This window comes from Nonomuraea sp. NPDC049655, assembly GCF_044465465.1.
GTDB lineage: Bacteria > Actinomycetota > Actinomycetes > Streptosporangiales > Streptosporangiaceae > Nonomuraea.
Genome location: NZ_JBITLS010000026.1, coordinates 1 through 55,707 on the forward strand (window position 1 = coordinate 1; position 55,707 = coordinate 55,707).

The window sequence follows — 55,707 nt, forward strand, 5'->3', positions numbered from 1 at the left end:
TTTCATGCACTGGCTTTTAACACACTGTTGAGTTCTCAAGAAACGGACGCGTACTTCCTCACCAGAACCCGTTCCCGGATCCCCGCTCAGAGGCGCTCACATTTCATTTCCTTCAGTCTACCAGATCCGGACGATTCTTGTCAAACCACCCGATCCGGGAGCTTCCGGACCTGCTCCGTTTCGGAGCAACCCTGCTAACTTACTCTAACTTCCGGCCTTTGTCCAACCGCCAGGTCAGACAGCCCGAAAGTCGGGGTTGATCAGAAGGGGTGTCGGGGCTGATCGGCCCCGCGTTGAAAACTCTAGCAGCCCTGAGGACGTCGAAGGTCCATGTTCGGTAACGAATGGACCTTCCCCGCGTTCGTATGCTCTAAACCCCGAGCCCGGATAGCTGTGCCTCAAGGCGCGCGATGTCCGCGGCGGCCTGCTCGGCCCGGCCCCGGACCTTGGCGACCACGTCGTCGGGCGCCTTGGACATGAACTGCTCGTTGCCCAGCTTGCCCGCCGCCTGCGCGGCTTCCTTCCGGGCTGCGGCCAGATCCTTCTCCAGGCGCTTGCGCTCGGCCACGACGTCGATGGCACCCGCGGTGTCGATCTCCACGGTCACCGCGCCCACGCTGAGGCGCGCTGTGGCGTTGAACGTCTCCGCCGGCTCGGTCAGCCGCAGCAGCGCACGGATCGCCCTCTCCTGGGCCTCCAGCGGCGTGCCGGACAACCCCAGACGGGCGGCCACCTTCTGGCCGGGCTTGAGCCCCTGGTCGGAACGGAACCTGCGGACCTCGGTGACGAGCTCCTGCAGCGCGTCGATCTCGGCCTCGGCCGCCGGGTCGGCGTAGCGGGCGTCGGTCTGCGGCCAGGGGGCCACCACGATCGACTCGCCACCCGTCACCGCCCGCCACAGCTCCTCGGTGACGAAGGGCACCAGCGGGTGCATCAACCGCAGCAACGCGTCGAGCACGTGCCCGAGCACGAGCCGGGTGTGTTCGAGCCCCTCCCCGAGCTGGATCTTGGCCAGCTCCAGGTACCAGTCGCAGACCTCGTCCCAGGCGAAGTGGTAGAGCAGGTCGGAGGCCTTGGCGAACTCGTACTCGTCGAAGGCCGCGTCGGCGGCGCTCACCACGGTCTGCAGGCGGGACAGGATCCAGCGGTCGGCCGCGGTGAGGTCGAGCCCGTCGAGCGAGCCCACCGCCGCGCCGTTCATCAGCGCGAACCTGGTGGCGTTCCAGATCTTGTTGCAGAAGTTGCGCGAGCCGGCCGCCCATTCCTCGCTCACCGCCACGTCGGCGCCGGGGTTGGCGCCACGCAGCAGCGTGAAGCGGGTGGCGTCGGCGCCGAAGCGCTCGACCCAGTCGAGCGGGTCGACCACGTTGCCGAACGACTTCGACATCTTCTTGCCGTACTGGTCGCGGACCATGCCGTGCAAGGCCACGGTCTGGAACGGCGGACGGCCGTCCATGGCGTAGAGGCCGAACATCATCATCCTGGCCACCCAGAAGAACAGGATGTCGTAGCCGGTGACGAGCACGGAGGTCGGATAGAACTTCTCCAGCTCCGGGGTGGAGTCGGGCCAGCCGAGCGTGGAGAACGGCCACAGTCCGGAGGAGAACCAGGTGTCGAGGACGTCGGAGTCCTGGGTGTAGCCGGCCGGCGGTTCCTCGTCGGGGCCGACGCAGACGACCTCGCCGCCCGGGCCGTACCAGACCGGGATGCGGTGGCCCCACCACAGCTGACGGGAGATGCACCAGTCGTGCATGTCGTCGACCCAGTCGAAGTAGCGCTTGGCCAGCTCCGGCGGGTGGATGCGGGTGCGGCCGTCACGCACGGCGTCGCCGGCGGCCTTGGCCAGCGGCGAGACGTTGACGAACCACTGCAGCGACAGCCGCGGCTCCACCACGGTCTTGCAGCGCGAGCAGTGGCCGACCGAGTGCAGGTAGGGACGCTTCTCGGCGACGATGCGGCCCTCGGCGCGCAGCGCGGCGACCACGGCCGGGCGCGCCTCGAAGCGGTCGAGCCCCTGGAAGGGGCCGTGGGCGGTGATGACGCCGCGTTCGTCCATGACGGTGAGGGACGGCAGCGAATGGCGGCGGCCGATCTCGAAGTCGTTGGGGTCGTGGGCCGGGGTGACCTTGACCGCGCCGGTGCCGAAGGCGGGATCGACGTGCTCGTCGGCGACCACGGGGATCATGCGGCCGGTCAGCGGCACCTCGACCATCGTGCCGACCAGGTGGGCGTAGCGCTCGTCGGAGGGATGGACGGCCACGGCGGTGTCGCCGAGCATGGTCTCGGCGCGGGTGGTGGCCACGACGATCTCGTCGGAGTAGCGGATCGAGACCAGCTCGCCCTCGTCCTCGCTGTGCTCGACCTCGATGTCGGACAGCGCGGTCAGGCAGCGCGGGCACCAGTTGATGATGCGCTCGGCGCGGTAGATGAGCCCGTCGTCGAAGAGCTTCTTGAAGATGGTCTGGACGGCTCGTGACAGCCCCGGGTCCATGGTGAAGCGCTCGCGCTCCCAGTCGACGCCGTCGCCGAGCTTGCGCATCTGGCCGAGGATCCGGCCGCCGGACTCCTCCTTCCACTCCCAGACGCGCTCGACGAACGCCTCGCGGCCCAGGTCGTGGCGGGACAGACCCTGCTTGGCCAGCTCGCGCTCCACGACGTTCTGGGTGGCGATGCCGGCGTGGTCCATGCCGGGCAGCCACAACGTCTCGCGGCCCTGCATGCGGGCGCGGCGGGTCAGCGCGTCCTGGATGGAGTGGTCGAGCGCGTGACCGATGTGCAGGACGCCCGTCACGTTGGGCGGCGGGAGGACGATGCTGTACGGCACGCGCGAGCTGCCCGGGTCGGCGTGGAAGTAGCCTTCGGACACCCAGCGCTCGTAGCTACGGGTCTCGACGTCGGCCGGCGTGTATTGGGTGGGCAGCTCTTGCGTTGTCACAAGCACCAATTCTAGGGAGCCGGACAAGCGAAACGCCCCCGGGACGAACCCGGGGGCGTTTTTCGAGGACGGTCAGGCCGACTTCTCGCGCGGCGTGCGCTGCTGCTTGGCGGCGAGCTGGTCGCGCGGGACGAGCGTCGGGATCGCGTGTTCCAGCACCGACTCGCGGGTGATGACCACGCGGGCGACGTCCTGGCGGGAGGGCACCTCGTACATGACGGACTGGAGCACCTCCTCCAGGATCGCGCGCAATCCGCGGGCGCCGGTGCCGCGCAGGATGGCCTGGTCGGCGATGGCCTCCAGGGCGCCGTCGGTGAACTCCAGCTCCACGCCGTCGAGCTCCAGCAGCTTGCGGTACTGCTTGACCAGCGCGTTGCGGGGCTCGGTGAGGATCTGGATGAGGGCCTCGCGGTCGAGGTTGTGCACCGAGGTGATGACCGGCAGGCGGCCGACGAACTCGGGGATCATGCCGAACTTCAGCAGGTCTTCGGGCATCACGTCGCCGAAGATGTCGGCCGTGTCGACCTCTTCCTTCGAGCGGATGATGGCGTTGAAGCCGATGCCCTTCTTGCCGATGCGCGACTCGATGATCTTTTCGAGGCCGGCGAAGGCGCCACCGCAGATGAACAGCACGTTGGTGGTGTCGATCTGGATGAACTCCTGGTGCGGGTGCTTGCGCCCGCCCTGCGGCGGCACCGAGGCCGTCGTGCCTTCGAGGATCTTCAGCAGCGCCTGCTGCACGCCCTCGCCGGAGACGTCGCGGGTGATCGACGGGTTCTCGCTCTTGCGGGCGATCTTGTCGACCTCGTCGATGTAGATGATGCCCGTCTCGGCCTTCTTGACGTCGTAGTCGGCGGCCTGGATGAGCTTGAGCAGGATGTTCTCGACATCCTCGCCGACGTAGCCGGCCTCGGTGAGGGCCGTCGCGTCGGCGATGGCGAAGGGCACGTTGAGCATCTTCGCCAGAGTCTGTGCGAGGAGAGTCTTTCCCGACCCGGTCGGCCCGAGCAGCAAGATGTTGCTCTTGGCCAGCTCAAGGCCGTCGTCTCTACCCCGGTCACCGGACTGCACCCGCTTGTAGTGGTTGTAGACCGCCACCGAGAGCGCCTTCTTCGCCTTGTCCTGTCCGATGACGTAGGCGTCGAGGAACTCGTAGATTTCCCTCGGCTTGGGCAGGTTGTCCCACTTGAGCTCGGAGGACTCGGAGAGCTCCTCCTCGATGATCTCGTTGCAGAGATCGATGCACTCATCGCAGATGTAGACGCCTGGACCGGCAATGAGCTTCTTGACTTGCTTCTGACTCTTCCCGCAGAAAGAGCACTTCAGCAGGTCTCCCCCGTCGCCGATGCGTGCCACCCCAGATACTCCTTTGCGTGGGACCGCCCTGCTCACGCGAGCAGTGTCTCCGGACATCCTCCGGACTAGGCCGAACCGCTCAGGTTTCGACGTTACCGTCTTCTGGGCCCTCAGTGAGCCCCCTAGCGGCGAGTCGCACCGGAACGTGCCCTATTGGGCAGCGCTCCGGTGCGTCACATCTCAACTAGGAAGCGACGGCCTGAGCTCGTTTCTTCCTGGTCGGGATGATGTCGTCGATCAGACCATACGCCTTTGCCTCGTCCGCGTTGAGAATTTTGTCGCGTTCGATGTCCTTGCGGATGTCGGCGGAGGCCTTGCCCGTGTGCTTCGCCACGATGTCCTCGAGGAGGGATCGCATGCGGAGGATCTCGCGGGCCTGGATCTCGATGTCGCTTCCCTGGCCACCGCCCTCGGTGGAGGGCTGGTGGATCAGCACCCGGGCGTTGGGCAGCGCGAAGCGCTTGCCCGGGGTGCCGCCGGCCAGCAGCACGGCCGCGGCGGACGCGGCCTGGCCGAGGCAGACGGTCTGGATCTCCGGCCGGACGAACTGCATCGTGTCGTAGATCGCCGTCATGGCCGTGAACGAGCCGCCGGGCGAGTTGATGTAGATGCTGATGTCACGGTCGGGGTCGAGCGACTCCAGCGTCAGCAGCTGGGCCATCACGTCGTTGGCCGACGCGTCGTCGATCTGCACTCCGAGGAAGATGATGCGGTCCTCGAAGAGCTTGTTGTACGGGTTCATCTCCTTCACGCCGTAGGACGTGCGCTCGACGAAGGAGGGGAGAACGTAACGGCTCTGGATGTTCATGTCAGCTCCCCCTAGGAGACCGGGCCCACGGAGGGCACCTGCCGCGCGCTGCGCACCACGTGATCGATGAAGCCGTAGTCCTTCGCCTCCTCGGCCGTGAACCAGCGGTCACGGTCGGAGTCGGACTCGATCTGGTCCAGCGGCTGCCCGGTGTGGAAGGCGATCCGCTCGGCGAGCGTCTTCTTCACGTAGAGCATCTGCTCCGCCTGGATGGCGATGTCGGCCGCGGTGCCGCCGATGCCGCCGGACGGCTGGTGCATCATGACGCGGGCGTGCGGCAGGCCGTAGCGCTTGCCGCGGGCGCCGGCGGTGAGCAGGAACTGCCCCATGGAGGCGGCCATGCCCATCACCACCGTGGACACGTCGTTAGGCACATATTCCATCATGTCGTAAATCGCCATACCGGCACTCACCGAGCCCCCCGGCGAGTTGATGTACAGCGTGATGTCGCGCTCGGGGTCGTCGGCCGCGAGCAGCAACAGCTCGGCGCAGATCCGGTTGGCGATCTCGTCGTTGACCTCCTGACCGAGCACGATGATGCGCTCACGCAGCAGGCGCTGGTAAAGCTGGTCCTCAAGCCGGAAGGACGAGCCGTTCTCACGGCCTCGCGACTCAGGCTGATAGAAGGTCGGCGGGCTGGTCACAGCGTCACCTTCCGATGCGTCGTAAGTGATTGGCTTTGCTTGTGACCTTAACGCGCGACGCCCACAGGTCATGCCCGGTCCCCCGTACTGTTCGCTGACGGCGCAGGTCTGGGTGGCCGGCCTTCTGTCAGACTACGCCGTTCCTCCACGTCCAGCTCATGGTCCGGCTCTGTGGGCGATTCGACAGGGATGGCGCCGTGCTGGTGGGGCTCGTGGAGCTTGTGAGGTTGCGTACCGGTGGATGCCGTCCGGCGGCGCGGAGGCGGTCGCGCGGGCGGTGGCGGTGAGGGGCTGCCGAGCCGTCGAAGGGCGGGCCGCGCGCCTGAGGGGCCGTTCGCGCCCCGCGGGATCGTCAGGTGCCTTGTGGGCGCGTACACGCGCTCGGCCGTGCTCTCGGACGCGGGAGGCGCGCCGCCGCGGCCGCACAACACGAAGCCCCCGAACCCATGGGGTTCGGGGGCTTCGGGGAAGGTCAGGCTTCGGCCTTCTCCTCGGACTCGGCGGCCTCGTCGGCCTCCTCCTCGACCGGGGCGCCGTTGATCTCGGCGTAGATGGCCTTGAGGTCGACCTCGTTGCCCTCGCTGTCGACGACCTTGGCGGCGTCGCCCAGCACGGACTTGGCCTTGTCTCGGACGATCTCGACCATGGCCAGCGTGAGCTGGTCGTTGTCGGCCAGGTGCTTGGCCAGCTCGTTGGGCTGGACTCCCATCTCCATGGCGCGGCGCACCACGAAGTTGGTCAGCTCCTGCTCGTTGACGCCCAGCTCCTCGGCCTTGACGATCTTGTCGAGCACGAAGCCGACCTTGAGCGCCTTGGCGGAGTTGTTGTCGAACTCGGCGAAACGCTCCTCCTCCGTCGTCTGGTACAGACGGAAGAAGGCGTCACGGCTGAGGCCGCTCTCGGCGATCTGGTGGTCGAGGTTGTGCTTGCGGGCGTCGACCTCGGCCTTGAGCGCGCTCTCGGGCAGCGGGATGTCGATCTTCTCAAGCAGGGCGTCGAGGGCCTTCTCGCGGGCCTGGACGACCTGGTCGATGAGCTTGTTGCGGCGGGCCTGCTCGCGGATGCTGGCCTTGAGCTCGTCGAGCGTGTCGAACTCGCTGGCGAGCTGGGCGAACTCGTCGTCGAGCTCGGGCAGGACCTTCTCCTTGACCGACTTGACGTTGATGATCACGTCGGCCTCCTCGCCGGCGTTCTCGCCGCCGACGAGCTCGGTCTTGAAGCTCTTCTCCTCGCCCGCGGACATGCCCACGAGGGCGTCGTCGAGGCCCTGGAGCACCGAGCCGGCGCCGACCTCGTAGGAGACCTCGCTGGCCTGCTGCTCCTCGATGTTCTCGCCGTTGATCTCGGCGCGCAGGTCCATCACCACGAAGTCGCCGTTGGCGGCCGCGCGCTCGACGCCGGTCAGCGTCGCGAAGCGCTGGCGCAGCGAGTCGAGCTGGGCGTCGACGTCTTCGTCGGAGACCTCGGCGGAGTCGACGGTGATCTCGGCGCCCTGGTAGTCGGGCACCTCGAAGTTGGGCCGGATGTCGACCTCGGCGGTGAACTCGATCTGCTCACCGTCGTCGATCTTCGTGACCTCGATGTCGGGCTGGCTCACCGGGAACACGTCGACCTCGTCGACGGCCTGGCCGTAGAGCTTGGGCACCGCGTCGTTGAGGGTCTCCTCCAGCACTACCGCCCGGCCGAAGCGCTGCTCGATGATGCGGGCCGGAACCTTGCCAGGCCGGAACCCGGGGACGCGCACCTGCTGCGCGACCTTCTTGTACGCCGCATCCATGCTCGGGCGCAGCTCTTCGAACGGCACCTCGACGGTGAGCTTGACCCGGGTCGGGCTGAGCTCCTCGACAGCGGTCTTCACGGAATGGTCTCCTTGATCAAGCTACGAGTGATCGCGGGCGCGTCCATTCGGTACGGCTCACGCGCCGCGCCCACATGAGCGGCGTTGGGCATGCTCCGCCACGGCGGGATCCAACGCCGATGGCCAGTCTAGGGCAGATGCGTACCGAACAACGACGCCGTCGCCGTCAGAACTCCTCGGCGATCGTCCGCAGCAGATCGATCGTCTCATCAGGAGTGGTGCTCACGGCGCACAGCCGCTCCATGACCTCCGTGTATCGGTCCACGTCCTCACGCTTGTCCAGGTACAGGGCGCTGGCCAGTTGCTCGACGTAGACGACGTCGGGCAGGTCGCGGTCGGGGAAGCGCAGGATGCTGAAGGCGCCGCCCTCGGCGCTGTGGCCGCCGAAGCTGAACGGCATGATCTGGATGGTGATGCTGGGCTGCCGCATGAGGTCGATGAGGTGTTCGAGCTGGGCGCGCATGACCTCGACGCCGCCGATGGGCCGGCGCAGCGCCGCCTCGTCGATCACGGCCCAGAAGACGGGACCGTCCGGCCGGTCGAAGATGCGCTGGCGTTCGAGCCTGAGGTCGACCCTCCTGGCGATCTCCTCCGCCGCGATGCCCGCCGCTCCGGCGGTGACGACCGCCCGGGCGTACTCCTTGGTCTGCAGCAGTCCCGGCACGAACTGGACCTCGTAGGTCCTGATCCGGGCGGCGGCCTCCTCAAGGCCGACGTACGCCTGGAACCAGGTGGGCAGGACGTCGTTGAACCGGTGCCACCAGCCGGGTTCGTTCGCGGTGGCCACCAGGTCGAGGACGGCGGCTCGCGCCTGCGGGTCCACGACGCCGTACAGGGTGAGCAGGTCGGAGACGTCACGTTCCTTGAACCCCACCCGGCCCAGCTCCATGCGGCTGATCTTGGATTCGGAGCCCCTGATGAGGTGCCCCGCCTCCTCGCGGGTGACGTTCTTCGCCTCCCTGAGCTTTCGCAGCTGGGAGCCCAGGAGGATGCGCAGCGCCGTCGGCCCGGAACCCGGCTGGTTCTGCGTCACGTTGCCTCCTATCAAGGTCCGCACACACAGTGACACCACATTGCCGGGTATGACAAGGTCTCAACCTCGTGTCCGATTAGGAGAGATTTGCCCCAAAAGGCGCATGCTGTTGCACATTGCAGCTGCACGTGCATTTGGGTCTTGCAGCCGCCGCGTTCGTGACCCATGATGGCTTAGTGCATTGTGGGCCAAACATGCACTAAACCGAGGGCTACGGGGAGGTATCGGCGGCATGGTGGAGGATCCTCTGGCCACTGCCGATTGCCTGCAGATCACCCGTGAGGTGGGGTTCGACCACCTGCTCAAGGGCGGGAAGCCGAACACGACCGCGTGCCCGCTGCCCTTCCAGGCCGACTCGGTGAAGACCGCCAGGGACGTGACCCGCTCCACACTGCGGGGATGGGGCCTGCACGAGCTGAGCGACGACGCCGCGCTCGTGGTGTCCGAGCTGGTGACGAACGCCGTGCGGTACGCGATGTACGCGGCCGGCCGGCGGGAGATCGAGCTCTTGCTGATGCGCGTGTCGCCGCACGTGCTGCTGGCGGTGGCGGACCCGAGCGACGAGGTGCCGCGCCGCAAGGAGCCGGACTTCATCTCCGAGAACGGGCGCGGCCTCTACATCGTCGAGACCTACAGCCAGTGCTGGGGCTGGGACCCGCTCGACCGCGGCGGCAAGGCCGTGTGGGCGTTGTTCCGCGCCGAAGAGGGTTCCGAAGAGGGCTGAGCCCTCGGCCTGGCCGTTACTCGCCGGTGGCGCCGTCGATGCGCTCGCGCAGCAGGTCGGCGTGGCCGTTGTGGCGCGCGTACTCCTCGATCATGTGGACGAGGATCCAGCGGTGGGTGCAGTCCTGGCCGTTCCGGTCGCCCACGGCGTCGAGGGGCTTGGCGGCCGAGATGGCGCGGGCGCGCTCGATCTCGTCCTGCCAGGTGGCGAACGCCTCCTCCACCGAGGCGTCGTCCACGTCGTTGAAGTCGGCGTCGTTGTCGACGTCCTTGTTCCACAGGCGGGGGATGTCCTCGCCGTTCAGCACGCGGCGGAACCAGACACGCTCCACGTGCGCCAGGTGCCGGACCAGGCCGAGCAGCGACATGGCGGACGGCTCGGCGGAGCGGAGCCTGAGCTGCTCGTCGGTCAGGCCGGCGCATTTGACGGCCAGCGTGCCGCGATGCCATTCGAGCCAGTTGCCGAGCACGGTCCGTTCGTCGCCGGTGAGGGGCGGAGGCACACGATTGTCTGTCACGCCTCGACCTTAATGGGCACTTCGTCCGGGTCCGCGAACCAAGAAGGCCCCCTCCGCGTCGGAGGGGGCCGAGGAGCTGGTCGGGGCGACAGGATTTGAACCTGCGACTTCTTGCTCCCAAAGCAAGCGCGCTGCCAAGCTGCGCCACGCCCCGCCTCGCCGGGTGCGCATGCGGTCCGCGACTCCGGTACGCTTACGCCCTGACGACCGGATGAAGTCTAGACCAGAGTTCGACCGGTTCGCGCGGACGTAGCTCAATGGTAGAGCCCTAGTCTTCCAAACTAGCTACGCGGGTTCGATTCCCGTCGTCCGCTCTCGCAGGCGAAAGGCCAGGTCATCCCCGGTTCGGGGGGCCTGGCCTTTTGTGATCTTCGGGGGCGTAGGCTGGCGTCGATGCGTGCACGTCCGATCTCCCGGGAGGCGCTCGTCGAGGAGCTCGCCGAGCTCGTCGCCGCGCGGCCCAAGGACGCCTGGGTGCGGGTGGCGGTCGACGGAGCGCCCGCGGCGGGGCCCGGCGCGCTGGCCGACGAGCTGGTCGCGCCGCTGCGGTTGCGCGGCAGGCCCGTGCTGCGGGTGTCGGCGGGTGACTTCCTGCGGCCGGCCTCGCTCCGGCTGGAGCACGGCCGGACCGATCCCGACGTCTTCTACGAGGACTGGCTCGACGTCAAGGGCCTGCTGCGCGAGGTGCTCGAACCCTTGGAGCCGGGCGGCTCGGGGCGGGTGCTGCCGGCGTTGTGGGACAGCGGGATCGATCGCGCGTACCGGCTGCCGTACCGGGAGCTGGCGCCGGGCGGGGTGGTGCTCGTGGACGGCACGCTGCTGCTGGGACGGGGGCTGCCGTTCGAGGTGAGCGTGCACGTGTGGCTGTCGGCGGGGGCGCTGGCGCGGCGCACGCCGCAGGACGAGCGGTGGCGGCTGCCGGCCTACGAGCGGTACGAACGCGAGGCGCGCCCGCAGCGGGCCGCCGACGTGGTGGTCAGGGCCGACCATCCGGACCGGCCGGCGGTGCTGACGGACGGCTGAGCCCGAGCAGCGCGTCCAGCTCGGCGACCGCCTGGGCGTTCGAGGTGAAGCGCACGGCGTGCAGGCCGGCCGCGCGGGCGCCCTCGACGTACGGCTCGTGGTCGTCGAGGAACACCGTGGCGGCGGGGTCGGCGCCGAGGGCGTCGCAGGCCATCAGGTAGATGCGCGGATCCGGTTTGCGCACTCCCGCCTCGTGCGAGTAGACGATGTGGTCCACCAGGCCGGCGTAGCCGTACGCGGCCTGCTCGCGTTCCCTGGCGCCGACGAAGCTGTTGCTCACCAGGCCCGTGCGGTAGCGCGGACGCAGGGCGCCCAGGTACGCCATGAGCTCGGTGTTGGGCGTGCCGAGGTACTCCGTCCAGACGTCGTCCATGAACGCCCCGGCGTGCGCGCCGAGCACCTTGGTCACCTCGGCGCCGGCCTGCTCCTCCGTCATCTCGCCGACCGCCCCGGCCAGCCAGGTCGGCTCCAGCTGGGCGTCGATGTGCCCGGCGGGCAGCCCGAGCTTCTCCTCCCACCTGGCCGTCACGCCCAGGGACGGCGTCAGCTCCAGCACCCCGCCGATGTCGAACACGACCGCATCGATTTTCATATGCTCCTCCTGTGAACTGATTCAACCAAGGTAAAGAAGGAACGTGTCCGTGTCCAGACCCTTGACGGCCCACAGGGGCGGCTCAAACTGAAACGGTGATCCCTGGCAACTGGTACAACATCGTTCCCGATCTTCCCGTGCCGCCTCCGCCGCCGCTGCATCCCGGCACCCGCCGTCCCGTGGGGCCGGACGACCTCGCGCCACTGTTCCCCATGGAGCTCATCGCGCAGGAGGTCAGCGGCGACCGCTACGTGCCCATCCCCAAGGAGGTCATCGACGTCTACCGGCTGTGGCGGCCCACGCCGCTGATCAGGGCGCACCGGCTGGAGAAGGCCCTCGACACGCCGGCCCGCATCTACTACAAGTACGAGGGCGTCTCACCGGCCGGGTCGCACAAGGCGAACACCGCCGTGCCGCAGGCGTACTACAACGCCAAGGAGGGCGTGCGGCTGCTGACCACGGAGACCGGCGCGGGACAGTGGGGGTCGGCCCTGGCGTTCGCCTGCGCCCAGTTCGACGTCGAATGCCGGATCTGGATGGTTCGGGCGTCCTACGACCAGAAGCCGTACCGGCGCTCGCTCATGCGCGTGTACGGCGCCATCGTCCACCCCAGCCCCTCCCCCCTCACCGGCGCGGGCAGCAAGGCGCTGGCCGACGACCCCGCCTCCCCCGGCAGCCTGGGGCTGGCGATCAGCGAGGCGGTCGAGGTGGCCGCCGCGACCCCCGAGGCCCGGTACGCGCTCGGCTCGGTGCTCAACCACGTCCTCATGCACCAGACGGTGATCGGCGAGGAGGCCCTGGCGCAGCTGCCCGAGCTGCCCGACCTGGTCATCGGCTGCACCGGCGGCGGCTCCAACTTCGCCGGTCTGGCCTTCCCCTTCCTGCGGGAGAAGCTGGCCGGACGGATCGGCACCCGGTTCAGGGCGGTCGAGCCGGCCGCCTGCCCGTCGTTCACCCGCGGCGTGTACGCCTACGACTTCGGCGACACCGCCGGGCTGACGCCGCTGCTGAAGATGCACACCCTCGGGCACTCCTTCGTCCCCGACCCGATCCACGCCGGCGGGCTGCGCTATCACGGCATGGCGCCGCTGCTGTCCCACATGTACGAGCTGGGGCTGTTCGAGGCGGTGACCCGTACCCAGAGCGAGTGCTTCGAGGCGGGTGTGCGCTTCGCGCGGACCGAGGGCATCGTCCCGGCCCCCGAGCCCACGCACGCGCTGGCCGAGACCATCGCCGAGGCCCTGCGCTGCAAGGAGAGCGGCGAGGAGAAGGTGATCCTCACCGCGCTGTGCGGGCACGGCCACTTCGACCTGGCCGCCTACGACCGCCACCTGGCCGGCGAACTGGAGGACTACTCACTTCCGCAGGAGCGCCTCGACCAGGCGCTCAGCGAGCTGCCCGGCTGAGATGACACGGGTGGCCGCGAGATCCGCGGCCACCCGTGTTCAGTTCGCGTTCGGGCGCTTCCCGTGGTTCGCCTTCTTCTTCTTGCGCGCCCTGCCCTTGCGTGCACGTTTCGCCATGGGCTCACCTCCGACGGTCGGGATCGTGACCTACAAGGTCTCCCCTGCCCGCGGGCCGCACAAGCGATACGCCGCGACCTAACATTCCTCAACAAACTCGTGTCATAATTTGGTGGAATCTGTTGGAAGGGGTGGGCGTGCTCGCACAGCAGCGTCAGCAGACGATCCTCGAACGCGTACGCAGCAGCGGCGGCGTCCGGGTGGCCGACCTCGTGCGCGAGCTCGGCGTCTCCGACATGACGATACGCCGCGACCTTGAGGTGCTGGCCGAGCGCGGGCTGCTGGAGAAGGTCCACGGCGGCGCGACGGCCCTCGGCCCCGGCTCGACCGAGGAGCCCGGCTTCACCGCCAAGTCCGCCCGCCAGCAGCAGGAGAAGGAGGCCATCGCGCGGCACGCGGCCACCCTCGTACGGCCGGGCACCGCCGTGGCCCTCTCCGCCGGCACCACCACGTGGGCGCTGGCCCACCACCTCGTCGCGGTGGCCGAGCTGACCGTGATCACCAACTCGATCCCCGTCGCCGAGGTCTTCCACCGCAACCCGCGCGCCGACCGCACGGTCGTGCTGACCGGCGGCGTGCGCACGCCCTCCGACGCGCTCGTCGGCCCCGTGGCGGTGGCGGCCATCCGCCGCCTGCACGTGGACACGCTCTTCCTCGGGGTGCACGGCATGAGCCTGCGCGCCGGGTTCACCACGCCCAACCTCCTGGAGTCCGAGACCGACAGGGAGCTGGTGGCCGCGGCGCACCGGCTGGTGGTCCCCGCCGACCACACCAAATGGAACACGGTCGGCATCAGCACGATCGCCGAGCTGACCGAGGCCGACGTGGTCATCAGCGACGCGGGGCTGCCCGAGGAAGCACGCACCGAGCTGGCCGAACGGGCCGGAGAACTGATCATCGCGGAGGGCACGCCTTGAAGCGCACCATCACCCACCTGGCAGACGGCCGAGAGCTGATCTACTTCGACCGGCGCGACGACGCCGACCGGAGCGCGATCGACCGGCGGCCGCTCGATCCGCGGCCGGTGGCCTCCGAGCTGCGCTACGACCCGCTGACCGAGGAGTGGATCGCGATCGCCGGCCACCGGCAGACGCGGACGTTCCTGCCGCCGGCCGACGAGTGCCCGTTGTGCCCGTCATCCGCCACGCGGGCGTCGGAGATCCCGGCCCATGACTATGACGTGGTGGTGTTCGAGAACCGCTTCCCCTCTTTCTCCGGAAATTTTGGGACTTACGGGGATGTCGGCGGCCTGAGTGAGGTGCGGCCGGGTGTCGGACGTTGTGAGGTGGTGTGCTTCACCTCCGACCACTCCTCCTCCTTCTCCAGGCTCTCCAACGCGCAGGTCAGGCTGGTCATGGAGGCGTGGGCCGACCGCACGGCCGAGCTGTCCGGCATGGAGGGTGTCGAGCAGGTGTTCTGCTTCGAGAACCGGGGCGAGGAGATCGGCATCACGCTCCCCCACCCGCACGGGCAGATCTACGCCTATCCCTACGTGACCCCGCGCACCAAGCTCCAGCTGGGGGCCGCCTCTCGGCACACGGGCGGCAACCTGTTCGCCGACGTGCTGGCCGCCGAGCAGGCCGCCGGCACGCGGGTGGTGGCCGCCAACGAGCTCTGGACGGCGTTCGTGCCGGCCGCCGCGCGCTGGCCGTTCGAGGTGCACGTGTATCCGCACCGGCAGGTGCCCGACCTGGCGGCGCTGTCGGAGGAGGAGCGGGCCGCGTTCGCGCCGCTGTACACCTCGGTGCTGCGGGCGCTCGACGCGCTGTTCGGGGTCGCGATGCCGTACATCTCGGCCTGGCACCAGGCGCCGGTGCGGTACGGTCGCGAGCTGGCCTACCTGCGCCTGGAGCTGTTCAGCATCAGGCGGGCGCCCGGGAAGCTGAAGTACCTGGCGGGCTCGGAGTCGGCCATGGGGGCCTTCGTCAACGACGTGCTGCCGGAGGAGGCGGCACGCATGTTGCGATCACGAATTGATCACTAATTGGTTTCTCATTAAAGTCGCATGACTCGTGATCTACCACTAATATCCCGTTAGACATCGGCCATAACGGTCGTTGTACGCCTAATCCCGGGCGTGTTGCCCGGGAGCCGGGGACCCATCGCATCCGGGGTGAATCCGCGCAAGTGGTAGGGACTGCTCCCGTGCCCGAACCCGTCAGCTAACCCGGCCGGCAGAGGGAGAGGAACAACCACGTGGCGGCTTCGTCCCCCGCGAGTCTCGCCGTCGGTCTCATCACCGCCACCGCCCTGCTCGTCCATCCGGCCGCCGCCTCGGTCTCCGGGGCAGCCGCCGTGGCGGCCGCGCCCAAGCCGTCCGAGGCGCAGCTGCGGGCCCAGCTCAAGGAGCTCAACCGCAAGGTCGACAAGCTCATCGAGACGTACAACCTCAAGCGGGTCGAGCTGGCCAAGGCCCAGCAGGCCGCCACCGCGGCCCAGCAGCGGCTCACCGCCGCCGAGCAGGCGCTGGCCACGGCCGAGCAGCGGGTCGCCGAGATCGCCCGGCTGCGCTACCAGAACGGCGACACCTCCCTGCCGGCGTTCATGATGACCCCGGACGGCGGCGGCGCGGCCGTGCTCGAACAGCTCACCGCCGAGCAGCAGGCGGTCGTGGACAGCGTGGCCAAGGCCCGCGACGACCAGAAGAAGGCCGCCACGGCCGCCGCCGCGCTCGCGACGGAGCTGAAGGCGGGCACGGCGGAGGTGGCCGAGCAGCGCGACGACGCCCAGGACGTCATCGACGACATCAAGAAGAAGCTCCAGGACCTGGTGCCGTTCGGGCCGGGCAAGAAGTCCGACGGGAGCTGGGCGCCCGAGCTGCCGGCCGGCTCGGACAACATCACGCCGCGCACCCGGCTGATGCGCGCGCAGGTGCAGAAGAACTTCTCGCTGCCGTACGAGGTGGGCTGCTTCCGGTCCGGCTCCAGCGGCGAGCACCCGCTCGGCCGGGCCTGCGACTTCATGATGAGCACGGGCGGCACCATGCCGAGCGCCGTCAACAACGCCCTCGGCGACCGGCTGGCCGACTGGGCGCTGAAGAACAAGGCCAAGCTGGGCGTCAAGTACGTGATCTGGAAGCAGCGCATCAACCAGGGCTCGGGCTGGCGCTCGATGTCCGACCGCGGCAGCATCACCGAGAACCACTACGACCACGTGCACATCTCGATGAACTAGCCGCGGACCGGCGGCTCAGCGGATGCCGGTGAGCTTGTCGGGGTTGGTGACGGAGTAGACGGCGGCGATCCGGTCGCCCTCGGGCGTGAGATCGACGACGACCACGGCCAGCGGCCCGTCACCGGAGAAGACGAGCGCGCACGGGTCGCCGGCCACCCGCCGGTAACGCAGGTCCACCGCGCCCGGGGTCAGCGTCGCGGCGACGGACATGAACAGCGCCGCCACCTGGTCCCGGCCGTGGACCGGCTGCAGGCTGGTGGCCGGTCCCTTGCCGCCGCCGTCGGTCCACAAGGTCACCTCCGGCGCCAGCACCTCCAGCAGGGCCCGCAGGTCACCGCCGAGGGCGGCCGCGGCGAACCGCTCGGTCACCTCGGCGTGCACGTCGGGCTGGGTCCGGTGACGAGGACGGCGCGCGTGGACGTGGCGGCGCGCGCGGGCCGCGAGCTGCCGGACCGCCGCGGGCGTGCGCCCGAGGATGTCGGCCGTCTCCGGGTGGCTGAATCCGAACACCTCGTGCAGCACGAAGACCGCTCGTTCCAGCGGTGACAGGGTCTCCAGCACGACCAGCACCGCCATCGACAACGACTCCCCGCTCTCGGCGGCGCCTCCGGTGTTGTCGGGGGCCGTGACCAGCGGTTCCGGCAGCCAGGGGCCGACGTAGGTCTCCTGCCGACGGCTCAGGTCCGCCCGCCGGGCGAGCGCCTGGTTCACCGCGATCCGCACCAGGTAGGCCCGGACGTTCTCCACCGGTCCGGCGTCCGGCCTGCGGTGCCGGGCGGACCAGGCCAGCCACGCCTCCTGCAGCACGTCCTCGGTGTCGGCGACGCTGCCGAGCATGTTGTAGACCACGGAGAACAGCAGTTCCCGGTAGCCGAGGAACTGCTCGGTGGCGGCGTCGGCGGGGTGCCGCGGGGTCGGTGTCATGGCGTGCCTCCTCGTCTGTCGTAACCGAAGAGCCCCGATGCGTGGCGATTGTGACATGAAGGCATCAAGCGTGATCTATGCCACTCATGTCACAGTTCCCGGCCGGTTGCCCCTCTGTGGTGGCGTCACGACTCACAAGGGAGAGCTTCGATGCGTACATTGATCCGCGACGTCAGGGTGTTCGACGGCGAGCAGACCGTCGCGACGGCCGACGTGATGATCGAGGACGGCCTGATCGCCGCTGTCGGCAGCGGCGCGGGCCACCCGGCCGACGCCGAGGTGGACGGCACGGGCAGGACGCTGCTGCCCGGCCTGATCGACGCGCACACCCACGTGTTCGACGGCAGCCTGGCCCAGGCCCTGCGGTACGGGGTCACCACCGAGCTCGACATGTTCTGCCTGCCGCAGATCCTCGCCGGGCAGCGGCGGCTGGCCGCCGAGAACGACGACGTGGCCGACCTGCGCAGCGCCGGCACGCTGGCCACCGCCCCGGGCGGGCACCCGACCCAGTTGCTGACGGCCCTGGCGGGCACCGTCCTGGACGGGCTCGACGTCACGGCGATCGACTTCGTCTCCGACCCGGCGCAGGCGCCGGCGTTCGTCCAGGCCAGGCTGGCCGAGGGGGCCGACTACCTCAAGATCGTCATTGACGACGGCGCCGTGCACGGGGCCGACCTCCCCGTCATGACGGCGGAGGTCGCCGCCGCCCTGGCCGCGGCGGCGCACGAGGCGGGCCTGCTGGTCGTCGCGCACGCGGTCACCGCCGCCGAGGTGGGGATCGCGCTCGACGCCGGCGTCGACGGCCTGGCTCACGTGTGGACCGACCTGACGCCGGACGACCCGGCCTCGCCGCGCCTGGCCGGGCGGGTGCGCGATCAGGGGGTCTTCGTGGTGACCACGCTGGCCTACTTCGAGGCGATCACGGCTCAGCACGTCGAGACCGCCGACTGCGCCCGCCCGGGCAGCTCCGCCAACGCCGTCGGCGCGCTGCGGGCCCTGCGCCGCGCGGGCGTGCCGCTGCTCGCCGGGACGGACGCCACGCCATTTGTGCCCGCCCACGGCGCCGGCCTGCACCGCGAGCTGCGGTTGCTCACCGAGGCCGGGCTCGGCGCCGAGGAGGCGCTGGCCGCCGCGACCAGCGTGCCCGCCCGGCACTTCGGGCTGGCCGACCGCGGCCGGATCGCCCCCGGTCTGCGCGCGGACCTGGTGCTGGTCGAGGGCGACGCCACCCGGGACGTCACCGCCGTCGGCGACATCGCCGAGGTCTGGCGTCGCGGGGTGCGCCAGGCGCGGTGACCCCCGCCCGTGACGCGCCGGCCGGGTCAGCCGAGCGTGAGGGGGTTGACCAGGTCGGCGTAGACCAGCAGACCGGCCATGATGATCAGCACGAACGCCATTGCGTACGTGAGCGGCAGCACCTTGGCGATGTCGACGTAGCGGGGCTCGGGGCGGCGCAGGATCTTGGCGTAGCCGCGCTTGATCCCCTCCCACAGGCCGCCCGCGATGTGGCCGCCGTCGAGGGGCAGCAGCGGGATCAGGTTGAACAGGCCGATCGCCAGGTTGAACCCGGCCAGCAGGCTGACGAAGGTGAACAGCTTGCTCTTGTTGGACATGTCGGAGGCCAGGATCTCGCCGCCGAGCCGGCCCGCGCCCACCACGCCGACCGGGCCCTCGGGGTCGCGCTTGTCGCCGGAGAAGGCGGCGTTCCAGACGCCGACCATCTTCGCCGGCAGGTTGACCATCGAGCCCACGACGCGGCCGGTCAGGTCGCTCATGTAGCCCGGCACCTGCCCGATGCTCTGCTGCTCGAAGACCTGGGAGGGCACGACGCCGAGGAACCCGACGCCCTTGTCGATCTTGGTCTCGTCGGTCGGGTTCGCCATGTCGCGGGCGATGAGGGTGACGTCGAGCGTCATCGGCCTGCCGTCGCGGACGATGCCCAGCTTGACGGGGCCGGCGCCGTGGCCGCGGATCAGGCGGGTGGCGTCCTGCCAGGTCGCGATCTTCTGGCCGTCGAGGGAGACGATGTGGTCGCCGACCTTGACGCCCGCCTTGGCGGCCGGGGTGCGCTCGTCGGTGGGCGCGCACGTCTTGCGCACCTCGGTGGTGGGGATCACGCACGTGTTGGTGTCGGGCGACACGATCGGGGCGGTCTTGGGCAGGCCGATGCCGACCAGCAGGACGCTGAAGAAGATGAAGGCGAGCACGAAGTTCATCGCCGGGCCGCCCGACATGATGATGATCTTCTGCCACCACTTCTTGCGGTAGAAGACGCGGTCCTCGTCGCCGGGCCGCACCTCCTCCATGGCGGCCTCGCGGGCGGTCTCGATCAGGCCCTGCCACGGCCCGGTCGACGCGCTGCGCAGCCTGCCGGGGGCGTCGCCGGGACGCGGCGGCAGCATGCCGATCATGCGGATGTAACCGCCGAGCGGCAGCCACTTGATGCCGTACTCGGTCTCGCCCCTGCGGATGGACCAGGCCGTCGAGCCGAAGCCGACCATGTACTGGGTGACCCGGACGCCGAAGATCTTGGCCGGCACGAGATGGCCCACCTCGTGCAGGCCGACGGAGACCATCAACCCCACCAGGAACAGAAGGATCCCGGCGACAAAGAGCCAGTTCATCTACGCGCGCTCCAGGCAGACAGACGGTCTCGACGTTCCCAGACTAGTCGAACTCAGCACATCCCTCGGGCTTGCCCGCACTTTGGTGAATCAACGGACCGCATTGACAGTAAGCGATCAGCCGATCACCCTGGGAGACGATGGAGGGGGACGTCTTGATCCGCATACTCATCGCCGAACACCTGCCCTTGGTGCGACGCGGTCTGCAGGCCACGCTCGAAGCCGAGCCCGACCTGCGGGTGGTCGCCGAGACGGGCAGCCCCGACGGTGTGCTGCCGGCCGCGCGGTCGAGCGCGCCCGACGTCGCGATCGTCGATCTCGACCTGCCGGGCCTGCCGGTCGCCACGCATCTGACCGAGCAGGTCCCCCGCTGCTCGGTGCTGATCCTCTCCGCCCGGCCGAGCCCCGGCCAGGTGCGCAGGGCGTTCAACGGCAGCGTGCTGGGGTTCATGAGCCTGCGGGTGGCGCCCGAGCGGCTGGCCGAGGGGGTGCGCCAGGTCGCCGCGGGCGGGCGGGCGGTGGAGGCGGAGCTGGCGGTGGCGGCCCTGCAGTCGGCCGCCAACCCGCTCACCCGGCGGGAGCTCGACGTGCTGCGCATCGCGGCGGGCGGGGCGAGATCGACCGAGATCGCCGACCAGTTGTTCCTGTCGGTCGGCACCGTGCGCAACCATCTGTCGCGGATCATGTGCAAGACGGGCGCCCGCAACCGGCTGGACGCCGTGCGCATCGCCAGCGACAGCGGCTGGTTGTAGCGGCTGGTTGTAGCGGCTGGTTGTAGCGGCTGATTGTGCGGGACCGGACGAGATGACGGGCCCGGTGGAGCCGCGCCGCTCCGCCGGGACCCGAACAGTCGAATGATCTCAGCCCGCCGAACCCGTTGCCAGTGACCGCCATCACGACCTGACCCATGTGAAACGTCACTACGGACGCCAGATCAACACCAGCGCGCAGTCGTCGTTGTGGCCCGAGGACATCGCGTTGACCAGCGCCCTGGCGCCGTCGCGGAAACCGGAGGGCAGCAGCCGTTCGGCCTCGCCGAGCAGCCGGTCGAGGCCGGCGTCGATGTCGCGCCCCGGCTGCTCGATCAGGCCGTCGGTGTAGAGCAGCAGCGCGTCGCCCTTGCGCAGGGTGCCGCTGTCGGGCTCGCAGTGGAGGTCGGGCACCACGCCGAGCACCACGCCCTTGGCCGAGGCGACCTGCCAGTTGCCGGTGCCCGAGTCGAGCTTCACCACCGGCGGATGGCCGGCCGAGGTGATCGTGTAGTCGCCGGTGGCGAGGTCGAGGCGTACGTGCACGGCCGTCACGAAACCCTCGTCGCCGCGCTGGCGGTGGAGGTAGGCGTTGCACGCGGGCAGGAAGTCGTCGACCGAGCCGAGCAGCCCGCCGAACGTGCCCGACAGCAGCAGCGCGCGGGTGCCGGCGTCGACGCCCTTGCCGGAGACGTCGACCAGGGCGATCTCCACGGAGTCGCCGTCGCGCATGGAGACCAGGAAGTCGCCGCCGAACGACGAGCCCCCGGCCTGCTTGAGCACCACCTTGCCGCCCCAGTCCTTCGGCAGCGGGGGCAGCTCGCCCTGGCTCCTGAGCCGGTCGCGCAGCTCCAGCAGCATCGCGTCGCCGCGCAGCCCCTGGACGCCGAGCTTGCCCCGGGTACGGGCCATGAGCACGGCGAGCACGGTGGTGAACACGATCGTCACCGTGAGCCCCAGCCCCACCCGCGCCACCCCGAGCGTGGCCGCGACGTAGGTCAGCGCGACGCCCACCGCCACCAGCAGCTTGACCAGGCTGCGCAGCCGCAGCTGCAGCCCGCCGATCAGGGTGACCAGGATGAGCAGCGACGGCGAGAACCACTCGGTGGACACCTTCGCCGCCAGCAGCCCGATGACGAGCGAGAGCACGGTCAATGTGATGAGCAGGTTGCGGTCACGGGCCAGCGGCCCTCTCCGGACGAACCGGACGGCGGACACCAGGAACGGCACCCGCACCAGGACCGCACGGACCCGTGGCGGAATCAACGGCGCCGGACGGGAACTCATGATGCGTGTGACTGTATCGGTCTGACCCCTGTTTGGGCAGCCCACTTGACCAAGGCCTTGATCATTAAGCACGGATATTGGGTGGCCGTCCCCCTTTGCCCGCTCCTACCGTGGACGGATGACCTATCCGATCCGTCCCATTGACGAATCCGAGTGGCCGGGCTTCGCCGGCGTGCTCGCAGAGGGGTTCGGCTGGACGCCGCATCCCACCCAGGACGAGCGGTACAAGGCGGCCACGGAGTTCGACCGCACCCTGGTCGCCTTCGACGGCACCACCATGGCGGGCGTCACGTCCGTCTTCAGCCTCACGATGACCGTCCCCGGCGGACGCCAGATCCCCGTGGGCGGGGTGACCGCGGTCAGCGTGCTTCCCTCGCACCGCCGCCGCGGCGTGCTGTCCGCGCTGATGCGCCGGCAGCTGTCCGACATCCGCGACCGCGGCGAGTCGGTGGCCGCCCTCTACGCCTCCGAGTCGCTGATCTACGGCAGGTTCGGGTACGGACGGGCGGCCAGCGAACTGTCGTACAAGATTGACAAGCACCGCTCGGCCTTCGTGCGGGACGCCCCCACCGACCCGGCGCTCCGGCTCAGGGTGGTCTCCCCCACCGAGGCCAGGGCCGAGTTCGAGAAGGTGTTCGCCGCCGTCGTGACCCGGCGTCCGGGCCGGTACGAGCGCACCCGGCACGTCTGGGACGCCTTCCTGGCCGACGAGGAGCACGACAGGGGCGGCTGGGGCTCGCTGCGCGCGGTGCTCGCCGAGGACGACCAGGAGGTGCGCGGTTACGCGCTGTTCCGCACCAAGTCGGCGTGGGACGCCAACGGCGTGCCCAGCGGCGAGCTGCGGGTGTTCGAGCTGGAGGCGACCGATCCGGCGGCCTACGCCCTGCTGTGGCGCGACATGCTGGACCGTGACCTGATCACCAGGCTGGAGGCGGAAGCCCGGCCGGTGGACGACGCCCTGATCGCGCTGCTCGCCGACTCCCGCCAGCTGCGCGCGACCTGGTCCGACGAGCTGTGGGTACGCCTGGTGGACGTCGACCGGGCCCTGACCGCCCGCGCCTACGCGGCCCCCGTGGACCTGGTGATCGAGATCGAGGACGACGTGTGCCCCTGGAACGCCGGTCGCCGGCGGCTCACCGCCGACACCACCGGCGCGGAGTGCAAGCCGGTGGACGACGAGCCGCACCTGACGGTGCCGGTGTCCGCGCTCGGCTCGGCGTACATGGGCGACGGCCTGCTCGGCGCGCAGCTCGACGCGGGCCTGCTGCGCGAGCACACGCCGGGCGCGGTGCGGGCGCTGGCCGCGGCCATGGCGTGGAGCCCCAAGCCGCTGGCCGGGCTGGTGTTCTGAGACACACGACGTAGGCTCTTGAGCATGGCCCTGCAAAGTCTGCAGATCACCGCGACCATCGCCATGCGGGCCCGCGACGTGTCCAGGCCGTCGAAGGAGCAGCAGGAGGCCGCCGACCGGCGGCCCCTGCGCGACGAGACGCCCCGGCGCGAGGCCAGGCGCAAGACCTAGGGCAGCGAGGGCAGCTGGCCGATCGTCTCGTAGGTGGTCAGCTGCGCGATGCGCCTGCTGTGGCGCTCGCTGCCGGAGAAGGAGGTGGTCAGGAAGACCTCGACGAACCTGGTCGCCTCCTCGGTCGTGTGCATGCGCGCGCCGATGCTGACGACGTTCGCGTTGTTGTGCTCGCGGGCCAGCGAGGCGGTCTCCTCGCTCCAGGCCAGGGCCGCGCGGATGCCGCGCACCTTGTTGGCCGCGATCTGCTCGCCGTTGCCCGAGCCGCCGATCACCACCCCCAGGCTGCCGGGGTCGCCGCCCACGCCCTCGGCGGCGCGCAGGACGAACGCCGGATAGTCGTCCTCGGCGTCGTAGACGAAGGGACCGCAGTCGGTCACCTCGTGGCCGTGGTCCTTGAGCCAGGACACGAGGTGGTTCTTGAGCTCATAGCCGGCATGGTCGGCACCGATGTAGACACGCACCCGTCCAGTCTTCCACAGCCCCGCCGATCCCACTCGCTGGCTAGAGTAAGGACCCCTACCGTTCCCCAGTCCTTACGAAAGTGGAGACGCATGCGTGAGATCCGCGTCATCGGCGATCCGGTGCTGCGCACGCCCGCCGAGCCCGTCACCGACTTCGACCGCGAGCTGCGCCGCCTGATCGAGGAGATGTTCCAGGCGATGTACGCGGTCAACGGCGTGGGCCTGGCCGGTCCGCAGATCGGCGTGTCGCGGCGGCTGTTCGTCTATGACATCGCCGGGCGCAAGGGCCATGTCGCCAACCCCGTGCTGACCGTCGACGATGCCGAGGAGGTCTCCGACGAGGAGGGCTGCCTGTCGGTGCCCGACCGCCGCACCCGCACGCCGATCTACGCCCCCGTCGCACGGGCCGCGGGCGTCACCGTCGAGGGCGTCGACCGGCTCCAGCGGCCCGTGCGCATCAAGGCCCGCGGCTCGCTGGCGCGCTGCTTCCAGCACGAGACCGAGCACCTCGACGGCAGGCTGTACGTCGACCGCCTGCCGAAGGACGAGGCCCGCAGGATCATGCTGCGCGCGTAGGCCGCGGCGGGCCGGGGTCTACAGCTGCAACGACTTGATCTCCAGGTACTCCTCCAGGCCGAACTCGCCCATCTCCCGGCCCACGCCCGACTGCTTGTAGCCGCCGAAGGGGGCCAGCGGGTTGAACTGGCCGCCGTTGACGACGACCTGGCCGGTGCGCAGCCTGCGGGCGACGGCGACCGCGCGCTCCTGGCTGCCCGACCAGACCGCGCCGGCCAGGCCGTACCTGGTGGCGTTGGCGATCTCCACGGCCTGGCCCTCGCTCGTGTACGGGATCAGCGCCAGCACGGGCCCGAAGATCTCCTCCTGCTCGATCGTCATGCCCGGCTCGACCGCGGCGAAGACCGTGGGCTCGACGTAGAAGCCGCGCTCGCGCGGGCGCTCGGTGCCGCCGGCGACGAGTCTGGCGCCCTCCTCCTGGCCCCGGTTGATGTAGCGGACCACCCGGTCGCGCTGGGCCGCCGACACCAGGGGTCCGACCCTGGTGGCCTCGTCGAAGGGGTCGCCGACGGTGTACTTGCGGGTCGCCTCGACGGCCAGGCGGACGGCGTCGTCGTACTGGTCGCGGTGGACGATCATGCGGGTCCAGGCGGAGCAGGTCTGGCCGGCGTTGATGAAGCAGTTGGCCACGCCGACCTTGACGGCCGTGGCCAGGTCGGCGTCGGGCAGGATGATGTTGGCCGACTTGCCGCCGAGCTCCAGCGCCACCCGCTTGACGGTCTCGGCGGCGAGCGCGGCGACCCGGCGGCCGGCCACGGTGGAGCCGGTGAAGGAGACCATGTCCACGTCGGGATGGGCGGCCATCGCCTCGCCGACGACCGGGCCGCGCCCGCTGACCAGGTTGAACACCCCGGGCGGCAGGCCCACCTCGTCGAGGATCTCGGCCAGCGCGTACGCCGCCAGCGGCGCCACCTCGCTGGGCTTGAGCACCACCGTGCAGCCGGCGGCCAGCGCGGGGCCGACCTTGCAGATGATCTGGTGCAGCGGGTAGTTCCAGGGCGTGATCGCCGCGACGACCCCGATCGGCTCCTTGACCAGCAGCGAGTTGCCGATGCGGGACTCGCGCGGGTAGCTCTCGGCCAGCTGCGCGTAGGAGGACAGGACGGCGGCGGGCATCAGCGTCTGCACCTTGAGCGCGAAGCCGAGGGGCGCGCCCATGTCGGTGGCGATCGTCGCCGCGACGCTCTCGGCGCGCTGTTTGAGCAGCTCGGCCGCGTGGCCGAGGAGCTTCCCGCGCTGGGCCGCCGAGGTGTCGGACCAGGCGGGGAACGCCTCCCGCGCCGCCGACACCGCCGCCTCGACGTCGTCGGGGGTGCCCGCGGGCACCCGGTCGATGATCTCCTCCGTGGCCGGGTTGGCGACCTCGATGGACTCGTCTGACGTAGAGGCGTTCCAGGAACCGCCGATATACAGCTGGCGCATGGGGCCATCCTCGCGTGCACGTCGTGGGGCTGGCGAGACCACGGATCGAGCAGAGGGGGATTCCTCATCCTCCGCGCGTCCGAGAACCTACCGCCGGGGTATGAGTCTTACCCCGGCGGTGGCGACATATCTAGTCGAAGGTGGGCTGTCTGGTACGAGTGCGCTTGAGCTCGAAGAAGTCCTCGAACTCGGTGACGAGAAGCACGCCGTCCCACAGCCTGCCCGCGTCCTCGCCCCTCGGGATGGACGTGATCACGGGGCCGAAGAAGGCGTTGGCGCCGACGCGGATGACCGGGGTGCCGACGTCCTGGCCGACCAGCGTGATGCCCTCCTGGTGGGAGGCGCGTACGGCGTCGTCCCACTTGGTGGAGTGGGCGGCGGCGGCGAGGTCGCGGCTGAGGCCGATCGCCTCCAGGGAGTCCTCGATCAGCTCGCCGAGGCGGCTGAGGTCCTTCATCCCGCGCTCGTTGTGCAGGCGCGTGCCGAGCTCGGTGTAGAGCGGGCCGACGACCTCGTCGCCGTGCGCGGCCCGCGCGGCGGCCACCACGCGGACGGGTTCGATGGCCCTGGCGATGGCCTCACGGTAGGAGTCGGGCACGTCCTTGCCCTCGTTGAGGACGTTGAGGCTCATGACGTGCCAGCGCGGCTCGACGGCGCGTACCTTCTCCACTTCGAGAAGCCATCGTGACGTCGCCCAGGCAAAAGGGCAGAAAGGATCGAACCACAGGTCCACGGGAATCTTCTCAGTCACGTGGGGCCATAACCTGAGGGTGTCGAGGTCCTATTCCCGGCGTGGCAGGATACCGACAAACTACAACGAAGTGGTGAAAAGGAGCGCAACTTGGCAGGCAACCTGACCCGGGACGAGGCTCGCGAGCGTGCCCGGCTGTTGAAGGTCGAGTCGTACGAGGTCGCACTCGACCTGACGGAGGGGGACGAGCGCTTCGAGAGCGTCACGACGGTGCGCTTCACCAGCACCAGCCCGGGCGCCTCCACCTTCATCGACCTGCACGGCGCCAACGTGCGCAAGGTCACCCTCAACGGCGCCGACCTCGACGTCTCCTCCTATGACGCCGAGAAGGGCCGCTTCCCGCTCCCCTCGCTGGCGGAGTCCAACGAGCTGCTGGTCGACGCCGACTGCAGCTACATGCGCACGGGCGAGGGTCTCCACCGCTTCGTGGACCCGGTCGACCAGAAGGTCTACCTGCACAGCCAGTTCGAGACGGCCGACGCCCACCGCATGTACGCCTGCTTCGACCAGCCCGACCTCAAGGCCGTCTTCCAGCTCACCGTGCTGGCCCCCGCCGACTGGGAGGTCGTCTCCAACGGCGCCGCGGCCAAGGTCGAGGACCTCGAAGGCCGGTCCGGCCGCCACGGCGGCGTCCAGGCGGCCAGGCGCTGGGAGTTCGAGCCGACGCCGGTGATCTCGACGTACATCACCGCGCTGGTGGCCGGGCCGTACTACAAGGTCACCTCCGAGCACGACGGCATCCCCCTCGGGCTCTACTGCCGCGCCTCGCTCGGCGAGCACCTCGACGCCGACAACCTCTTCGAGGTCACCAGGCAGGGCTTCGACTTCTTCCACCGGGTGTTCGGCGTCCGCTACCCCTTCACCAAGTACGACCAGCTCTTCGTGCCCGAGTTCAACGCCGGCGCGATGGAGAACGCCGGTTGCGTGACGTTCCTGGAGGACTACGTCTTCCGCTCCCGCGTGACCGACGCGGTCGTCGAGCGGCGCGCCGAGACGATCCTGCACGAGATGGCCCACATGTGGTTCGGCGACCTGGTCACCATGCGCTGGTGGGACGACCTGTGGCTGAACGAGTCCTTCGCCACGTACGTGTCCGTGCTGGCCCAGGCCGAGGCCACCCGCTGGGGCAACGGCGCCTGGACCACGTTCGCCAACGTGGAGAAGTCCTGGGCCTACCGCCAGGACCAGCTTCCCTCCACCCACCCGATCGCCGCCGACATCCCCGACATGCAGGCGGTCGAGGTCAACTTCGACGGCATCACGTACGCCAAGGGCGCCTCGGTGCTCAAGCAGCTCGTCGCCTACGTCGGCCTGGACAACTTCCTGGCCGGCGTGCGCGACTACTTCGCCGAGCACGCCTGGGGCAACACCGAGCTGAAGGACCTGCTCGCCGCCCTTGAGCGCACCTCGGGCCGCGACCTGTCGTCGTGGTCGAAGGAGTGGCTGGAGACCGCGTGGGTCAACACGCTGCGGCCCTCCTTCGAGGTGTCCGACGGCCGCTTCACCTCCTTCGAGGTGCTCCAGGAGGCCCCGGCCGACTACCCGACGCTGCGCTCGCACCGCATCGCCATCGGCCTGTACTCGCTGGCCGACGGCGTGCTCACCCGGACCAAGCGGGTCGAGCTCGACGTGGTGGGCGCCCGTACCAGCGTGGCCGAGCTGGTCGGCGCCGAGCAGCCCGACCTGGTGCTGCTCAACGACGACGACCTGACCTACGCCAAGATCAGGCTGGACGAGCGTTCCCTGCGCACGCTCGTCGAGGGCGGCATCGCGGCCTTCACCGAGTCGCTGCCGCGCGCCCTGTGCTGGTCGGCGGCCTGGGACATGACCCGCGACGGTGAGATGTCCACCCGCGACTACGTCAGGCTGGTCATCTCCGGCGCGGGCACGGTCTCCGACATCACGGTCCTGCAGGCGGTGCTGCGCCAGGCGCGCCAGGCCGTCCAGCAGTACGCCGCCCCGGCCTGGCGGGCCGAGGGCGAGGCGCTGCTGGCCGCCGAGCTGCGCTCGCTGATCGGCTCGGCCGCGCCCGGCTCCGACCACCAGCTCGCCTTCCTCCAGGCGTTCGCCCCGGTGGCGGTCGCCGGCGCCGACCTCGACCTGCTGCAGGCCATCCTCGACGGCACCGGCGTGCCCGAGGGCCTGACCGTCGACGCCGACCTGCGCTGGACGCTGGTGGCCGCGCTGGTCTCCGGCGGCCGGCTGGGCGAGCCCGACATCGCCGCCGAGCTGGAGCGCGACCCTACGGCGACGGGTGAGCGGTCGGCCGCGCTGTGCCGGGCCGCGATCCCGACGGCCGAGGCCAAGGCGGCGGCCTGGGACCGGATCGTGGGCGGCGACCTGGCCAACCACATCGCCCGCAACACCATCGCCGGCTTCCAGGACGCCCACCACGCCGAGCTGCTGGAGCCGTACCGGGAGAAGTACTTCGCCGAGGTCGGGCGCGTCTACCGCGAGTGGACGTTCGAGAAGGCCTCGACGTTCGCGATGAACTGCTTCCCCGCGCTGCTCATCGAGCCCGCCACGGTCAAGGCGGCCCAGGACTTCCTGGCCGCCGAGCAGCCGCCGCAGGCCCTGCGCAGGCTGATCCTGGAGGGCGCCGACGGCGTCAGCCGCGCCCTGCGCAACCGCGAGACCGACGCCGCGTCGGCCTGATCCGTCCGGGTCCCCGCCACACCCGGCGGGGACCTGGCTTCGCGCTGCGGCGAATACGGCCTGAGCACGGAGACCGGGTGTTAGCCTCAAGTACGTGCTAGGCGCCGGTACCACGCTCAACGACCGCTACATGCTGGCCGACCGCCTCGGCGGCGGCGGCATGGGCGAGGTCTGGCGTGCCGACGACCTCGTGCTGGGCCGGGCCGTCGCGGTCAAGGTGATGATGCCCGCCCTGTCGGAGAACCCCACCTTCACCCAGCGCTTCCAGAACGAGGCCAGGGCCATGGCCACGCTCAGGCACCGCGGCGTGGTGGGCGTCTACGACTACGGCGTCCACGAGGCCGACGGGCGCCGGGTCAGCTACCTGGTGATGGAATACGTCCGGGGCGAGTCGCTCGACCGGGTGCTGCGGCGCGGCCCGCTCGGCGCGCAGGAGGCCATGCGCCTGGTCGCCGAGGTGGGCGACGCGCTGGCCGCGGCCCACGCCCAGGGCATCGTCCACCGCGACGTCAAGCCGGCCAACCTCATGGTCCGGCCCGACGGGCAGGTCGCGCTGACCGACTTCGGGGTCGCCCACTCCGCCTCGGCCGGCCATCTCACGGCCACGGGCACCATGCTCGGCTCGGCCGCCTACTGCGCGCCGGAGATGGCCGCGGGCAACGAGGTCACCCCGGCGGTCGACGTCTACGCGCTGGGCGTGGTGGCCTACGAGTGCCTGACCGGGCGGCTGCCGTACCAGGGGGACACCCCTGTGCAGATCATCTTCAAGCATCTCAACGCGCCCGTGCCCGAGCCGCCCGCCGAGCTGCCGCCCGCCGTTCGCCAGGTGGTGACGCGGGCGCTGCAGAAGGATCCGGCGCAGCGCTGGTCCTCGGCGTCCGACATGGCGCGGGCGGCCCGCGCGTCGGTCAGTGGCGCGGCTTTGCCCGGCTCGCCGCTCACCGTCCCTCCGGCGACCCCGCCAACGACGGGCTCCCACACGGGTCTCCCCACCGGCTCCTACGCAGGTCTTCCCACGGACCCCCACACCGGTCTGCCCATGGGCTCCCACGCGGGCCTTCCCACGGGTTCCCAACCGGGCCTTCCCACGGGATCGCACCCCGGTCTTCAGCCGACGGGCGTCATGCCCGTGGCCGACCCCGGCTCGCCGCTCACCATGCCGTCGGCCCCCGCCGGCGGCAGCTCCCGCCGTCGTCGCACGCTGACGGCCCTGGCCACGATGGCGGCCGCCGTCGTGGTGTCGGCCGCGGTGGCGGGGTCGGTGTGGCTGCGTCCGGCCGAGCCCGCCAGCACGGGCCAGGTGCTGCCGCCCGCCGACGAGACCACGCAGGTCCACAGCCCGAGCAGCCCCGAGCACACCACCAAGGAGCCCGCGCCGCCGACCAAGGCCGTGCCGAGCGCCAAGCCGAGCGGCACCACCAGCGCGACCCCCGGCCCGACCGTGGCCCCCACCACCCCGAGCGCCACGCCCACCGTCTCGCCGAAGCCCACGCCGACCGTGACCACCTCGGAGCCCGAGCCGACACAGGAGCCCACCCAGCCCCCCGAGGAGCCCACGGACGAGCCCACGGTCACCAGCCCGCCGGAAGACGTGCAATGCGTACGCGCCCCATGCCCGTAACCACCCCAAGCCGTCCGGTGCGTGAACGCGCCCTACCTGTAACCGCTCCGGGACGTCTGGTGCGTGCGTGCCCCATGTCCGTGACTGCTGCAAGATCGTGAGAAAGTCTTCGCGTGGATTCGACTCGTGAGCTGCTGATCGCCCTCGCCCGCCGGTACGCCTTCGCCGATCTGGGGGCGCTCGCCCCCACGGCCGAGATCTCCGACGTGTGCGAGTTCGGGCAGCGGCTGCTCTCGCTCGACGCCGAGGACTTCGCCGCCGAGGCCAGGTCCGTACCGGCCGACCTGCGCCGGCTCGCCCGCGCCTGCCACATGCCGCAGACGCCGCGGGAGCAGCCGCGCGGAGCCCTGGAGTCGCTCAAGCCCGCCTACGGCCTGCTGCTCGAGGTGATCGCCGTCCGCTGGCACCGGCGGGAGCTGAGCCCCATGATCGCGGCCGTGCACATCGCCAGCGAATACCTGCCGCTGCTGGCGTTCGAGCCGCAGCTCGGCCACGCCGGCGATCCGGCCCGCTGGCCCGCCGGGCTGAGCGCGCCCGGAAGCAGGTTCGGCGTGATCGGCGACCGTGAGTGCGACCACACCAAGTCCGAGCAGTCGGCCACGAACCGCACGCTGCGGGTGTCGGTCGAACCCGGCGAGGGCTGGCGGGCCTACTTCGACCGGCAGCACAGCCAGTTGGCGGGCGCGCTCGCGGTCTGCGTCGCGACCTGCCGCAACCCCTGCACGGCCATGGACTGGATCGACCCCGAGCCCCGCGCCGACCTGCAGGTACGCGCCCGTACCGCGCTGACCTTCGCCGAGACGCCGCTCGTCCGGCTGCGGCACGCGGCGCCCGTCGGGCACGGGTTCGGGGTGCCGTCGCCGGAGGAGGTGCTCGACGCCTGGGAGCGCAGCCGGACGGCGCTGGACAAGAACGTGGTGGGCGCCGCGGCCGCCAAGGACGACGGTTTCCCGCTGCCGGGGCTGCCCGCCCTGTTCTCGGCCGTGGCCGGAGCGCCGATCGAACCGTCCAGCCTGCTCGCCGGCGTCAGCGACCACGTCGTCACCCTGCTGCAACGCGCCTGACCACACCCCCACGAACACACCTGAGCCGACGGGCACGTCCCCCTCGCGGTGCGGGGGGACGGCACGCCTGCCCGCCGCCAGGCACAGCGCACACAGGCTGAGGCAACGGCACATCCAGTCCCGAAAGGACCGCCCCCTGAGCTGCCTCAGCACACAGCACACCTGAGCCGACGGCGGTGGTGTGCCCGGCACGGAAGGGGGGCGCGTGAGAGCGTGGCCGACCCGGTGGTGCCATTAGTGGTGGGGGGTGGCTTGGTCGGCGAGGGCTGTGATGCCGTGCAGGAGGTCGCCGATCAGGTCGCCCGCGCTGAAGGCGGTGGCCATCGACAGGGCGGTGAGCCGGCAGGCGCCGTCACTCAGCCGCCGCCTCGCGTTCGCGCCGGTGACGATCTCCAGGGCGTGGCCCGCCGGATCGACGAACACGACCACGGCGTCGGCCGACTCGGCGCCCAGGGCGGTGTGCAGGCGCTCGGCGAAGTGCCGTCGCGCGCCGACCGGCTCGCCCAGGAACACGCCGAAGCGCAGCCCGCTGCGCCGCTCGGCCCTCTGGACGGCCCTCCTGAGATCGTCGACCTGAGCCGTCGTCAGTGCCCGCCTGGACGCACGGGTCCGCGTCCGCATCGGTGTCTGCGCCGAAGCCTGTGTCGATGACCGTGTCAGGGGTCGCTCCAAAGGCCGCTCTGAGGGGTGGTTCGGGGGGTGCATCGTTGCGTCACCAGCCTGCCGAGGCGCCGCCGAGGTGTTCGTCCGGCTCGACGGCCATGGCCGCGGCCGCCCAGTCGAGTTCGGACGTCCGTGCCCAGGGGGCGGCGCCGTCGGCCAGCACCCGGGTCGACGTGCTCACGCCGTGCTCGCTGCCGGACGGCCCGCCCAGCCACACCGGGCCCGGCTCCACCACCCCGGACGAGCCCCGCCCCGGCACCATGACCAGCAGGCTGATCAGTACGAACAGCCCCAAGGACACCCCGATGAGAAAGAGCAGACTCTCCGCCGCGCTGTTCACACGACGAACGTAATCCTCCGGCGGGTGCCCGGCCAGACCCGTACGGGACCCTCCTACCAGACGGACGGCCGCCGCTCCCCCCAGAACCCGCCCACAGCCGCCTCGACCTGGGCCGACAGCGAGATCAGGGTGCCCTCGCCGCCGATCCGCCCGGCCAGCATGACGCCGATCGGCAGGCCCTCGGCGCTCCAGTGCAGCGGCAGGTTGACCGCGGGCTGGCCGCTGACGTTGTAGATCGCTGGGAAGGCGGCGAAGCGCTTCATGCGTTCGAAGGTCTCCTCGACATCGTCCACGTCCTCGAACCAGCCGACCGGCCTGGGCGGCTGGGTGAGGGTCGGGGTGAGCACCGCGTCGTAGGCGTTCGTGATCGTGAGCGCGCCCCGGGTGGCGAGCTGGAGGGCGGCCTGGGCCTGGAGGAACGCGGGGGCGGTGGTGGCCAGGCCGCGCTCGCGCAGCCACCGGGTGAGCGGCCTGAGCAGGTGCCCCTGGTCGTCGGCGACCGGGTGCATGCAGGCGAAGGTGTACCAGAGGGTGACGAACTGCGGCACGAGGTCCGCGCCGAACGGCCTGGGGATCTCCACGACCTCGTGCCCGAGGCCGGCGAGGATCGCGGCGGCGCCCTCGTACGCGGCCAGCACCTCGGGATCGACCTCGGCCCCCGGCACGACGGGGTCGGCGTAGCGGGCGATGCGCAGCCGTCCGGGGTCGCGGCCGGCGCAGGCGAGGTACGTGCCCTCGTGCCGGGGCGCGAGGTAGAGGTCGCCGGGCTCGTTGTGCGCCATGACGTCGAGCAGGGCCGCGGCGTCGGCGACGGTACGGGCGATCGGGCCGTTCGTGGACATGCCGGCCAGGTCGGGGATGATCGGGGCGAAGCTGATCCGGCCGCGGGTGGGCTTGATGCCGTACAGGCCGCATGCGGACGCCGGGATGCGGATCGAGCCCGCGCCGTCGCTGCCCTGGGCGGCCGGCGCCAGCCCGGCGGCCACGGCGGCGGCCGCTCCCCCGCTGGACCCGCCGGCCGACGTGCCGAGGTCCCAGGGCGAGCGGGCGGGCGGCGAGACGTCGGTCTCGGTGTAGCAGGGCAGCCCGAACTCGGGGGTGGCGGTCTTGCCCAGCATGACCGTGCCGGCCTCGCGCAGCCGCGTCACGACGGTGTCGTCCACCGGCGCGACGAACCCCCGGTAGACCGCCGAGCCGAAGGTGATCGGCACGTCCTTGACCAGATTGAGGTCCTTGACTGGGATCGGCACCCCCGCCAGCGGCCCGTCAGGCAGCTCTTTCTCCAGGCGGCGCGCCTGGTCGAGCGCCTGTTCGGCGGTCACGGTGACGTACGCGCCGACCGAGGGATCGATCCGCTCGATCCGGTCGAGATAGTGCTGGGCGAGCTCGACCGGTGAGACGTCACGGTCGCGGACGGCCCGGGCCTGCTCGAGCGCGGAAAGCTCGTGTATTTCTCGCACGATCGGCACACTAGGCATCTCTAGAGAAGAACGTAAGACATACCCCGAAAACATGAGTGGAACACGATGAGCTGGGCCATAAAACTATGGACAGGTCAACACTAGGAATCATTCCGATCTCCGAGCTACGGTGAGTTACGTGGACTCCGACAACCAGCGAGAAGACGGTCACAACGCGTCACCCATCTGGGTGAGCGACCGGCCAGAGGGCGAGCGCACCGCCGCCGCGACACCATCGGCGCCCACCACCACCTACGCGCCCGTGGAACGCGCGTCCGTGCGTGACCTGCTCCAGGAGCCGCGGTTCCGCCGCATGCGCAACCGCGCGCTCGTGGCGATCGGCGTGGCGATCGTGGTGGGTTTCCTGCTGCGCGACTGGCGTCTGGGCGTTACCGCCGGGGTGGTCGCGGCCATTTTCGAAGCGGTCTACCGCGCGCGGTCCCACTCCACGGTGCCGGCGTGGCGGCGCGCGTCCGTGGCCGAGCGGCGTACCGAGGGGCAGCTCCGCAGGCTGGAGCGCAGCGGCTACCGCACCCTGCACGCCAGGGCGATCCCCGGCAGCGAGGCCCAGATCGACCACCTCGTGGTGGGGCCGACCGGCGTCTACGCCGTGGACTCCGAGAAGTGGGACAAACGGCTTCCCGTCCGCGTCCAGTCGGGCAAGAAGCTCTTCCACGGTCCGTTCGACATGAAGCCGAGGCTGACCGAGGCCAAATGGGAGGCGTCCCAGGCCAGCGAGCTGATCAGCAAGGCGTTCGGCCGCGAGGTCGTCGTCGTGCCGTCCCTGGCCATCTACGGGCCGCCCGTGCCGTGGAAGATCATGACCATCCGCGGCGTGGACGTCTACCAGGGCGACCGGGCGCGCAAGTGGATCACCAAGCGCGAGCGGGCGCTGACCCCGGCCGAGATCGACCGGCTCTACGACATCGCCGCCCAGGTCCTGCCCGCCCGGTACGGCGAGGGCTAGGACAGGCCGGCCGGCCCCGCGGAGTCACGCTCCGCGGGGTTTTTTCACGCCCGCCGACGTGCCCGCCGACGTGCTCGCCGACGTGCTCGCCGACAGCCGGGCGCCGAAGTCGTCCAGCTCGGCGGCCAGCACGCCGCTGGGCGGCAGCGCGTCCGGCAGGCGGGACAGCAGGGCCGTGCCCACCCCGGCGATGCGGACGATGTGGTCGATCAGCGCCTCCTGGTCCTCGGGCCAGGGGAAGGACGGCTGGGCGATGAGCAGCGAGACGCAGCCGTGCACGGCCGACCAGAGGCCGAGCGCCAGCTCCTCGGGATCGCCTTCGAGCACGCGGGCCGCCACGCAGGCGGCGACGGCGTCCACCATGTGGCGGAAGCACGCGGCGGCGGCCGGCGGCACGCCCTGCACGGCCGAGGGCCGCATCATCAGCACCCGGTACTGCACGGGATGGTCGAGGGCGAAGCGGGCGTAGGCCCGTCCGCAGCGGCCGAGCGCGAGGAACGGGTCGCCCGTCAGGTTCTCGCTGAACATCCGGCCGAACTCGTCCCACACGCGCAGGCAGACGGCCTCCAGCAGCGCCTCTCTGTCGGCGAAGTGCAGGTAGACCGAGGGCGTGGACACCCCGGCGCGCTGGGCGACGGCGCGCAGGGTGAGGGCGTCCTCGCTGCCGGACTCGGTCAGCAGGTGCTCGGCCGCGCGCAGGATCTCCTCCCGCAGCAGGCCGCCTTCTCCGCGCCGGGCGCGCACACGTCTCGCAGCGGTCATGGATCTCAGATTGACGCCGTCAGGTTGACGGTGTCAATCTGACCTTCTGCTGAACGGATATCTGAAGGGATATCGCGAAAAATGGGGACTTTCGGGGAGGCGACCGCGCTGGTCGCCCGCGGCGCGGACGAGTTCGGCGCCACGCTGGACGCCCAGTGGAGCGTGGGCGCCAAGCTGCACGGCGGCTACCTGCTGGCGGTGCTGGCCCGCGCCGCCTGCCAGAGCGGCGCCGGCGAGCGGCACCCGCACGTGACCGCCGTGAGCGGCGCCTTCGTCGAGCCGCCCGCGCCCGGCCCGGCGGACGTGCGCGTGGAGCCGCTGCGGATCGGCCGGAGCCTGGCCCAGGTACGGGTCTCGCTGGCCCAGGAGGGCAGGGTGCGCGTCGAGTCGCACGTCACGCTCGGCGTCCTGGACGACGGCGACCCCTGGTGGACCTCGCTCCCCCCGGTCGAGCTGCCGGCCGAGGAGGACTGCTTCCTCGCGCCCACCGACCCGCCCGGCGCGGACTTCGCCGTGCCGCTGATGGCCGTGGTCGAGGAGCGCGTCGATCCGGCGCATCTGGCGTTCGCGTTCGGGGCGCCGACCAGGAAGGGCGAGATCGCGAGCTGGCAGCGCCTGGCCGACGGCTCCGACTGGGACCCGCTGAGCCTGCTGGTGGCGCTCGACCCCGTGCCGCCGGTCTCGTTCGACCTCGGGCTGTCCGGCTGGGTGCCGACGATTCAGCTCTCGGCCTACATCCGCCGGCTGCCCGCCCCCGGCCCGATCAGGGTCCGCCTGTCGGCCACGGACGTCGGCGGCGACCGCATGGACGAGGTGGCCCACGTGTGGGACTCCAAGGGCCGGCTGGTGGCCCAGGCGACCCAGCTCGCGGCCGTACGGTTGCCGGACTGAGCCGTCCGGGTAGTGGACACGTGTCTCAGGTGCCGGGCGGGTGGCCGTAACATGTGAAGACTCGCCTCATGATGGGAGAAGCACAATGCCGGCCCTCAGGTCACGTACGGTCACCCACGGCAGGAACATGGTCGGCGCCCGGGCCCTGCTCCGGGCGACCGGCGTAGCCGGGAGCGACTTCGGCAAACCCATCATCGCGGTGGCCAACAGCTTCACCCAGTTCGTCCCGGGCCACGTGCACCTGCGCGAGGTCGGCGACGTCGTCTCGGCCGCGATCCGCGAGGCCGGGGCGATCCCGCGCGAGTTCAACACGATCGCCGTCGACGACGGCATCGCGATGGGCCACGGCGGCATGCTCTACTCGCTGCCGTCCCGCGAGCTGATCGCCGACGCCGTCGAGTACATGGTCAACGCCCACTGCGCCGACGCGCTGATCTGCGTCTCCAACTGCGACAAGATCACGCCGGGCATGCTGCTGGCCGCGTTCCGGCTGAACATCCCCACGATCTTCGTCTCCGGCGGCCCCATGGAGGCCGGCAAGACGCCGGGCCGCAAGCTCGACCTCATCGACCCGATGATCGCCGCCGCCGACGCCTCGGTCTCCGACGACGAGCTGCTGGAGATGGAGGAGAACGCCTGCCCGACCTGCGGTTCGTGCTCGGGCATGTTCACCGCCAACTCCATGAACTGCCTGACCGAGGCCATGGGCCTGGCCCTGCCCGGCAACGGCACGATCCTGGCCACCCACAAGCGGCGCAAGCAGCTCTTCGAGGACGCCGGCCGCCAGCTCGTCGAGATCACCCGCCGCTACTACGAGGACGGCGACGAGTCGGTGCTGCCGCGCTCGGTCGCCAGCCGCGCGGCGTTCGAGAACGCCATGGCGCTCGACGTGGCGATGGGCGGCTCCACCAACACGATCCTGCACATCCTGGCCGCGGCCCGCGAGGCCGAGGTCGACTTCGGCCTCAAGGAGATCAACGAGATCTCGCTGCGGGTGCCGTGCCTGTGCAAGGTCGCCCCGGCCACCAGCAAGTACCACGTCGAGGACGTCCACCGCGCCGGCGGCATCCCGGCCATCCTGGGCGAGCTCGACCGGGCGGGGCTGCTGCACCGCGACGTGCCCACGGTCAACGGGGGCACGCTGGCCGACACGCTGGCCGCCTGGGACGTCAAGTCGCCGACCGTGCTGCCCGAGGCCGTCGAGCTGTGGCACGCGGCGCCGGGCAACGTGCGCACGGTGAAGGCGTACTCGCAGGACAACCGCTGGGACTCCCTCGACCTCGACCGGGCGCAGGGGTGCATCCGCGACCTCGACCACGCCTACAGCGCCGACGGCGGCCTGGCCGTGCTCTACGGCAACATCTCGCGCGACGGCGCGGTGGTGAAGACCGCGGGGGTCGACGAGTCGATCTGGAAGTTCAGCGGGCCCGCGGTGGTGTTCGAGTCGCAGGAGCAGGCCGTCGAGGGCATCCTCGGCGGGCGGGTCAAGGAGGGCGACGTGGTGGTCATCCGCTACGAGGGCCCCAAGGGCGGCCCCGGCATGCAGGAGATGCTCTACCCGACCTCCTTCCTCAAGGGCAAGGGCCTGGGCAAGGCGTGCGCGCTGGTCACCGACGGCCGCTTCTCCGGCGGCACGTCCGGGCTGTCGATCGGGCACGCCTCGCCGGAGGCGGCCGAGGGCGGCACGATCGCGCTGGTCGAGGACGGCGACGTCATCGACATCGACATCCCCGGCCGGTCGATGGAGCTGCGGGTGCCCGAGGCCGAGCTGGCCGCGCGGCGCGAGCGGCTGCTGTCCGACCTGGGCGGCTACCGGCCGCGCGACCGCAACCGTCCGGTGAGCGTGGCGCTGCAGGCGTACGCGGCGATGACCACGTCCGCCTCGACCGGCGCCTCGCGTGATCTGTCGCAGCTGTCCCGATAGTTAGGGTGCGGTGGACCCCCGGTCCACCGCACAGATTTTCGAAAATTGTCGGTGGTCGTCCCTATTCTTGGGGTATGACGACAGTCGTGAAGGACGAGACTCGCCCGCTGACGACCGCCGAGATCGCCGCCATCGCCCTCTCCCTCGCTCACCTCGGAGCGGGCCCGCAGGCCGTCGCCGCACGGCGCGGCCTGCAACACGCGCTCGAGCACCTGGAGCTCGACGACGACGTCATCGCGACCACGCTCGCGACCCTGACCGAGCCGCTGCCCGTGGAGACCGCCTCCCGGGCCAGGCTCATCGCCGACGCCATCACCAGCCGCCTCATGATCCGCCTCCACTACCGAGACGCCTCGGGGGCCGTCACCTCCCGCGACGTCGAGCCGGTGACCTGCCTGGTCCACCGCGAATACTGGTACCTGGTCGGCGTGTGCCGGATGCGGCGGGCCATCAGGGCGTTCCGGTTCGACCGCATCATCGCGGTCGAGCCCACCCTGACCCCGTCGCGGCCGCACCTGGCCGACCGGTTCCTGCCCTTCCAGCGCCGCCGCCGGCGGACCACCGCAGCCTGACCTGCCGCAAGCAGATCATCGCGGCGTAACCTGCCGCAAGCTTGACCCTCGGGCCCCCGGGCGTTGGTGCGGGGCGTGACAGGCTCGCGCACATGCGCGTCCGGGGGATCTCGCTCATCGCCGCCCTGCTGCCCGTCGTCGTGCCCGTCGCCGTGTCCGCCTGCGCGGCGGGCCCGCGTCCGGCCCCGCTCCCGATCGTGGCGCACCGCCAGGCGGTGGCCGTGGAACGCCTGCTGCCGCCGGCCACGCGGCGGGCGCTCGACCGGGCGCTGGAACGTCAGCTGCGGGGCCGTCCGGGGCGGGTGGCGCTGTCGGTGTACGACCGCGCGACGGGCGTGCGGTACTCCTACGCCGAGGGCAGGCCGTTCGTGCTGGCCAGCGTGGCCAAGGTGGACATCCTGCTCGCCCTGCTGCTGCTCAGGCAGAGCGAGCACCGGCGGCTCGGCGCGTACGAACGCAGGCTCGCCTCCCGGATGATCCGCCAGAGCCACAACGAGAGCGCGCACGAGCTGTACATGACGGTCGGCGGCCAGGAGGGGCTCAGCCGGGTCCTGGGCGCGCTGGAGGTGCGCGACACCAGGCCGGGCGCGGGCCTGTCGTGGGGCATGACCCTCAGCCACCCGTCGGACCAGGTGCGGGTGCTGGAGCAGCTCACCGACCCCGCCGGGCCGGTGCCGGCCGCGAGCCGCCGCTGGGCGCTGGGGCTCATGTCGTCGGTGGACCGGTCGCAGGCGTGGGGCGTCAGCGCCGCCGGCGGCGAGGTGGCGCTCAAGAACGGCTGGCTGCCGGTGGACGCGCACGACGGGCGGTGGACGGTCAACAGCGTGGGCCGGATCGTGCTGAACGGGCACGAACTGCTCATCGCCGTGCTGTCGGAGCGCAGCCCGGACATGGCGACGGGCGTGGCGACGGTGGAGCGGGCGGCCCGGCTCGCCGTGGAGGCGTTCACCCGGGCCCGCCGGTCAGGAGGAGCAGCAACCTCCGCCGCAGCAGCCGCCCCCGCCACCGCCGGCCGGACGGGGAGCGGCGGCGCCACCGGTCATGGAGACGGTGGACAGCAGCTTGACCGTGTCCCCGTGGCCCTCCGGGCAGGTCGCCGGCTCGTCTGAGGCCGACATGGGACGGGAGACCTCGAACGTGGAGCCGCAGGCGCGGCAGCGGAAGTCGTAACGCGGCATGCGGTAAGCCTAACCCGCTGTGGCCGGTGAGCGGGAGCCGGCGTAGGTCAGGTGCGCATGGTCGGAGACGGGCTCGTAGCCGATCGACCGGTAGATCGCGTTGCTGGTCGGGTTGTCCAGGTCGGTGAAGAGCACGACCTGCTCGCACCGTTCGGCCAGCGCCACTTCGCTGGCGTACGCGGTGACCGCGGCCCCGTAGCCCTTCCTGCGGCACGACGGCGGCGTGTAGACCGGTCCGACGCGGCACACGCCGCCGGCCGCCCGGCCGAGCCCGGCCACCGATACCGGCACGCCCTCGGCCTCCCACACGAACAGCTCGCGCCCGGCCACCCGCTGGGCGACGCGCTCGGCGACGTCGTGCGCCTCGCCGAGCCCGACCTCGGCGCCGAACGCCTGGTACCAGCTCACCATCAGCGGGAAGTCGCCGGGCCCGGCGAGCCGGCCGCGGCCGGGCACGGACGGGACGGCGAGCGCGCCGAGACGGTAGAGCCGTTCGGACACCGTCCGGTCGGGCTCGCCGAGCAGCCGGACCACCTCGGCCGTCGCCTCGACGGGCCCCACGACCATGGGCACGTCGCCGCCGAGCGCCTCGACCAGCGGGGCGACGGCCTCGGCGGGCATGCGCGTGAGGCTCAGGGGGGCGGGCGGCGTGCGGAAGGCGGCGGCGCGCACCTGGCCCCCGGCGGTCCACCAGGCGAAGAAGGCGGCGTCGGCGGGATGGCCGGCGCGCAGGTTGGCCAGGACGGTCAGCGGAACCGTGTTGCCGACCGGGTCGCCGAGCAGGAACGGCTCGGCGACCGCGGCGAATTCCTCCGGATCGGAGGTGAAGGTCCACATGCCCGTCATGGTGGCAGGCGGTGGCCTCCGGCTTCAAAGGGATTGCTAGGCCGCCGCCTCCAGGTAGGGCGCCCATTGTGGATCGCCGACGAGCGAGGCGCCGATGAGCCGCCAGTGGGCGCCCCTCGGCACCGCCGGGAGGACGCGCAGCGTCCATCCCAGCTCCTCCAGGTATTTGTCGGCCTTGCGGTGGTTGCAGGTCGTGCACGAGGCGACGCAGTTCTCCCACGTGTGGGTGCCGCCGCGCGATCTCGGGATCACGTGGTCGATGGTCTCGGCCCGCTGCCCGCAGTAGGCGCAGCGGTAGTCGTCGCGCCGCATGAGGGCGGCCCTGGTCAGCGGGATTCGGGACCGGTAGGGGATGCGGACGTATCTGCGGAGCCTGATCACCGAAGGCACGTCGAGGGTGCAACTCGCCGAGCGGAGCTGGGCGCCCCGCCCGTCGCGGTGCACGACGTCGGCCTTCTCCCGCAGCACCAGGACGATGGCCCGGTGGAGCGAGAGCGTGGTGAGCGGCTCGTAGGTGGCGTTGAGCAGCAGGACCTGGCGCGTCATCGGGCCTCTCCCTGCCGCGCGCGTATCAAAGGGGACATGCCGTGGCATGTCCCGCCTGTCGGCCCCTCCTGGGGCACTGGTGCTTCCGTCACATGGACCTCCGCCGGACGGTCCAGCGGATGGTCACCACGGCACCGTCCTGTCACCAAGTCTGGCGTTAGCCGTAGCGTCCCCGCCACCCCATAATCTTCAAGCCGGAATGACCAGAGGGACACACGTTACGTTTTATGCCCGCTTCACCAGCGCTTTACGCCCCCACCTTGGCAGTAGGGTTCCTGGCATGACGCGAGAGCCTTATCCGACGGCACGCCGCGAAGACGTCGTCGACATCCTGCACGAAACGCCCGTCCCCGACCCGTACCGGTGGCTGGAGGACCCCGACAGCCCGGACACCAAGGAGTGGCTGCTCGCGCAGGCCGAGCTGTTCAACGCCAGCCGTGGCGAGCAGCGGTTCAAGGACCGCATCGCCGAGCTGCTGCGGTCCGGCTCGGTGGGGACTCCGGCCTGGCGCGGGGAGCGCCGGTTCTTCTCCCGCCGCACGCCCGACCAGGAGCACGCGGTCTACTACGTGGTCGAGGCCGACGGCACCGAGCGGGCGCTGATCGACCCGATGGAGATCGACCCGTCCGGTCTCACCACGCTCGACGCCGTGCAGCCCGACAAGGAAGGGCGGCTGCTGGCGTACCAGATCTCGGTGGGCGGCGACGAGGAGTCGGTCCTCTACGTCATGGACGTCGCGACCGGGATGCGCGTCGAGGGCCCGATCGACCGCTGCCGCTACTCCCCCATCGCCTGGCTGCCCGGCGGCGAGGCGTTCTACTACGTGCGCAGGCTGCCGCGCACCGAGGTGCCGGAGAACGAGGCGCAGTTCCACCGCCGCGTCTACCTCCACCGTGTCGGCACCTCGACCGAGGACGACGTGATGATCTTCGGCCAGGGGCTGAAGATGACCAACTACTACGGCGTCTCCGTCTCGCGCGACGGCCACTGGCTCCAGGTCTCGGCGCACGAGGGCACCGCGCCGCGCAACGACCTGTGGGTGGCCGACCTGACCGCCTCGCCCGCCGACGCCCCCGACCTGAAGGTCGTGCAGGAGGGCGTCGACGCGCAGACCGCCCTGGTGTTCGGCCGCGACGGCCGGCTCTACGTCCACACCGACAGGGACGCCTCCCGCGGGCGGGTGTGCGTGACCGACCCGGCCGACCCCGGCTACGAGTCCTGGCGCGACCTGATCCCCGAGGACCCCGAGGCGGTGCTGTCCGACTTCGCGATCCTCGACGACCTGGAGCGCCCGGTCATGCTGGTGGGCTGGACCCGCCACGCGATCAGCGAGATCACCGTCCACGACCTGGCGACCGGCGAGCGCGTCGGCTCGGTGCCGACGCCGGGGCTGGGCACGATCGGCGGCATCTCCGAGCGTCCCGAGGGCGGCTTCGAGGCGTGGTTCGGCTACACCGACAACACCACGCCGCCGACGATCCAGCGCTACGACGCCCGCACGGGCGAGACCACGCTGTGGGCCGCCTCGCCGGGCGCGGTCGAGGTGCCGCCGGTGCGCACGTCGCAGGTGGTGTACCGGTCCAAGGACGGCACCGACGTCCGGATGCTGATCATCTCCCCCGCCGACGAGCGGCCCGGCCCCCGGCCCACGATCCTCTACGGCTACGGCGGCTTCGGCCTGTCCATGACCCCCGGCTACTCGGCCTCGATCCTGGCCTGGGTCGAGGCGGGCGGCGTCTACGCCATCGCCAACCTGCGCGGCGGCGGCGAGGAGGGCGAGGACTGGCACCGCGCGGGCATGCTGGCCAACAAGCAGAACGTGTTCGACGACTTCCACGCCGCGGCCGAGCATCTCATCGAGACCGGCGTCACCACCCGCGAGCAGCTCGGCATCTCCGGCGGCTCCAACGGCGGCCTGCTGGTGGGCGCCGCGCTGACGCAGCGTCCCGACCTGTACGCGGCCGTGGTCTGCTCGGCTCCGCTGCTCGACATGATCAGATACGAGAAGTTCGGCCTCGGCGCGACCTGGAACGTCGAGTACGGCAGCGCCGACGACCCCGAGCAGTTCGGCTGGTTGTGGGGGTATTCGCCCTACCACCGGGTCGAGGAGTCGGTGGCCTACCCGGCGACGTTGTTCACCGTCTTCCAGTCCGACACGCGGGTGCACCCGCTGCACGCCTGGAAGATGTGCGCGGCGTTGCAGCACGCCTCCACGGCCGGGCGCCCGGTGCTGCTGCGCAACGAGGCCGAGGTGGGCCACGGCGCCCGCTCGGTGAGCCGGACGGTCGACCTGTCGGCCGACACGCTGACCTTCCTCGCCCAGCACACCGGTCTGTAGTGTCGCAGGCATGAGCAGCCTGGGGCCGGCCGTCGTCGAGGCCGTCCCCAGCGCTGCGCTGCGGCCGTACGTCACCCGGCTCTGCGCCTACAGCGAGCACTATCCCGCGCCCGTCACGCGCGCCGAGGCCGCCCTTCCCGGGGCGGTGCTCATCCTGGGCGTCGGCGCGCCGATGGAGGCGTACGGGGAGCGGGTCAGGGCGTTCGCGGGCGGGCTCGCCGACCGGTTCGCGGTCACCCGCGTCAAGGGGCCGTGCGAGGGCGTGGAGGTGGTGCTCACGCCGTTCGGGGCGCGGCGGCTGTACGGGCTGCCGATGCGCCACCTGACGAGCCGGGTGGTCCCGGTGGAGACCGTGCTCGGGCCGTGGGGCGGGGAGCTGCTCGACCGGCTGGCCGCGACGCCGTCGTGGCGGGAGCGGCTGGCCCTGACCGACCGGCTGCTGACCGCGCGCATCCTGGCCGGGCCGCAGGTGGGCCCCGAGCTGCCGTGGGCGTGGGCGCGGCTGCTGGAGTCGGGCGGACGGCTCGGCGTGTCGTCGCTGGCCGCGTCGCTGGGCTGGAGCCACCGGCATCTGGTGGCCCGCTTCCACGACCAGGTCGGGCTGGCCCCCAAGACGGCGGCCCGGGTGATCAGGTTCGGCCGGGCGGCGCGGCTGCTGCGCTCCGGCAGGCCGATCGCCGCGGTCGCGGCCGAGTGCGGCTTCTACGACCAGGCCCATCTCAACCGGGAGTTCCGGGCGCTCGGCGGCACCACGCCCGGTCAGATTCGTCCAAGACCCGCGGGCGGGCCGCCGGACATGCTGGAGCCATGAAACGCACTGTCTACGCACTGGCCCGCTACGAGCACCCGCAGGCGGCGCTCGACTTCCTGACCGCGGCGTTCGGGTTCCGGGTGCACGAGTCGTCGAAGGACGAGTCCGGGGTCGTCGAGCACGCCGAGCTGTTCGTCGAGGACGACCTGATCATGATCGGCCGGGGGAAGCCGGGCGGGCCCGGCGTCTACATCGCGGTCGACGACGTCGACACCCACCACGATCGCGCCAGGGCCGCGGGGGCCGTGATCACCATGGAGCTCACCGACCAGCCGTACGGCTCGCGCGAGTACGCCTGCGAGGACCCCGAAGGCAACTCCTGGTTCTTCGGGACGTACCGCCCGTAAAGCCTCGAAGAGCGGTCAGCGGGGGAAGACGACGGTCTTGTGGCCGTCGAGCAGGACGCGCTGCTCGGCGTGCCACTGGACGGCGCGGGCCAGCGCCACGCACTCCACGTCGCGCCCGATGCGCACGAGGTCGTCCGGCGAGTGGCTGTGGTTGACCCGGGCGACCTCCTGCTCGATGATCGGCCCCTCGTCGAGGTCGGAGGTCACGTAGTGGGCCGTGGCGCCGATGAGCTTGACGCCCCGGTTGTGGGCCTGGTGATAGGGCTTGGCGCCCTTGAACGACGGCAGGAACGAGTGGTGGATGTTGATCGCCCGCCCGGCCAGCTTCTCGCACAGGTCCTCCGACAGCACCTGCATGTAGCGGGCCAGCACCACCAGGTCGACCTGGTAGTGCTCGACCAGCGCCAGCACCTCGGCCTCCTGCCTCGGCTTGGTCTCGGGCGTGATCGGCAGGTGGTGGTAGTCGATGCCGTACGACTGGGTGAGCGGGCGCAGGTCGGGGTGGTTGGAGGCGACCGCGACGACCTCGATGCCGAGCGTCTTCGACCTGACCCGGTAGAGCAGGTCGTTGAGGCAGTGGTCGAACCGGCTGACCATGATCAGCACGCGCGGCTTCCTGGCCACGTCGCGCAGCCTGAACTCCATGGCGAAGTCGGGGGCCAGGGCCGCGAAGGCGGCGCCCAGCTCGTCCTCGCCGAGCGGGCCGGAGAACTGCACGCGCATGAAGAACCGCTGGGTGACCCGGTCGCCGAACTGCTGGCTCTCGATGATGTTGCACCCGTGCGCGGCCAGCAGGCCGGAGACGGCGGCCACCACGCCGGGGCGGTCGGGGCAGGACAGGGTCAGGATGTACTCGGCGTGGCTGCTCATGCCTTCACTCTCGCGGACGTGGGATCGTAGGGCGCCTTGAGGCTGATCTGGGCAGAGTACAGGTCGCCGGCCACGTCGACCTCCACCTTCTCCAGCGTGACGCCGCCTTCCTGCGAGACCTCGGTGACGAAGCCCAGCGCCACGGACCTGCCGAGCGTGGGGCTGTGGGCCGCCGAGGTGACGTAGCCCACCGGGACGCCGTCGGACAGCAGGGACTCGCCGCCCCACAGGTGTGCGGCGGGGTCGTCCAGCACGATCGAGACTACCCTGCGCGCCGGCGTCTCCAGAGCGTGCCGCGCTCCCCGGTAGCCTCCGCTCTTCTTGCAGGTGAAACGCAGTCCGGCGGCGGCGGGGCTGATCTCGGGGCCCAGCTCGCGGCCCCAGGCGCGGTAGCCCTTCTCGATGCGCATGGCCTCGATGGCGTAGTGACCGGCCTGGGTCAGCCCGCCGGCGCCCATGAGCGTCTCGTGCACGGTGACGGCGAACTCGGCGGGCACGTACAACTCCCAGCCCAGCTCGCCCACGTACGTGACGCGGGTGGCGCGCACGGTGGCGTGGCCGAGGTCGACCAGACGGGACGTGCCGAAGTCGAAGGCGGAGAAGTCGGACTTCGACACCGACTGCAGGATCGTCCTGGACGAGGGGCCCATCACGCCGAAGACCGCGTACGCGCCGGTGACGTCCACCAGGACCGCCCGCCGGTCGCCGAGGCCCTTGGAGATGTGGTCGAAATCCCTGGTGGTCTGGGCCGAGCCGGTCACGATCAGGTACTCGTCGCGGGCCACGCGCGTCACCGTCAGGTCCGACTCGTAGCCGCCCCGGTCGTTGAGCAGGCCGGTGTAGACGACCCGGCCGGGCTCGACGTCCACGTCGGCGGTGCACAGCCACTGCAACGCCTCCATGGCCTCGGGGCCCTTGAGGACGAACTTGGAGAAGGCCGTCTGGTCGAACAGCGCCGCCGCGTTCCGGCAGGCCGCCACCTCGGCGTCCACGTACGGCTGCCATCCCGGCCGCCCGAACGTGGACGGCGTGGCGGGCCCGAAGTAGTTGACCCGTTCCCAGCCCATCTTCGACCCGAAGCGCGCCCCGGCCTGCGCCAGCAGGTGGTGGACCGGCGAGCGGCGCAGCGGCCGGGCGGTCTCCAGCTCCCGGTCCGGCCAGGACATCGCGTAGTGCAGCCCCAGCGTCTCGGTGACCCGGTCGCGCAGCCAGGTGTCGTTGCCGGCCCAGCGGGCGAAGCGCCGGATGTCGGCGGGCCACAGGTCGCCGGTCGGCTCGCCGTTCACGATCCACTCGGCCAGCGCGCGGCCGGCGCCGCCCGCCGAGGCGATGCCGGCCGAGTTGAACCCCGCGCCGACGAACAGGCCGCGCACCTCGGGGGTCTCGCCGAGCAGGAACATGTTGTCGGGCGTGAAGCTCTCCGGCCCGTTGTAGAACATCCTGATCCCGGCGTTCTCCAACGCCGGGACGCGCTGGATCGCGTTCTCCATGATGATCGCGAACTGGTCCCAGTCCGCCTCCAGCAGCTGGAACTCGAAGGGGTGGGGGATGCCGTCCATGCCCCAGGGCTTGGCGTCCGGCTCGAAGCCGCCCACGACCAGGCCCCCGACCTCCTCCTTGAGGTAGGCGTAGCCGTCGGGGTCGCGCAGCACGGGCAGGTCGGGGCGCACGCCGGGGATGCGCTCGGTGACCACGTAGTAGTGCTCGGCCGAGTGCAGCGGGACGGTCGCGCCGGCCATCCTGCCGACCTCCTTGGCCCACTGCCCGGCGCAGTTGACCAGCACCTCGGTCTCGATGTGGCCCTCGGAGGTGTGCACGCCGCGCACGGCGCCGTCGCGCACGGTGACGCCGGTGACCCGGACCCGCTCGATCACCTGGACGCCGTGCCGCTGGGCTCCCCTGGCCAGCGCCTGCGTGAGGTCCGCCGGGTTGGCCTTGCCGTCGCCGGGCAGCCAGACGCCGCCCACCAGGTCGTCGGTGCGCATGACCGGCCACAGCTCGCCCGCCTCGCGCGCGCTGACGACCTCGGCCTGGATGCCGTAGTTCCGGGCGGCGGCCGCGGTGCGCCGCAACTGGGTCATGCGCTCGGGGGTGCGGGCCACGCTGACGCTGCCGCACTGCTTCCAGCCGGTGCCGAAGCCGGTCTCGGCCTCCAGGCGGGCGTACAGGTCGGTGCTGTACTTGATCAGCCTGGTCATGCTCTCGGTGCTGCGGAGCTGGCCGACGAGCCCGGCGGCGTGCCACGTGGTGCCGCAGGAGAGCTGCCCCTGTTCGATCAGCACGACGTCGGTCCAGCCCAGCTGGGCCAGGTGGTAGGCCACGCTGCAGCCCGCGATGCCGCCGCCGATGATCACGACCTGTGCCCGGGAGGGCAGGGATGTCAAGAGATGCTCCTCAAGCGATTGATCCCCGGCCAGCTGCGGACGTTGCGCAGCATGGCGATGAACGCCTGCTCGGCGGGCCCCAGCAGCCGGTCGCGGCGGTGGGCCAGCACGATGGGGCGGGGCTTGGGCGCGGGCAGCACCTCCAGGGCCGCCAGCCGCCCGTCGGCGAGCTCCTGCTCGACGCAGTGCTCGGACACCAGCGAGACGCCGAGCCCCGCGGCGACCGCCTGCTTGATCGTCTCCGGGCCCCAGATCTCGCTGCGGCCGGCCTCTTCGAGCCCCCACGTCTCCAGCGCCTGCTCCTGCAGCTCGCGGGTGGAGGAGCCGGGCTCGCGGATGAGGAAGAACTCGCCCGTCAGGTCGGCGGGCTCGGCGCGGCCCTTGCTGGACAGCCGGTGGCCCGGCTGGGTGATGACGACGAGCCGGTCCTCCAGGATCGGCTCGCTGACGAGCTGCGCCGCGCCGGGCTCGCCGGCCAGCACCGCGACGCCGATCTCGCCGTCCACCAGGCCGCGCTCGACCCGCTGGCCGTTGCCGACCTGGATGCCGAGCTCGATGCCCGGATGACGGTCGCGGAAGGCGGCCAGCAACGGCGGCAGGAGGTACGTGCCGACGGTGGTGGTGCCTCCCGCGACCAGCTTGCCGGTCTGCAGCCCGGAGACCTGCCGGATGGCGGCCACGGCCTCGTCGGCCAGCAGGAACACCCGCCTGGCGTACTCCAGCATCACCTCGCCCTCGGGGGTGAGCCTGATGCGGGCGCCGCTGCGGTCGATCAGTGTGGCGCGCAGCGCCTGCTCAAGCTGCCTGACCTGGTGTGACACGGACGGCTGGCTGAGGTAGAGCTTCTGCGCCGCGGCCGAGAAGCCGCCGCACTCCACGACCGTCATGAAGATCCAGAGCCGGTGCAGGTTGAGCTGCATGTCGTCGTCAACCCCTAGCTGCCTCGATCGACTCTCGGAGCGCGTCCTCGAGCTGTTCCAGCCGGTGCCAGGGGATCTCGCCCATCGTGCAGATCCTGAAGAAGTCCGCGGAAAGTTGCCCCTGACCGGCGTAGATAACGTAACCGCGCTTTTTGAGCTCATCATGAAGCGCCGCATAAGTTACGTTTTCGGGGAGATGAAGCATTGTTACGGTGTTTGACCTGAATTGTTCATCAACGAGGATTTCCAGGCCGAGCCGCGCGAACTGGCCGCGGACGAGGGCCGCCCGCTCGCGGTACAGCCGGGTCCGCGCCGCGAAGCCGCCCGCCTCCTCGTACTCCTTGATCGCCTCGTCGAGGGAGTAGCAGACCTGCACGGCCGGGGTGAACGGCACGTCGCCCTTGCGCTGACCGGCCAGGTAGCTGGCGGCGTTGAGGTAGAGGCTGCGCGCGGGCGCCTCCTGGATCCGCTCGATCGCGGCCTCGCTGCACAGGATGAACGACATGCCGGGCAGCCCGTGCAGGCCCTTGTTGGCGGTGCCGCAGACGACGTCCGCCCTGACCTGCGCCAGGTCCTGGTCCTCGATCGCGGTGCCGCTGATCGCGTCGATCACGAACAGCGCGCCGTGCTCGGCCACGACCTCGCCGATCTCCTTGATCGGGTTGATCAGGCCGGTCGTGGTCTCGTGGTGCACGCAGACCACGGCGTCCACGTCGTCGCGCCCGGCGAGTGCCGCCCGGACGGCCTCGGGGTCGGCCGGGACCGTCCAGTCGCTCCTGACCTCGTGGAACGGGATGCCGTGCGCCTTCGCGATCTTGATCATGCGGTCGCCGTAGACGCCGTTGTTCACGACGAGCACGCCGCGTCCCGCGCGGACGGAGCTGATGACCGCCATCTCCATGGCCGCGGTTCCCGACCCGGTGACCAGCAGCGCCTCGTGCGTGCCGCCGAGGTTCAGGCACCGGGGCAGGGCCTCGCGGATCCTGAACAGCAACTCCGTGAACTCGGGCTCGCGGTGGCAGAGGTCGCCGCGAAGCAGGGCGTCCTTGACCCGCTTCGACGTACATGCGGGCCCGGGATTCAACAGAATGAGTTCTTCGTCCATCAATCCACTCGATCTTGGGTAGTTATCGGGCATTACGGACGCTATCCGGGGTGGCGCCGCACGGGACAGCCGCCTTTCACCTATGAGGGCCATAAGGGAATCGGGCTTGTCCGTGCCGAGCAGCACCGACTGGGATGGGACACGTGCCGTTGGAGACCGTCGTACTGATCGGGGTCGCGGGGCTGTTCGCCGTCGTGTCCGGGATCAACGACGGCGGGGCGCTGCTGGCGACCGGGCTCAAGCTGCCGGTGATCAGGCCGGCCGTCGGCATCCTCGCGCTCGTGCTGCTCGTCACGGTGGTCCCGTTGGTCACCCACCAGGTGGCGCTGACGTTCGTGAACCGGCTGGCGGGCTTCCACGCCCCCGGCGGCCAGGCCGCGATGACCGTGGCCGTGCTCTGCGCGCTGGCGGTGGTGTTCACGCTCAGCGCGAAGGGCCGGCCGACCAGCCTCACGCTGGCCGTGGTGGGCGGGCTCACCGGGGCCGGGCTGGGGTGGGGGCTGCCGGTGTCGGGCGGCTCGGTGGCGCTCGTGCTGGTCTTCGGGCTGGCCGCGCCGTTCGTGGGGGCGCTGCTGTCGTGGCTGCTCATCCGGCTGCTCGTCCGGGTGACCGACGCGCCCGGCCTGGCCCGCTGGCACTGGGCCGGGTTCCTGCTCCAGACGCTCGCCTACGCGGCCAACGACGGGCAGAAGATGCTGGCCGTCTTCATGATCGCGCTCGGCTTCCAGGGCGCGCCCCTGGCCTGCACCTCGCTGGTGGCGGTGCTGTTCGGGCTCGGCGCGCTCTACGGGCTGCCCAGGGCGGGCCGTACGCTGAGCCGCGAGATCATCGTCTCCCGGCCCGCGCACGGCGTCGCGGCCGAACTGGCCGCGGGCACCGCCGTGCTCGCCTGCGCCGCGGTGGGTATGCCCGTGAGCATGACCCAGGCCGTGGCCGGCGGGCTGGTCGGCGCCGGGGTGGCGCAGGGCGGCGGCCGGGTCCGCTGGTACGCCGCCGTCAAGATCGTCGTGGCCTGGCTGCTGACGCTCCCGCTGAGCGGCCTGCTGGCCGCGACGGCGGCGTTCGTCCTGAAGGGGCTGAGGGGGACGTGGTGAAGCGATGGCGCCGGATCCGTGACCTCATGACCGGCCGCATGGACGGCGCGCTCACCGGCGCCCTGCTCGGCCAGCTCAAGGCCACCAAGCAGGGCGCGTGGCTGGCGATGGCCATGATCGGCGGCGAGGTGGGCAGGACCGGCGCGCACGAGCGGATGCGCGCGATCGAGCACCTCGGCGACGAGGAGCGCGCCCGCCTGGTCGAGGAGCTCAAGACCGCGCTGGTCACGCCCATCGACCCCGAGGACCTGTTCCGCCTGTCACGCTCGATCGACGACGTGCTGGACTCGCTGCGGGACTTCGTGCGCGAGTCGCACCTGTACCGGGTGCCCGACCAGATCCGCTTCACGCCGCTGCTCGACCAGGTCATCGTGGGCATCGACGCCCTGGAGAGCGCCGTGCGCGGCCTGGCCGCCCGGCCCTCGGCGGTGGTGCAGGACGCCCTGGAGGCCAAGAAGGCCGGCGGCGCGATCCGGCGCATGTACCAGTACGAGATCTCCCGGATCTTCTCCGGCGAGGTCACCTCGGACGCGCTCAAGCAGCGCGAGCTGGTGCGCCGTCTGGAGATCGTGGGCATGGCCATCGGCGAGGCGGCGGACGCCATCGCCGACGGCGCCATGAAACGCTGACCGTCAGGCGGACGGCTGGTCCTCGGGGCGCTGCACCAGCCCTCAGCCCGCCCGCCCGGCGAAGGCGTCGACGCCGGTCAGCTCGGCCGACAACCGCCACAGGCGGGCGGCCTGCTCGGGGTCGGTGGCATGGGGATGGACCCCACCGCCGGAGCCGTCGGCCGGCTCGGCGATGTCGCAGTCTTCGCAGTAGACCCCGCCCATGCCGTCGAGCTGCGGCGAGGTGGCCGCCCACACCTGGGTGGCCGCGCCCTGCTCAGGGGTCTTGAAGCTGGTGTTGAGCTGGTTGCCCTGCTCGTCGATCCAGCCCGCCTCGACCATCTCCTGCTTGGTCAGGTGGCGCTGGAGCGGGGTCAGGATGCCGCCGGGGTGCACCGCGAACGCCCGCACCCCCGCGTCCTCGGCCAGGGCGTCGAGGTGCACGGCGAACAGCACGTTGGCCGTCTTGGCCTGGCCGTAGGCCTGCCACTTGTCGTAGCCGCGCTCGAACATCACGTCGTCCCAGCGCATGCCGGAGCGCCGGTGGCCGGCGGAGGAGACGGCCACGACCCGGCCGCCGCCGCGCTCGACGGCCGGCCACAGGCGGTTGACCAGCGCGTAGTGGCCGAGGTGGTTGGTGGCGAACTGGGCCTCCCAGCCGGGGCCGACCCGCGTCTCGGGACAGGCCATGATGCCGGCGTTGTTGATCACGAGGTGCAGGTCGCGGCCGGAGGCCAGGAACTCCTCGGCGAAGCGCCGCACGCTGTCGAGGTCGCCCAGGTCGAGCTCGCCCACCTCGACGCGGTCGATGCCGGCCAGGGCCTCCTCGGCCGCGCCGCGACGCCGGGCCGGGACGACGACCTGGGCTCCGGCCTCGCTGAGCGCGCGGGTGGTCTGCAGGCCGAGGCCGGAGTAGCCGCCGGTGACGAGCGCGACCCTGCCGGTGAGGTCGATGCCCTTGAGCACCTCGTCCGCGGTGCTTCTCGCGCCGAAACCCGAACCGATCCTGTGCTGAGGCGTTGTCATGGGACCGACGTTACGAACTGAAGTGCGCTCTAAGTCAAACCGACCCGCCGGGCCCGCCCGCCCGGATCAGAGGCCGAGGGCCGGGGCCAGGCGCTGGAGCCGGCTCAGGGCGTCGTCGAGGTCGGGGGCGCCCGGCGACAGCGGCTGGACGGCCACGTGGTCGGCCCCGGCGTCGAGGTGGGCCCGCAACCGCGCGGCGACCTGCCCTTCGTCGCCCCAGGCCACGATGGCGTCGGCCAGCCGGTCGCTGCCGCCGCCCGCGAAGTCGGCGTCGGTGAAGCCCAGGGCACGCAGGTTGCCCAGGTAGTTGGGCAGGGTCAGGTAGTAGGCCAGGTGGGCGCGGGCGATCTCGCGGGCCTTTCCCGGGTCGGTCTCCAGCACCACGGCCTGCTCGGGCACCAGCAGCCGGTTGGCGCCGAGGACGCGGCGGGCCTGCTCGGTGTGCTCGGGCGGCACGAAGTAGGTGTGGGCGCCGTCGGCCCGGTCTCTGGACAGCTCCAGCATCCGGGGCCGCAGCGCCGCCAGCAGCCGGGGCGCCCTCGCCGCGGGCAGGCCCTCCTCGGCGGCGTCCATGCCGTCGAGGTAGGCGCGCATCGCGCTCAGCGGCTTGTCGTAGGCGTGACCGCGGCTGCCGACCAGCGGGCCGTGGCTGACCCCGATGCCCAGGACGAAACGGCCGGGGAAGGCGTCGGCCAGCGTCTTCGCGCCCGCCGTCATGCCCGTCGCGTCGCGGCCCCAGATGCTGGCGATGCCGGTCGCGACCGCGACGCGGGTGGTGGCGGCCAGCAGGACGGCCGCGGTGGTGAGCGGCTCCTTGCTCTGCCGGCCCTCGTTGATCCACACGGAGCCGTAGCCCAGCCGCTCGATCTCTGCCGCCGCGCGCCGCGCCTGCTCGGCGGGGGCCTTGCCGATCAGCGGATGCCACACCCCGAAGTGCCCGGTCTCCATGGCCGCTCCCTCGACTAGAATGTTCGATCGAGATGGAACACTACACCAATGTTCGACCGCCATCGAACAGAACGCGCGGCCTGACCCACACCTCGCCCGTCGAGGTGTCGCTGCAGGCCGCCCTCGACGCGCTCGGCGACCCGGTCCGCCGCCGCATCGTCCGCGAGCTGGCCGGGGAGCCCGACTGGGCGCGCGCCTGCGGCACGTTCGCCCACCTGCCGGTGGCCAAGTCCACGCTCAGCCACCACTTCGGGGTGCTGCGCCAGGTCGGCCTGCTGGAGCAGCGCGACGAAGGCGCCCGCCGACTCAACCGGCTGCGCCGCGCGGAGTTCGACGAACGTTTCCCCGGCCTGCTCGCCCTCGTCGTCGAGGAGCCGGAGGGCGCCTAGGGCATGCGGCGGCCCTGGCGGGTAGGGGCAGGCCCATGCAGATGCGCCCGTTCGCCCGTAACCTCCTCGCCACCACGGCCGCGGTCACCGTCACGGCCACGCTCGGCAGCCTGGCCACCTCCTCCGGCTCGGCCTGGTACCGCCGGCTGCGCAAGCCCCGCTGGCAGCCGCCCAGCCAGGTGTTCGGCCTGGTCTGGACGCCGGTCTACGCCCTCATCGCCTACGCCGGCGCGCGCGCCCTGACCAGCGGCGACGACCGGGCCGGCGTGGCCCGCGCCCTGGGCGCCAACCTCGCGCTCAACGCCGCCTGGACCCCGCTGTTCTTCGGCGCCCGCTCCCCGCGCCTGGCGCTGGCCGACATCGTCGCGCTCGACGCGGCCAACCTCGTGCTGCTGCGTCGCTTCCTGCGCGCCGACCGCCGCGCCGGGCTGGCCCTGCTGCCCTACGTCGGCTGGACGGCCTTCGCCACCGCGCTCAACGCCTCCATCGCCGCCCGCAACCCCTGACCGGAGCCCCGCCCGAAGGTGGAGCCCCGCCCGCGCGGTCAGGAGACGCGCAGGTCGTCCACCGCCCAGTACCAGTTGTTGGTCGCGTCGAAGTAGTGGAACTTGACCCTCATCGACCTGGCCCCGGCCGGCACGGCCACCGCGAGCGACTCGTTCCTGGCGACCGCGTCGGCCGTGTAGTTCTTCACCAGCGTGTCCGCGCCGCCGTCGAACGACACGAGCACCTGCGCCTTCTGCGCGCCGTCCACGCGGTAGTGGGTGGCGTAGGCGAGGGTGACGGACGTCCGGCCGGTCACGGTGTAGGCGGGCGAGACGAGCGTCGAGTCGAACGTCCCGGTCCCGTGCGTCTTGTCGTCCCATTCGTCG

At 71.0% G+C, this 55,707-nt stretch carries 54 protein-coding genes, 2 tRNA genes and 1 riboswitch (1 of these 57 only partly in view); of the genes, 26 read left to right on the forward strand and 30 right to left on the reverse strand.

Annotated features, from left to right (window positions below):
- Positions 1-370: 370 nt before the first annotated feature.
- The 6 genes from ACIBQ6_RS49145 to ACIBQ6_RS49170 form a co-directional block, all read right to left on the reverse strand.
- Positions 371-2,944: a valine--tRNA ligase gene (locus tag ACIBQ6_RS49145; RefSeq protein WP_387653135.1), complete on the reverse strand. Its 2,574-nt coding sequence runs from the start codon at positions 2,942-2,944 to the stop codon at positions 371-373.
- 63 nt (positions 2,945-3,007) lie between these two features.
- Complete coding sequence (gene clpX / locus ACIBQ6_RS49150) at positions 3,008-4,291, reverse strand: ATP-dependent Clp protease ATP-binding subunit ClpX (RefSeq protein WP_185067261.1); 1,284 nt, start codon at positions 4,289-4,291, stop codon at positions 3,008-3,010.
- A gap of 184 nt (positions 4,292-4,475) precedes the next feature.
- A complete protein-coding gene (locus tag ACIBQ6_RS49155) occupies positions 4,476-5,099 on the reverse strand; it encodes an ATP-dependent Clp protease proteolytic subunit (RefSeq protein WP_352323604.1) in 624 nt (207 codons plus the stop codon).
- 11 nt (positions 5,100-5,110) lie between these two features.
- Positions 5,111-5,743, reverse strand: coding sequence for an ATP-dependent Clp protease proteolytic subunit (locus ACIBQ6_RS49160; RefSeq protein ID WP_352323605.1), 633 nt, complete (start codon positions 5,741-5,743; stop codon positions 5,111-5,113).
- A 472-nt stretch (positions 5,744-6,215) separates the two neighbouring features.
- Positions 6,216-7,601 (reverse strand): trigger factor, encoded by a 1,386-nt coding sequence (gene tig / locus ACIBQ6_RS49165; RefSeq protein WP_397219425.1) that lies wholly within the window; start codon positions 7,599-7,601, stop codon positions 6,216-6,218.
- Positions 7,602-7,767: 166 nt separating this feature from the next.
- A complete protein-coding gene (locus ACIBQ6_RS49170; RefSeq protein WP_352360394.1) occupies positions 7,768-8,634 on the reverse strand; it encodes a helix-turn-helix transcriptional regulator in 867 nt (288 codons plus the stop codon).
- A gap of 232 nt (positions 8,635-8,866) precedes the next feature.
- Between ACIBQ6_RS49170 and ACIBQ6_RS49175 the strand changes: the two genes are divergently transcribed.
- Entirely contained in the window at positions 8,867-9,358 is a 492-nt protein-coding gene (locus tag ACIBQ6_RS49175) for an ATP-binding protein (RefSeq protein WP_358294636.1), read from the forward strand.
- A gap of 16 nt (positions 9,359-9,374) precedes the next feature.
- Here ACIBQ6_RS49175 and ACIBQ6_RS49180 read toward each other — a convergent pair whose 3' ends face one another.
- Positions 9,375-9,875, reverse strand: a complete 501-nt coding sequence (locus ACIBQ6_RS49180; RefSeq protein WP_358294638.1) for a DinB family protein — start codon at positions 9,873-9,875, stop codon at positions 9,375-9,377.
- 77 nt (positions 9,876-9,952) lie between these two features.
- Positions 9,953-10,029: transfer RNA gene (locus ACIBQ6_RS49185), tRNA-Pro, on the reverse strand.
- 89 nt (positions 10,030-10,118) lie between these two features.
- Here ACIBQ6_RS49185 and ACIBQ6_RS49190 point away from each other — a divergent pair.
- Positions 10,119-10,189 (forward strand) — tRNA-Gly (locus ACIBQ6_RS49190).
- A gap of 79 nt (positions 10,190-10,268) precedes the next feature.
- Entirely contained in the window at positions 10,269-10,898 is a 630-nt protein-coding gene (locus ACIBQ6_RS49195; RefSeq protein WP_358294640.1) for a uridine kinase, read from the forward strand.
- Here ACIBQ6_RS49195 and ACIBQ6_RS49200 read toward each other — a convergent pair.
- Entirely contained in the window at positions 10,852-11,490 is a 639-nt protein-coding gene (locus ACIBQ6_RS49200; RefSeq protein WP_397219427.1) for an HAD family hydrolase, read from the reverse strand. The two genes, ACIBQ6_RS49195 and ACIBQ6_RS49200, sit on opposite strands and share 47 nt — an antisense overlap.
- Positions 11,491-11,585: 95 nt before the next feature.
- Here ACIBQ6_RS49200 and ACIBQ6_RS49205 point away from each other — a divergent pair, with 95 nt between their 5' ends.
- On the forward strand, positions 11,586-12,896 hold the full coding sequence (locus tag ACIBQ6_RS49205; protein ID WP_397219429.1) for a TrpB-like pyridoxal phosphate-dependent enzyme: 1,311 nt from the start codon (positions 11,586-11,588) through the stop codon (positions 12,894-12,896).
- Between the two features lie 39 nt (positions 12,897-12,935).
- On the opposite strand, the gene ACIBQ6_RS49210 is transcribed toward ACIBQ6_RS49205, so the two are convergent.
- Positions 12,936-13,013, reverse strand: a complete 78-nt coding sequence (locus ACIBQ6_RS49210; protein ID WP_397219475.1) for a 50S ribosomal protein bL37 — start codon at positions 13,011-13,013, stop codon at positions 12,936-12,938.
- 137 nt (positions 13,014-13,150) lie between these two features.
- Between ACIBQ6_RS49210 and ACIBQ6_RS49215 the strand changes: the two genes are divergently transcribed.
- From ACIBQ6_RS49215 to ACIBQ6_RS49225, 3 genes are all read left to right on the forward strand, one after another.
- Positions 13,151-13,930: a DeoR/GlpR family DNA-binding transcription regulator gene (locus ACIBQ6_RS49215; RefSeq protein WP_352360430.1), complete on the forward strand. Its 780-nt coding sequence runs from the start codon at positions 13,151-13,153 to the stop codon at positions 13,928-13,930.
- Positions 13,927-14,997: a galactose-1-phosphate uridylyltransferase gene (galT, locus tag ACIBQ6_RS49220; protein ID WP_358294646.1), complete on the forward strand. Its 1,071-nt coding sequence runs from the start codon at positions 13,927-13,929 to the stop codon at positions 14,995-14,997. The genes ACIBQ6_RS49215 and galT overlap by 4 nt, the downstream gene beginning before the upstream one ends.
- A gap of 68 nt (positions 14,998-15,065) precedes the next feature.
- Positions 15,066-15,204, forward strand: a riboswitch (cyclic di-AMP (ydaO/yuaA leader).
- Positions 15,205-15,209: 5 nt separating this feature from the next.
- Positions 15,210-16,187, forward strand: a complete 978-nt coding sequence (locus ACIBQ6_RS49225) for a hypothetical protein (RefSeq protein WP_397161717.1) — start codon at positions 15,210-15,212, stop codon at positions 16,185-16,187.
- 15 nt (positions 16,188-16,202) lie between these two features.
- Here the strand turns inward: ACIBQ6_RS49225 and sigJ are convergent, their stop codons facing one another.
- Positions 16,203-17,111, reverse strand: coding sequence for an RNA polymerase sigma factor SigJ (sigJ, locus tag ACIBQ6_RS49230; RefSeq protein ID WP_397219430.1), 909 nt, complete (start codon positions 17,109-17,111; stop codon positions 16,203-16,205).
- Positions 17,112-17,261: 150 nt separating this feature from the next.
- Between sigJ and ACIBQ6_RS49235 the strand changes: the two genes are divergently transcribed.
- Positions 17,262-18,407, forward strand: a complete 1,146-nt coding sequence (locus tag ACIBQ6_RS49235) for an amidohydrolase family protein (protein WP_397219432.1) — start codon at positions 17,262-17,264, stop codon at positions 18,405-18,407.
- A 26-nt stretch (positions 18,408-18,433) separates the two neighbouring features.
- Here the strand turns inward: ACIBQ6_RS49235 and ACIBQ6_RS49240 are convergent, their stop codons facing one another.
- Positions 18,434-19,735, reverse strand: coding sequence for a M50 family metallopeptidase (locus tag ACIBQ6_RS49240; protein WP_358294654.1), 1,302 nt, complete (start codon positions 19,733-19,735; stop codon positions 18,434-18,436).
- A 155-nt stretch (positions 19,736-19,890) separates the two neighbouring features.
- Between ACIBQ6_RS49240 and ACIBQ6_RS49245 the strand changes: the two genes are divergently transcribed.
- Positions 19,891-20,487, forward strand: a complete 597-nt coding sequence (locus tag ACIBQ6_RS49245) for a response regulator transcription factor (protein ID WP_397219433.1) — start codon at positions 19,891-19,893, stop codon at positions 20,485-20,487.
- Between the two features lie 168 nt (positions 20,488-20,655).
- On the opposite strand, the gene ACIBQ6_RS49250 is transcribed toward ACIBQ6_RS49245, so the two are convergent.
- A complete protein-coding gene (locus ACIBQ6_RS49250) occupies positions 20,656-21,771 on the reverse strand; it encodes a PP2C family protein-serine/threonine phosphatase (RefSeq protein WP_352323620.1) in 1,116 nt (371 codons plus the stop codon).
- Positions 21,772-21,889: 118 nt separating this feature from the next.
- Here ACIBQ6_RS49250 and ACIBQ6_RS49255 point away from each other — a divergent pair, with 118 nt between their 5' ends.
- Positions 21,890-23,122: a GNAT family N-acetyltransferase gene (locus ACIBQ6_RS49255; protein ID WP_358294655.1), complete on the forward strand. Its 1,233-nt coding sequence runs from the start codon at positions 21,890-21,892 to the stop codon at positions 23,120-23,122.
- Between the two features lie 24 nt (positions 23,123-23,146).
- Positions 23,147-23,293, forward strand: coding sequence for a hypothetical protein (locus tag ACIBQ6_RS49260; protein ID WP_352360444.1), 147 nt, complete (start codon positions 23,147-23,149; stop codon positions 23,291-23,293).
- Here ACIBQ6_RS49260 and ACIBQ6_RS49265 read toward each other — a convergent pair.
- Positions 23,290-23,757 (reverse strand): ribose-5-phosphate isomerase, encoded by a 468-nt coding sequence (locus ACIBQ6_RS49265; protein WP_352323623.1) that lies wholly within the window; start codon positions 23,755-23,757, stop codon positions 23,290-23,292. The genes ACIBQ6_RS49260 and ACIBQ6_RS49265 overlap by 4 nt on opposite strands.
- Positions 23,758-23,847: 90 nt before the next feature.
- Here ACIBQ6_RS49265 and def point away from each other — a divergent pair, with 90 nt between their 5' ends.
- Complete coding sequence (def, locus tag ACIBQ6_RS49270; RefSeq protein WP_352360448.1) at positions 23,848-24,333, forward strand: peptide deformylase; 486 nt, start codon at positions 23,848-23,850, stop codon at positions 24,331-24,333.
- A gap of 18 nt (positions 24,334-24,351) precedes the next feature.
- Here the strand turns inward: def and ACIBQ6_RS49275 are convergent, their stop codons facing one another.
- The gene (locus tag ACIBQ6_RS49275) at positions 24,352-25,755 is read right to left on the reverse strand and encodes an aldehyde dehydrogenase family protein (RefSeq protein ID WP_358294658.1); all 1,404 of its coding nucleotides are present in this window, start codon (positions 25,753-25,755) and stop codon (positions 24,352-24,354) included.
- 130 nt (positions 25,756-25,885) lie between these two features.
- Positions 25,886-26,506: a disulfide bond formation protein DsbA gene (locus ACIBQ6_RS49280; RefSeq protein WP_397219435.1), complete on the reverse strand. Its 621-nt coding sequence runs from the start codon at positions 26,504-26,506 to the stop codon at positions 25,886-25,888.
- 90 nt (positions 26,507-26,596) lie between these two features.
- Between ACIBQ6_RS49280 and pepN the strand changes: the two genes are divergently transcribed.
- From pepN to ACIBQ6_RS49295, 3 genes are all read left to right on the forward strand, one after another.
- The gene (gene pepN, locus ACIBQ6_RS49285; RefSeq protein ID WP_397219437.1) at positions 26,597-29,161 is read left to right on the forward strand and encodes an aminopeptidase N; all 2,565 of its coding nucleotides are present in this window, start codon (positions 26,597-26,599) and stop codon (positions 29,159-29,161) included.
- A gap of 94 nt (positions 29,162-29,255) precedes the next feature.
- Positions 29,256-30,782 (forward strand): protein kinase, encoded by a 1,527-nt coding sequence (locus ACIBQ6_RS49290; RefSeq protein ID WP_397219439.1) that lies wholly within the window; start codon positions 29,256-29,258, stop codon positions 30,780-30,782.
- A gap of 113 nt (positions 30,783-30,895) precedes the next feature.
- Entirely contained in the window at positions 30,896-31,846 is a 951-nt protein-coding gene (locus ACIBQ6_RS49295; protein WP_397219441.1) for a hypothetical protein, read from the forward strand.
- A 234-nt stretch (positions 31,847-32,080) separates the two neighbouring features.
- Here ACIBQ6_RS49295 and ACIBQ6_RS49300 read toward each other — a convergent pair whose 3' ends face one another.
- From ACIBQ6_RS49300 to ACIBQ6_RS49310, 3 genes are all read right to left on the reverse strand, one after another.
- On the reverse strand, positions 32,081-32,467 hold the full coding sequence (locus ACIBQ6_RS49300; protein ID WP_397219443.1) for a DUF5130 family protein: 387 nt from the start codon (positions 32,465-32,467) through the stop codon (positions 32,081-32,083).
- Positions 32,468-32,558: 91 nt separating this feature from the next.
- Entirely contained in the window at positions 32,559-32,849 is a 291-nt protein-coding gene (locus ACIBQ6_RS49305) for a hypothetical protein (protein ID WP_397219444.1), read from the reverse strand.
- 53 nt (positions 32,850-32,902) lie between these two features.
- Positions 32,903-34,309, reverse strand: coding sequence for an amidase (locus tag ACIBQ6_RS49310; protein ID WP_358294672.1), 1,407 nt, complete (start codon positions 34,307-34,309; stop codon positions 32,903-32,905).
- Positions 34,310-34,448: 139 nt separating this feature from the next.
- On the opposite strand from ACIBQ6_RS49310, the gene ACIBQ6_RS49315 reads away from it, so the two are divergent.
- On the forward strand, positions 34,449-35,276 hold the full coding sequence (locus ACIBQ6_RS49315) for a nuclease-related domain-containing protein (RefSeq protein ID WP_364336232.1): 828 nt from the start codon (positions 34,449-34,451) through the stop codon (positions 35,274-35,276).
- A gap of 24 nt (positions 35,277-35,300) precedes the next feature.
- On the opposite strand, the gene ACIBQ6_RS49320 is transcribed toward ACIBQ6_RS49315, so the two are convergent.
- A complete protein-coding gene (locus tag ACIBQ6_RS49320; RefSeq protein WP_397219445.1) occupies positions 35,301-36,038 on the reverse strand; it encodes a TetR/AcrR family transcriptional regulator in 738 nt (245 codons plus the stop codon).
- Positions 36,039-36,119: 81 nt separating this feature from the next.
- Here ACIBQ6_RS49320 and ACIBQ6_RS49325 point away from each other — a divergent pair, with 81 nt between their 5' ends.
- The 3 genes from ACIBQ6_RS49325 (at position 36,120) to ACIBQ6_RS49335 (ending at position 39,425) form a co-directional block, all read left to right on the forward strand.
- Positions 36,120-36,929, forward strand: coding sequence for a thioesterase family protein (locus ACIBQ6_RS49325; RefSeq protein WP_358294677.1), 810 nt, complete (start codon positions 36,120-36,122; stop codon positions 36,927-36,929).
- A gap of 85 nt (positions 36,930-37,014) precedes the next feature.
- Positions 37,015-38,853 (forward strand): dihydroxy-acid dehydratase, encoded by a 1,839-nt coding sequence (gene ilvD, locus ACIBQ6_RS49330; RefSeq protein ID WP_397219447.1) that lies wholly within the window; start codon positions 37,015-37,017, stop codon positions 38,851-38,853.
- Between the two features lie 74 nt (positions 38,854-38,927).
- Positions 38,928-39,425: a WYL domain-containing protein gene (locus ACIBQ6_RS49335; protein ID WP_357980526.1), complete on the forward strand. Its 498-nt coding sequence runs from the start codon at positions 38,928-38,930 to the stop codon at positions 39,423-39,425.
- Positions 39,426-40,387: 962 nt separating this feature from the next.
- Here the strand turns inward: ACIBQ6_RS49335 and ACIBQ6_RS49340 are convergent.
- Genes ACIBQ6_RS49340 through ACIBQ6_RS49350 form a run of 3 tightly spaced genes read right to left on the reverse strand, consistent with a single transcriptional unit; the run spans position 40,388 to position 41,995 of the window.
- Complete coding sequence (locus ACIBQ6_RS49340; protein WP_352360476.1) at positions 40,388-40,603, reverse strand: zinc ribbon domain-containing protein; 216 nt, start codon at positions 40,601-40,603, stop codon at positions 40,388-40,390.
- 9 nt (positions 40,604-40,612) lie between these two features.
- Positions 40,613-41,440 (reverse strand): GNAT family N-acetyltransferase, encoded by an 828-nt coding sequence (locus ACIBQ6_RS49345; RefSeq protein WP_397219448.1) that lies wholly within the window; start codon positions 41,438-41,440, stop codon positions 40,613-40,615.
- Positions 41,441-41,485: 45 nt separating this feature from the next.
- The gene (locus ACIBQ6_RS49350) at positions 41,486-41,995 is read right to left on the reverse strand and encodes an HNH endonuclease (protein WP_352322827.1); all 510 of its coding nucleotides are present in this window, start codon (positions 41,993-41,995) and stop codon (positions 41,486-41,488) included.
- A gap of 280 nt (positions 41,996-42,275) precedes the next feature.
- On the opposite strand from ACIBQ6_RS49350, the gene ACIBQ6_RS49355 reads away from it, so the two are divergent.
- From ACIBQ6_RS49355 to ACIBQ6_RS49365, 3 genes are read left to right on the forward strand one after another with little or no spacing between them, the layout of a single operon-like run.
- Positions 42,276-44,333: a prolyl oligopeptidase family protein gene (locus tag ACIBQ6_RS49355; RefSeq protein ID WP_397219450.1), complete on the forward strand. Its 2,058-nt coding sequence runs from the start codon at positions 42,276-42,278 to the stop codon at positions 44,331-44,333.
- A 10-nt stretch (positions 44,334-44,343) separates the two neighbouring features.
- Entirely contained in the window at positions 44,344-45,144 is an 801-nt protein-coding gene (locus ACIBQ6_RS49360) for a helix-turn-helix domain-containing protein (protein WP_397219452.1), read from the forward strand.
- Positions 45,141-45,491 carry a VOC family protein gene (locus ACIBQ6_RS49365; protein ID WP_397219454.1) on the forward strand — a complete coding sequence of 117 codons (351 nt, stop codon included), beginning with the start codon at positions 45,141-45,143 and terminating at the stop codon, positions 45,489-45,491. Before ACIBQ6_RS49360 ends, ACIBQ6_RS49365 begins: the two co-directional genes overlap by 4 nt.
- Positions 45,492-45,506: 15 nt before the next feature.
- Here the strand turns inward: ACIBQ6_RS49365 and purU are convergent, their stop codons facing one another.
- The 4 genes from purU to ACIBQ6_RS49385 are packed head-to-tail and all read right to left on the reverse strand — an operon-like array spanning position 45,507 to position 50,770.
- The gene (gene purU, locus ACIBQ6_RS49370; protein ID WP_358294691.1) at positions 45,507-46,361 is read right to left on the reverse strand and encodes a formyltetrahydrofolate deformylase; all 855 of its coding nucleotides are present in this window, start codon (positions 46,359-46,361) and stop codon (positions 45,507-45,509) included.
- Positions 46,358-48,745: an FAD-dependent oxidoreductase gene (locus tag ACIBQ6_RS49375; RefSeq protein WP_397219455.1), complete on the reverse strand. Its 2,388-nt coding sequence runs from the start codon at positions 48,743-48,745 to the stop codon at positions 46,358-46,360. The genes purU and ACIBQ6_RS49375 overlap by 4 nt, the downstream gene beginning before the upstream one ends.
- Entirely contained in the window at positions 48,742-49,665 is a 924-nt protein-coding gene (locus ACIBQ6_RS49380; protein WP_352360491.1) for a LysR family transcriptional regulator, read from the reverse strand. The genes ACIBQ6_RS49375 and ACIBQ6_RS49380 overlap by 4 nt, the downstream gene beginning before the upstream one ends.
- A 7-nt stretch (positions 49,666-49,672) precedes the next feature.
- Entirely contained in the window at positions 49,673-50,770 is a 1,098-nt protein-coding gene (locus ACIBQ6_RS49385; protein WP_364336252.1) for an aminotransferase class V-fold PLP-dependent enzyme, read from the reverse strand.
- A 143-nt stretch (positions 50,771-50,913) separates the two neighbouring features.
- Between ACIBQ6_RS49385 and ACIBQ6_RS49390 the strand changes: the two genes are divergently transcribed.
- Positions 50,914-51,864 (forward strand): inorganic phosphate transporter, encoded by a 951-nt coding sequence (locus tag ACIBQ6_RS49390; RefSeq protein ID WP_358294698.1) that lies wholly within the window; start codon positions 50,914-50,916, stop codon positions 51,862-51,864.
- A complete protein-coding gene (locus tag ACIBQ6_RS49395) occupies positions 51,861-52,493 on the forward strand; it encodes a DUF47 family protein (protein WP_352360497.1) in 633 nt (210 codons plus the stop codon). The genes ACIBQ6_RS49390 and ACIBQ6_RS49395 overlap by 4 nt, the downstream gene beginning before the upstream one ends.
- Positions 52,494-52,535: 42 nt before the next feature.
- Here the strand turns inward: ACIBQ6_RS49395 and ACIBQ6_RS49400 are convergent, their stop codons facing one another.
- A complete protein-coding gene (locus ACIBQ6_RS49400) occupies positions 52,536-53,498 on the reverse strand; it encodes an SDR family NAD(P)-dependent oxidoreductase (RefSeq protein WP_397219457.1) in 963 nt (320 codons plus the stop codon).
- Positions 53,499-53,564: 66 nt separating this feature from the next.
- Positions 53,565-54,446: a TIGR03620 family F420-dependent LLM class oxidoreductase gene (locus ACIBQ6_RS49405; protein ID WP_358294702.1), complete on the reverse strand. Its 882-nt coding sequence runs from the start codon at positions 54,444-54,446 to the stop codon at positions 53,565-53,567.
- Positions 54,447-54,478: 32 nt separating this feature from the next.
- Between ACIBQ6_RS49405 and ACIBQ6_RS49410 the strand changes: the two genes are divergently transcribed.
- Both ACIBQ6_RS49410 and ACIBQ6_RS49415 read left to right on the forward strand, forming a co-directional pair.
- On the forward strand, positions 54,479-54,835 hold the full coding sequence (locus ACIBQ6_RS49410; RefSeq protein WP_364414283.1) for a helix-turn-helix domain-containing protein: 357 nt from the start codon (positions 54,479-54,481) through the stop codon (positions 54,833-54,835).
- 35 nt (positions 54,836-54,870) lie between these two features.
- A complete protein-coding gene (locus ACIBQ6_RS49415) occupies positions 54,871-55,341 on the forward strand; it encodes a TspO/MBR family protein (protein ID WP_397219459.1) in 471 nt (156 codons plus the stop codon).
- 38 nt (positions 55,342-55,379) lie between these two features.
- Here ACIBQ6_RS49415 and ACIBQ6_RS49420 read toward each other — a convergent pair whose 3' ends face one another.
- A protein-coding gene (locus ACIBQ6_RS49420; protein ID WP_397219461.1) for an alkaline phosphatase family protein crosses the window boundary here: on the reverse strand, positions 55,380-55,707 show its 3' end. 1,250 nt of this gene lie beyond the right edge of the window; the window shows 328 of its 1,578 coding nt (coding positions 1,251-1,578); the start codon falls outside the window, past its right edge; its stop codon occupies positions 55,380-55,382.

Bases quoted from the DNA above. Each gene is read 5' to 3' on its own strand.
- ACIBQ6_RS49155 (WP_352323604.1), bottom strand. From the start codon at position 5,099: ATGAACATCCAGAGCCGTTACGTTCTCCCCTCCTTCGTCGAGCGCACG.
- ACIBQ6_RS49175 (WP_358294636.1), top strand. From the start codon at position 8,867: ATGGTGGAGGATCCTCTGGCCACTGCCGATTGCCTGCAGATCACCCGT.
- ACIBQ6_RS49195 (WP_358294640.1), top strand. From the start codon at position 10,269: ATGCGTGCACGTCCGATCTCCCGGGAGGCGCTCGTCGAGGAGCTCGCC.
- ACIBQ6_RS49200 (WP_397219427.1), bottom strand. From the start codon at position 11,490: ATGAAAATCGATGCGGTCGTGTTCGACATCGGCGGGGTGCTGGAGCTG.
- ACIBQ6_RS49210 (WP_397219475.1), bottom strand. From the start codon at position 13,013: ATGGCGAAACGTGCACGCAAGGGCAGGGCGCGCAAGAAGAAGAAGGCG.
- sigJ (WP_397219430.1), bottom strand. From the start codon at position 17,111: ATGACACCGACCCCGCGGCACCCCGCCGACGCCGCCACCGAGCAGTTC.
- ACIBQ6_RS49235 (WP_397219432.1), top strand. From the start codon at position 17,262: ATGCGTACATTGATCCGCGACGTCAGGGTGTTCGACGGCGAGCAGACC.
- ACIBQ6_RS49240 (WP_358294654.1), bottom strand. From the start codon at position 19,735: ATGAACTGGCTCTTTGTCGCCGGGATCCTTCTGTTCCTGGTGGGGTTG.
- ACIBQ6_RS49250 (WP_352323620.1), bottom strand. From the start codon at position 21,771: ATGAGTTCCCGTCCGGCGCCGTTGATTCCGCCACGGGTCCGTGCGGTC.
- ACIBQ6_RS49255 (WP_358294655.1), top strand. From the start codon at position 21,890: ATGACCTATCCGATCCGTCCCATTGACGAATCCGAGTGGCCGGGCTTC.
- ACIBQ6_RS49260 (WP_352360444.1), top strand. From the start codon at position 23,147: ATGGCCCTGCAAAGTCTGCAGATCACCGCGACCATCGCCATGCGGGCC.
- def (WP_352360448.1), top strand. From the start codon at position 23,848: ATGCGTGAGATCCGCGTCATCGGCGATCCGGTGCTGCGCACGCCCGCC.
- ACIBQ6_RS49275 (WP_358294658.1), bottom strand. From the start codon at position 25,755: ATGCGCCAGCTGTATATCGGCGGTTCCTGGAACGCCTCTACGTCAGAC.
- ACIBQ6_RS49300 (WP_397219443.1), bottom strand. From the start codon at position 32,467: ATGCGGACGCGGACCCGTGCGTCCAGGCGGGCACTGACGACGGCTCAG.
- ACIBQ6_RS49320 (WP_397219445.1), bottom strand. From the start codon at position 36,038: ATGACCGCTGCGAGACGTGTGCGCGCCCGGCGCGGAGAAGGCGGCCTG.
- ACIBQ6_RS49325 (WP_358294677.1), top strand. From the start codon at position 36,120: ATGGGGACTTTCGGGGAGGCGACCGCGCTGGTCGCCCGCGGCGCGGAC.
- ilvD (WP_397219447.1), top strand. From the start codon at position 37,015: ATGCCGGCCCTCAGGTCACGTACGGTCACCCACGGCAGGAACATGGTC.
- ACIBQ6_RS49335 (WP_357980526.1), top strand. From the start codon at position 38,928: ATGACGACAGTCGTGAAGGACGAGACTCGCCCGCTGACGACCGCCGAG.
- ACIBQ6_RS49340 (WP_352360476.1), bottom strand. From the start codon at position 40,603: ATGCCGCGTTACGACTTCCGCTGCCGCGCCTGCGGCTCCACGTTCGAG.
- ACIBQ6_RS49345 (WP_397219448.1), bottom strand. From the start codon at position 41,440: ATGTGGACCTTCACCTCCGATCCGGAGGAATTCGCCGCGGTCGCCGAG.
- ACIBQ6_RS49350 (WP_352322827.1), bottom strand. From the start codon at position 41,995: ATGACGCGCCAGGTCCTGCTGCTCAACGCCACCTACGAGCCGCTCACC.
- ACIBQ6_RS49355 (WP_397219450.1), top strand. From the start codon at position 42,276: ATGACGCGAGAGCCTTATCCGACGGCACGCCGCGAAGACGTCGTCGAC.
- ACIBQ6_RS49360 (WP_397219452.1), top strand. From the start codon at position 44,344: ATGAGCAGCCTGGGGCCGGCCGTCGTCGAGGCCGTCCCCAGCGCTGCG.
- ACIBQ6_RS49365 (WP_397219454.1), top strand. From the start codon at position 45,141: ATGAAACGCACTGTCTACGCACTGGCCCGCTACGAGCACCCGCAGGCG.
- purU (WP_358294691.1), bottom strand. From the start codon at position 46,361: ATGAGCAGCCACGCCGAGTACATCCTGACCCTGTCCTGCCCCGACCGC.
- ACIBQ6_RS49380 (WP_352360491.1), bottom strand. From the start codon at position 49,665: ATGCAGCTCAACCTGCACCGGCTCTGGATCTTCATGACGGTCGTGGAG.
- ACIBQ6_RS49385 (WP_364336252.1), bottom strand. From the start codon at position 50,770: ATGGACGAAGAACTCATTCTGTTGAATCCCGGGCCCGCATGTACGTCG.
- ACIBQ6_RS49400 (WP_397219457.1), bottom strand. From the start codon at position 53,498: ATGACAACGCCTCAGCACAGGATCGGTTCGGGTTTCGGCGCGAGAAGC.
- ACIBQ6_RS49405 (WP_358294702.1), bottom strand. From the start codon at position 54,446: ATGGAGACCGGGCACTTCGGGGTGTGGCATCCGCTGATCGGCAAGGCC.
- ACIBQ6_RS49410 (WP_364414283.1), top strand. From the start codon at position 54,479: ATGGAACACTACACCAATGTTCGACCGCCATCGAACAGAACGCGCGGC.
- ACIBQ6_RS49415 (WP_397219459.1), top strand. From the start codon at position 54,871: ATGCAGATGCGCCCGTTCGCCCGTAACCTCCTCGCCACCACGGCCGCG.